This window comes from Micromonospora tarapacensis, assembly GCF_019697375.1.
Taxonomy (GTDB): domain Bacteria; phylum Actinomycetota; class Actinomycetes; order Mycobacteriales; family Micromonosporaceae; genus Micromonospora; species Micromonospora tarapacensis.
Map to the genome: position 1 here is coordinate 942,094 of NZ_JAHCDI010000004.1, position 57,671 is coordinate 999,764.

A 57,671-nucleotide genomic window follows, 5' to 3' on the forward strand; every position below is an offset into this window, starting at 1 on the left:
CGACACTTCGGACCGTCACAGTCGACGGTTCTCCCGTCCACGTCCTGGAGAGCGGCACCGGGCCCGCAGTGCTGATGCTGCACGGCTCCGGACCCGGCACGACCGGGTCCGGAGCCTGGGCAACGACGGCACAGGAGCTGGGCACGTCCTGCCATCTGGTGGCTCCTGACCTGGCGGGGTTCGGCCGTACACCTGTCCCGGCGGGCTCCGCCGGTGGGCTCCGGTTGTGGACGGAGCAGGCCGCGGGCCTGATGGATGCTCTCGGTATCGACTGCTACGCCGTGGTGGGTCACTCCATGGGCGGTGCCGTGGCGCTGGCGTTGGCGGCCGCGCGACCCCAGCAGGTCACCCGTGTCGTGGCGGTCTCGACGACGGGCGCCCCCGGGGCGCCGCTCTCCGCCGAGCTCGACGCGGTCTGGGCCGCCCCCGCCGGCCCCCTCGGGGCACGAGACATGCTGAGTCGCCTCGTCCACGACCAAGCGCTCGTGACCGACTCTGCCGTCGATGCGCGTGCAGCGGCGATGCGAGCGGGGGCGACCGCATACGCGTCGTTGTTCCCTCCGCCAAGGGCACGATGGGCCGACGAGCTCGCCCTCTCGGCGCAGACGCTGGCAGCGATCCGCGCGCCCGTGCTGCTCGTGCACGGCGCGGAGGACCGGGTCACCCCGCTCGAGACGGCAGCCCAGCCCCTACTCGAGCACCTGGCCGATGTCCGTCTGCACGTGTTCGGCCGATGCGGGCACGTGCCGCCGATCGAGCACCCGCACGAGTTCAGGCAACTGCTGTCGTGCTTTCTCCGCCGGGACCGCTGTCGCTAACTTGCCGCGGTGTCGACGCCGCTGATGGCGTGGATCCTGTTCGCGGGGCACTCCGCTGGGAGCGATACCAACGAGGCGACAATCTGGACCGTCCGATCGCTACACTCCATGACAAAGTCCGGGACTGCCCACCGATCCCGGTACGGTGATCAGAAATCGGATGGAGATGCCGTTGACCCGCGACGAGGCCGCACCCCCCGGAATCGACCTCACCGTTCCCAGCGTGGCCCGGGTCTACGACTACTTCCTGGGCGGTAAGGACAACTTCGAGGTCGATCGGAAGGTCGCCGAGCACGCCCTGCGGATCACTCCGGACGGGCCGGCCGCCGGGCAGGCGAACCGGGCCTTCCTGCGCCGGGTGATCCGTTTCCTCGTGACCGAGGCCGGCATCGATCAGTTCCTCGACATCGGGTCAGGATTGCCCACACAGGGCAACGTGCACGAGGTCGCCTCCGAGCACAACCCGGGCGCCCGGGTGGTGTATGTGGACAATGACCCGATAGTCCTGACGCACGGGCGGGCCCTGCTCTCCGCGGAGGGCACGGCGACGGTGATCCAGGCCGATATCCGGCGACCGCAGGAGATTCTCGATGATCCGGACGTCCGCCGGTTCCTCGACTTCGACCGGCCGATCGGGTTGTTGCTCTTCGCGATCCTGCACCACCTCGGCGACGACGAGGACCCGCGAGCGGTGTCGGCAGAGTTGATCGACGCGTTGCCGTCGGGTAGTTACGTGGCGATCTCGCATTTCCGTGATCCGGGTGATCGGGACCCGGAAGGCTCGCGTAAGGCCCGTGAGGTCGAGCGGGTCTTCAACGAGTCGCTGGGCACCGGCCGCTGGCGTACCGACGAGGAGATCCTCTCCTTCGTCGATGGACTGACGCTGCTGGAGCCGGGGCTGGCGCCGCTGGCCGAGTGGCGTCCGGATCCGGGCACGCCCGCGCCGCAGCAGACCGACACCTACCACACCTTCGTCGGACTACTTGCCCGCAAACCGTAGACCCGTTGCGACGTAGCCGCCGATCAGCATCGTCGCCAACAACGCCGGATGGTCTGTCGTCCCGCGCCTATCCAGCCGACCCGCGGCAGCAGATCGTGACGCCGCTCGTCGCCACGATCTGCTGCCGGGCGGTACCTCGAACTTTACGAGGGATGAGATCGGCTGTTCCACCGATGAGGATGCGGGACGTCATCCGAGCGCGCCGGCCGTGTCGTGGCAGCCACTGATCCGCGATGCGCTGTCCGGATCAGGCACCGGCGGGCAGGCGAGTGTGCCGCGGGATGCTGCCGAACTTGCCGGTGTGGAAGTCCCGGTACGCCTGCTCGATCTCGGCGCGAGTGTTCATCACGAAAGGGCCACTGGCGTACACGGATTCGCCGATCGGCCGCCCGGCGAACAACATGACCTTGGTCTGCTCGTCACCGTCAGCGGTGGCCAGCGCCAGCGTGGTCGCCGCAGCCGGCCGGGACACCGGGTCCGACCAGGCGACCTGCCCCGCCCGCACGCCGCGCCCACCGATCGTCAGCCGGCCGGAGAGCACGTACGCGAAGGCGCGTTCATCCCCGGCGAGGAGTTGCCGATAATCGGTCCTCGGGTCGAGCGTGATCATCATGCCGAGGATCGGCCAGTGGTTGAGCGCCGGCCCTTGCGCCGCCCCGGTCTCACCCGAGATCAATTGGACCAGCACGCCGGGCTCGGCGTGCACGGCGTGCATGCCGGCCCGCAGGTCCTGGTATCGGGTGGGAACCAGCTTCTGATCCGCTGGCAGGTTGACCCACAGCTGGAGGATATGGGCGTTTTCCGAGCGGGCCGCGGCCTCGCGGTGAATGATGCCCCGCCCCGCGGTCATCCACTGCACGTCCCCCGGCCCGAGCACACCGGCGCCGCCCATGCTGTCGCCGTGCTCCAGAGCCCCGTCCAGAATCATGGTCACGGTTTCCAACCCACGGTGCGGGTGCCAGTCAAACCCCGGCTGGTTGACCAGTTCCTCCCCCATCAGCAGGAATGGGTCGGTCCAGGCGTTGTTGCCCGGTGCGATGATCATCGAACTTCGATCGGACATCGCGGTCGGACCGAGATCGACCTGGTCGACGACCCGGTCCACCTTGCGGGTCACCGGCGCGGCTTGTGTGGTCATGATGCCCTCCCTCTCTGTCGGTCAGGGAAAGCGTCCGCCTGCCGATCCGAGTGGGCAAATAGCGGGCGAGTTACTTATCTTGGAGAAGTGAACAAGCCTTCCCGCGCTCCGGTCAACGAGGAAGCCTGCCTCCGCATCCTGCGTGCGATCGACATCATCGGGGTCCGCTGGACAGGCCCGATCCTGCTCGCCGCGGCCCGCGGTGCCCGCCGCTTCAAGGAATATCGCGCCATGGTCGAGGGCATCTCCGACCCGCAGCTCACACTGCGACTCAAGCAGCTACAGGCCCGCGGGCTCATCGACCGCAACGTGGTCCCCACCACGCCGGTGCAGATCACGTACACCCTCACCCCCGACGCCGAAGAGCTGATCGCCGCACTCCAACCGTTGTCGCGTTGGAGCGAGCAGCATCTCCCGCCCGACGACGCATGACGTGGATCGGCTCGCGGTGAAGCGGCCGCCACCGGGCCGGCCGCCGTGAGATTGCGGCGCCACCACGCGCGGACGAGTGGTCGCCACTGCCATGGACTCACGGACACTCTGAACGCGGTGCGGACCGGCCAAATGGGCACGTTGGCCACGGCCGGCGCCACAGCGAACCCGAAATAGATGTGAGGAACATCTGGCAGCCTCGCGTGAACCGTCGCGAATACCGGCTTGAGCTGCGAAGAGTGGCTGGGGAGTCGGGTGGCCAGCGCTCGATCGATCAGCAGGCCATGGTTACCCTGCCGCAATGCGCCATCGACCACATAGTCTCCTTGCTGGGCGATACCGCCTGGTCGGCACCATCGGTGAAGGCGGTATGGGCCGGGGTCTGGCATGCACGGGACGAGTTGCTGGGCCGAGACGTCGCAGTCAAGGGGGTCACCCCGGAAGGGTTGACCCGCACCGAGCTGGGCGACCTGCGCGAGCGGGCTATCCGCGAGGCACGGGCGATCGCCCAGATCGACCACCCCTCGGTGGTGCGCATCTTCGACGTGGTCGACGACGGCGACACTCCGTGGATCGTGATGGAGCTCATCCCGTCGCGGTCCTTGTGGGAGGCGATCGACCAGGACGGCCCGATGACACCGGAGGAGTCGGCTCGGATCGGCCTGGCGGTCTTGGCCAGCCTGCGCGCGGCGCACCGCGTGGGCATCCTGCACCGGGAGGTCAAGCCGGCCAACGTGCTGCTGACCTCGGCCGGCCGGGTGGTACTGACCGATTTCGGGCTGGCGACACTGGCCGGCGACTCGTCGATGACCCGCACCGGCGTCGTGCTCGGCTCGCCGTCATACCTGGCGCCCGAGCGAGCCCTGACGAGCCTGCCGATGCGAAGGCCGACCTGTGGTCGCTCGGCGCGACGTTGTTCGCCACGGTCGAGGGCCGTCCGCCATATGACAGGTCCACCCCGATGGCGACCCTGTCCGCGCTGATGACGGCGCCGTCCCCGGTGTCCGAACGGGCGGGTGTCCTTCAGCCTGTGCTCGCCGCCCTGCTACGCAAGAATCCGGACGAACGCGCCGACGCGCACGAAACCGAGCGTCTGCTGCGCGCAACCACCGGTTCCGGAGGAGCCCTTCCTGGGCTTCTTCCGTGGTGACGTGCACAGCGAACTGGCCGAATATCGTGAGCGACGGCCGGTGACGCCGCTGCGTCTGCCCGACGGGCGGGACCGGTTGGCTGCTGACTCGCCACGACGATGTGCGCAGGGCCCAGCGGTCACGAACTTCGTGCCAGAGCCACTTCGTCCTGACCCTTGGCAGGTGGAGGCATCCTCCGGGCGTGGCCGTCGTGCCGTGGCCGAGGAACACCCGCCCGCCCCAGAAATACGCGCCCAGGAGTGAACCTCTCAGGCCACGGCGAGCGTTGAGGTTCCGGCGATCCACTCTGTGGTTCACACGGGTTGATGCCGACGCGACCATGGAGACGAGTATGACGGACGAAGCCGATCGCACGATGCCGGACGAGACGGCTGAGATACCGGCGAGTCCTGCCGTCCCGATGAAGGCCCAGAAGGCGACGCTACGACCGGCGGGTGTCCGGCGGGCCACGGCGCTGCCGGTGGCCCCGGCCGTGGCAGGGAGCCCGGCGGCGGCCCAGGCGCACCATCGGGTGAAGCGTCCATTGCCCGGGACGGCCGGGCAGGCGGACGGGAGAGGCGCCGGGGAGTCCGCGATCACTGACGCAGCTGGGAGCACCCAGGGCACTGCCACCCGTGCGGCGTCGTCCGCTGCCAGCAGTGTCCCTGTGGAAACCGGCGACGACCGGTCGGGCGAGGACCGCGCCGCCGTCAGGGGTGCCAATCCCGGAACGGGCCGGCTGCGAGCCCGTGTCGCGGTGCTGCTGCGTGATCGACGCGTCGTGTCGGCCGCCGTCGCCGCGACAGCCCTGCTGCTCGCCGGAATACCACTCCTGGCGATCAACCGTCCGCCGTCGGGTGAGCACCGGGCTCAGGCCGTGCCCGCCGGGATCCCGGTCGGTGACATTCCGGCCATTCCCCACTATCCCCCGGTACCCGGTTCTCCGTCACCGTCGGCGGACGTCAGCGTGTTCGGCACTCCGGTGGTCTCGCCGAGGGCGGGCGAGCCGGTGGGCGACACCACCAGCCACGCAGCCCGAGACGTCGTGGCCGCGAACGGTGGCACGAACGGTGCTTCGCAGGGCAACGGTTCCAGCGTGGGCGGCACGGCGACGGCGCAAGACACCGACGCCGTGCCCTCCAGATCCACTCCGGCTTCCGCCCCCACCAGGACCACGGCGTCCATTCCCGTCAAGACCACGGCCGCCGCACCAACTGCCGCCAGCGGACCGGACTACGACGCGATCACCGGACTGGGCTGCATTCGCGACGGCACCCAGGGCTACTACACCCAGGGTCAGAGCCTGTCCGGGTGGCGCACCGCCAGTACGGGTGGCTTCGGCGGCTACGGCTGCAGCGGTCGGTACGAGTCGATGCCGCTGATCGGCACGAACAGTCACACCGACAACCGCTACATGGTGTGGTGGTTCGACACGAACAAGGTCAGCGCGGCTCGCTGCGACCTGTGGATCTTCGTCCCGAAGGCCGCAGACAGCGCGGACACCGCGAGTACGGCGTACTTCGCGGTGATCCCGAGCAAGAACTCCACCAAGACCCTGGGCACGTTCACGGTGAACGAACCCGCGACGCGCAACTCGTGGGCGTACGGCGGGAAGTGGACGATGAACGGTGGCAAGCTCGCGGTGAAACTGCTGGACCGAGGCGCGGGTCGCGCCTCGGCAGCGGCGGCGCTGGCGAAATGCTACCGATGACCGTCGATGCCGTGCCAGACCACCCGGGTCTGCTCGCGCTGGCCGGCGGGTAGCCGGGCGAGCAGGTGGGTGAGCACGTTGGCAGGTAGTTCCGCGGCGCCGGACGGACCCGGTTCGACGATCACGGACAGAACCCCGGCCTCCGCCGCCAGCGCGCGGACCGCGCCGGCACGAGTCGGCGGTACGTCGTCGGGCCGCAGCCAGAGCCCGGAAAGGACCACCTCGAGCGTCCATCCGTCAGTCAGTGGCCAGGCCGGTCCGTCCGTTGCGCGCCAGCCGGTCAGCGGGGGGCGAGCGGTCACGACGCGATGGTCGCCGCCGGCCGCGAGCGCCTCGGCCAAGTCCACGAAGCCTGCGGCGACGAGTTCCCCCTGGTGTGCCACGAACCACTGCTCGGTGCCGTCCTCGGCGAGCATCGGCAGGCCGCCGCCGTGGCGGACCGGTTCGTCGAGCATCGCCGCGACCTGGCTGGCCAGCGGGCCGGCCGGATGTCGTGAGTCGTAACCGACCAGCACACACAGCTCACGGGTCGGCCCGGGTAGGGCCCGGAGATGCTCGACGACCCGGCCTGCGGTGACGGGTTCGTCACTCGGGCCGCCGATCACCAGCAGACATCGGCCCGTGGCCGGGGCGAGGTCGAACGGCAGTTCCCCAGGGGCGTCCGGGCTGAACTCGCCCGACGTCAGCCACCAGCCAGCCGGGATGTCGACGGTTCCGGCACGCGCGTACGGTATGCCCGGCGGCTGCCAGGGCGGGGCCGGATGCCGTGGGCCGGTGTCCCGGACCGCACCGGCGACGGTGAAGGTACGCCAGCGGCCGGCGGGGGAGCCAGCCGCCGGACCGACGAGAAGTGACTGGTCCACGGCGACCCAGACCGGCCCGTCCGGCGCCACCACGGACCGGCGCACCAACCTGCCGAGCCGGCCGGCCACCGTCTCCGAGCCCTGCCCGGTGTTTGGCACCGCCAGCCGGACTCCGGTGTTCTGTGGCAGCCGGCGGAGGACCTTGCGGCGCACCTCGTGTGCCACCGCCATGAGTACGGCGTCGTCGGCGAGCGGCAGGCGCGGCGAGACAGCCACCGGCACGTAACCCGGCTCCGCCGGCAGCCGTTCGACAGCGGCAGCCAGTTCAGGCATCGCCGGGCCACCCGCGGGTTGCACGACCCAGCCGTTCCCCATCGCGGTGACGACGACTCCGCTCGCGGATTCACTCATTCCAGGCCCTCCGGACCGCACCAGCTGCCTGGACATCGGCGGCCATGTACGTTCCCGCCCGTTCCCGACAGGATCGAACCATACCGGCCGGCACCGGCACCGGGCCGGCGGACGAGCGTCGCGCTGAACCTGGCCACGGGCCAGCGTCGTTGTGGAGTCGGCGAACGGTCGGCCGGGAGACTGAGGGAGCGGCAGATGGACGCGCGACACGGGGTGGAACCCGGACGGCGAGGTGCCTGGTGGACCCGTGGCCTGCTGACCGTTCTCGCTCTCCTGGTCGGTCCGGTCGGAACCTTCCTGGCCGGTCCGGTCGGGACAGGAGTCCGGCCGGCATACGCCGCCGAACCGCAGGTGCCCGCCCTGCCCAGCACGGTCCGGGACCGGTGCCTCGGCGGTTCACCAGTGGTCGCCAGGACGGCGAGCTGGGGCTCGCAACGGCTCGGACCAGCGGCCGTCTGGCCATTGTCCCGGGGCGACGGGGTGCTCGTCGCTGTACTGGACAGCGGTGTCAGCGCGGCCGTGCCCGCGCTGGCCGGTGCCGTACTGCCTGGGACCGACGCGGTGTCCGGAGACGGCCCGGCGGATCGGGACTGCCGTGGACGTGGCACTCTGCTCGCCAGCCTGGTCGTCGCACGACCCCGTTCCGGCAGCGCCGTCACCGGTCTGGCGCCAGCGGCCCGGATCCTGCCGGTCCGGGTGGTCAGCGACGACGGCAAGGTGCCCGGCGGTGTGGTCGCGCAGGGGGTACGGGCCGCGGTCGACGCGGGAGCTTCGGTGCTCCTGGTGACGGCTGGACCGACCGCGGATACCGCCGACCTGCGCGACGCCATCGCTGTCGCCGCGGCCCGGGACGTCGTGGTGGTCGCCAGCGTGGGTACCGGATCCGGAAGCGAATCCGGACCGGTCTGGTATCCAGCTGCCTATCCCGGTGTGCTGGCCGTCGGCGGAGTGGACGCCGTCGGCGTTCCGGTGCAGCAGATCGCCGTTGGCCAGCGAGTGGACCTCGTCGCTCCTGGCACCGACGTCACCGGGTCCGCCCCTGCCGGCTCGGGGCACTACCGGGCGGGCGGGTCGGCACCGGCCGCCGCGCAGGTGGCCGGCGTGGTCGCCCTGGTCCGCGCCCGGTATCCGCACCTCACCGCACCGGAGGTCCGACGTAGACTGCTGGACACGGCCCGACGGCCGCCAGGAGTTCCCGGGCAGAGCGCCCTCATCGGAGCGGGGATGGTGGACGGGTACGCGGCCGTGGCGGCGCTGAGCACCGCTCCGCAGGCCGGCGCCGGGCCGAACGCGACCCTGCTTCGGCTGCCCACCGCTTCCGGACGCTCGGTACGTGCGCAGTGGGCAGCGGCGATAGGTGGAGGCGTGCTGTTGCTCACCTGCCTCGGCGCGGGCGGTGTGCTCACGGTGCGACATGGCCGCCGTCGGCGCTGGCGGTCCAGGTGACAACCAGGAGGAACACGGCGGCCCTGGAGTGTGGTCAAGCCGGCGACCCCGGCTCATGGTCCGGCCGGCGGGCAGAGTGCGGTGTGGACGAGCCGACTGCCACGCCGCGTGCAGAGCAGCGCCCGCCCTGGCGGCAGCAGCCGCGGCTTCACCCCGCCCAGCAGCGGTCCTTCGTTGGGTGGGCAGGACAGCGCGAGGTCCGGGGTGTTGGTCTCCTGGAGCCGCCGCATGATCGGGTCCATGGACATCCGCGTGGCACCCGCGGCACCCCGGGTGAGGACCAGGTGGAAGCCGATGTCGGCGCCCTGCGAGAGGAACGGCAGCAGCGGCAGTAGCGGGCCGTCGTGTCCGGAGAGCATCTCGTAGTCGTCGACCAGCACGATCAGCCTGGGCCCGGTCCACCAGTCTCGCAGCCGCAGCCGATCCGGGGCGATGTCCGCTCCGGGCACCCGTGGTTGCAGGCCGGCGATCGCGTCCGCGACGGTCGGGCGGGTCGAATCAGCCGAGAACGAGTATCCGATCCGGTACGCGTCCGGCACGTCCGAGAACAACTGTCGCCGGTAGTCCACGACCATGATCCGGGCTTCGGCCGGGCTGAACCGGCGGGTCACCGCCCGGATCAGCAGTCGCAGCAGGTTGGACTTGCCGCTCTCGGTGTCGCCCAGCACCGTCAGGTGCGGGGTGTCGTCGAACGAGATCCACACCGGTTGCAGGTCCTCCTCGCCCCAGCCGAGCGGTACGCGCAGATCCTCCGCTGGTTCGGGCAGCTCCTCGGCGGGCAGCACCAGCGGCAGCGTGCGAACGGCGGGTGCGTTGGCACCCGCCCAGCAGTCCGTGACCGTGTCGACCAGGCTGCCGAGCCCGGTCGTCACGGTCTCGGCGTCGCCGGAGCCGTCGATGCGGGGCAGGGCACCCAGGAAGTGCAGCCGGTCCGTGGTGAGGCCGCGACCGGCCACGACCGGCACCGTACCGGCCAGCCGCATGTCGATGGCGGAGTCGACGGGGTCGCCCAGCCGCAGCTCGAGCCGGGTGCCGATCTGATCCCGCATGCCGTGGTAGACCTCCGACCACCGCGCCGTGGTGAGCATCAGGTGCACCCCGTAGTTCAACCCCCGGGCCACCAGGTGCCGGACCGCCGCCTCGGCCGTCTCGAAGTCCTGCCGCAGCGTGAACCATCCGTCCACGACCAGGAACACGTCGCCGTACGGATCGTCGGTGACCCGGCCGTCCGCCCGCATCTGCCGGTAGCTGGTCATGCTGTCGACGCCCAGCTCGGCGAATCTGCGTTCCCGGGCACTGACCAGCGCGGTGATCTCGGCGACGGTACGGCCCACCCGTTCGGTGTCCAACCGGCCGCACACGCTGCCCACGTGGGGTAAATCGGTCAGCGCCGCGAGCGTGCCGCCGCCGAAGTCCAGACAGTAGAACTGCACCTCGCGTGGGCTGTGGGTCAGCGCGAGCGCACAGATCAGCGTACGCAACAGGGTGCTCTTGCCCGCCTGCGGTCCGCCGGCGACGCCGACGTGACCGCCGACGCCGGACACGTCGACGACCATCAGGTCGCGCAGTTGGGCCAGGGGTTTGTCCACGAAACCCACCGGTGCGGTCAGCCGCCCGGCACCCGGCCAGTCCACGGGATGGAGTCCGCGTACCGGGTCGGGCATCAGCGGCGGCAGTAGCTGGTCCAGCGAGGGCGGCTCGGCCAGCGGTGGCAGCCACACCTGGTGGGCGGGCGGACCCTGGTCGGCGAGCTGATCGACGATCACGTCCAGCACGGTCGGCGGTCGGGGGCGGCCGGGGGAGTCGTCATCGGTCGTTTCCGCCGGCCCGGTCCCCGGTTCGGCCGGGTCCGGCAGTCGGTATGGCACATGCCCGGCCAGGTACGGCACCACCTGCTGGCGGACCATCTCCTGGCGTACCCGTGCCGTCCGGGGCCGGTACCCGCCGGACACGTACGCGGCCTTGAACCGGACGAGCGTGGTGACGTCGGCCCGCAGGTATCCGTTGCCGGGCGACGGAGGCAGTTCGTACGCGTCAGGCACTCCGATGACCGACCGGGACTCCATCGCCGAGAACGTGCGCAGCCCGATCCGGTACGACAGGTGGGACTCCAACTGCCCGATCCGTCCGTCGTCCAGGCGTTGGCTGGCCAGCAGAAGGTGTACGCCGAGCGAACGTCCCAGCCGGCCGATCATCACGAACAACTCGATGAAGTCGCGGTGCGCCGCGAGCAGTTCGCTGAACTCGTCGACCACGACGAACAGGGTCGGCAGCGGGTCGAGTGCGGCACCGTGCGCGCGGGCGCGTTCGTAGTCGAGCACCGAGCTGTACCCGCCGGCCGAGCGGAGCAGTTCCTGCCGGCGGATCATTTCGCCGTGCAACGCGTCCTGCATCCGGGACACCAGGGCCACCTCGTCGGCCAGGTTCGTGATCACCGCCGAGGTGTGCGGCAGCCGGTCCAGACCCAGGAAGGTGGCGCCGCCCTTGAAGTCGACGAGGATCAGGTTGAGCGTCTCCGAGGAGTGCGTCAGGGCAAGAGCCAGCACCAGCGTACGCAGCAGTTCGCTCTTGCCCGACCCGGTGGCGCCGATGAGCATCCCGTGGGGTCCCATTCCTCCCAGCGCGGACTCCTTGAGGTCCAGGTCCACCGGCGTACCGTCGGGCCCGATGCCGATGGGCACCCGGAGCCGATCGGCCTGTCCCCGGTCGGCCCAGGCCCGGCCCAGGTCGAGCGTGACGAGATCGGTGATGCCGAGCAGACTGGCCAGGTCGAAGTCAGTGGCCAGCGACTCGGTGTTCGTCTCGGTGACCAGACCCAGCCGGTAGGGGGCGACCCGTCGGGCCAGGGCCGCCGCGCGGACGAGGCTGAGGTGGTCCGGGTCGGCCAGCGGTGAGCGGGTCTCGTGGCCCACCCGGTCCTGGCCGAGGACCACCAGACCGGCGGCGGTGGCCTCGACGCAGAGCGTGGCCGGGGCGGCCTTCACCGGCTCCGGGCCCAGGTCGACGAGTACGGCGTTGCGGTACCCGCCGGTCAGCCAGCGCGACCCGGCGGGTAACGGCGGCCCGTCGGCGACCAGCACGAGGTAAGGCTCGTCCCGCGAGATCGCGCTGTCCGGCTCGTAGCGTCCCCGGGCGGTGAAGTCCTCGCCCAGCAGCCGGTCCAGCTCCTCCGGGGAGTCGGCGATCAGGCGCGCGGCGCCCGCCGCGTCCTGGATGGTGGGGTGCTGGGTGTGTGGCAGCCATTTCACCCATTCCCAGCTGCCGCTGTTCACCCCGCCGGTGAGCACAGCCACCAGCGCCTCGTCCGGGGCGTGGAACGTGGCGAGCTGCGCCAGCAGGGCGCGGACCACCCCCCGGGCCAGTTCCAGGTCACCGGTGATGTGGATCCGGGAGAATCCCCGCAGGTACACCGCGACCGGCTGGTCGGCCAGAGTGGAGTACGCCCGAATGAATCGGCGTAGCGCCTTGGCGGACACCGGGTCCAGGTCATCGACCGGTTTGGTCTGCATCGGCCGGATCCTCACGGCCAGCCGCTGCTCGCCGGTGCCGATCCGTAGCTCGGCGAAGTCCGGGTGCCCCGCCCGGCGTTCCCAGCGGCGGGAGGTCATCGCGACCGTCCACAGCTCCTGCGGATGGGGGTGGCGCCACCCTGCGGCGTCACGCTGAGCGGTCACCGCTTCCCGAATACGCCGCCGGTTCTGCGCCAGGTAACGCAGGTAGTCGCGGCGCTCGGCGGCGAGTTTCCGCTTGCGGTCGCCGCCACCCGTGGTCAACTGCCCGACCGCCATCGAGCCGGTGGCCACCACCATCATCCCGGCCATCAGGTACGAGGTGGCCCCGTGCGCCCCGCCGGTGAACATCAGCACCATGACACCGGACATCAGCGCCATGGGCAGGTAGGTCAGGGCCACCCGCATGCCCTGGCCCTGCGCCTCCGGCAGGGCCGGCGGCTCCTGCAGGCTCAGGTCTCCGTTCGGCATGTCCGGGCCGTTGCGGCGCGCGGGACGGCGAAACAGCACGGTGCTCACGCGGGCTCCTCGGGTTCTCGTGGCGGGGCACCTTCTCGTGGTGGGGCGCCGGACGCGCCGTGGCGGTCGGCGCAGCGTCCGGAACACAACGCCGCGCGTGGCGGGTACGGATCAATCCGCCGCCGGATGTCGCCGGATCAATTCCCCCCGGCTCGGATGAACCTCGCGCCCCCTGCCCGGCGTTTAGGAGGCGTGTCGAGCGCCGCCGTGGGCCAGATGTGCAGACTGGTCGTGTGTGGACCGGACCGGCAACTGGAGATCGCCGTGCCGGTCCAGGTGCCGTTGGCCGACCTGCTGCCCACGCTGCTGACGTATCTCGGCCCCGACCTGGCGGACTCCGGGATGAGTCATGCCGGGTGGGTGCTGCAACGGCTGGGTGAACCGCCGCTGGACGCGGACCTCGGTGTGGGCGCGCTCGGGTTGCGCGACGGTGAACTGGTCCACCTGCGGCCCCGTGCCGACCAGCTACCACCGGCGGCGTTCGACGACCTGATCGACGGGATCGCCACCGGACTTCGCCAACGCCCTGGGCTGTGGCGTCCGGCGCACACCCGATGGACCGCGCTCACCGCGACGGCACTGGTGCTGGCGACCGGACTGGTGGCTCTGGCGTTCCCCGGGCCCCCGCAGCTGCGTACCGCGACGGCACTTCTGCTGGCGTTGACGAGCCTGGCGGGTACGGCGGTGGCCGCCCGGGCGGTCGGCGACCGCTCGGTGGCCGGCATCCTCGCGGCGGCCAGCGTCGGGTACGCGGTCCTCGCCGGTCTGCTGGCCCCCAGATCGGTCCGGCCGACCCGGCGGGCCTGCCGACCACGGCGGAGAACATCTTCGCGGCGGCCAGCGCGGGCACCGGTACGGTCCTGCTCGCCGGCTTGTTGGCCGGCGGTGGCGCGGCGGTGTTCGTGGCCGGCGCGTTGGCCGGTACGGTCACCGCCGTTGGCGCGGGTGTCGTGGCGTTCACCGACGTGCCGGCGTCGCTGGGGCCCGCCCTGGTGGCGGTGGCGGCAAGCGTCCTGCTGCCGTTCGCCCCGTTGACCGCGACCCTGCTCGCCGGCCTCCGAATGGGCCCGCTGCCGACCGAACCGGAACACCTGCAGGAAGACATCGACCCGGAACCCGCCGCAGGGGTACTGACCCGTACCCGCCAGGCGGATGCCTACCTCACCGGCCTGTACGGCGGCATCGGAGCAGCCGCCGCGGTGGCCGTGGCCGTCCTCGCCATCGGCGACGGCTGGGCCGCGCCCACCCTCGCGGGCCTGGTCGCGGTGGTGTCGCTGCTGTCCGTACGGTCGATGACCAGCGCCTGGCACCGGCTCGCCGCCGGTGTGCCCGGCCTGGTCGGCCCGGTCGCGGTGTTCCTGGCGTTCCTCATCGGGGCATCGGTCCCGGTCCGGGTGTCGGCTGTCGCGGTCGGTGTGGTGGTTGCCGTACCGGTCCTGACGGCGCTCGCCCGGCTGCTGCCCGGCCGGCGGTCCATGCCGTACTGGGGACGGATCGGCGACATCCTGCAGGTGCTGGCCGGGGTCGCGCAGTTGCCGGTGCTGCTGACCATCGCGGGGGCGTACGGCTGGGCCCGAGGACTGGGCGGATGACCGCCATGCAGTCGCGCCGCGACCAGGTGCAGGCCCAGTCGTATCTGCTTGGCCGGCTCACCAAGGCCGTCGTGACGGGTCATCCGGACGCGCCGGAATCGCCGACCCGGCGGCTCGTGGTGGGCAACGTGGCCGGATTGTTGGTGGCCTGTCTGGTGCTGGCCGGCTTCGCGGTCTACGGGTACCTCAGTCCTGGTGGCGCCTCGGCCTGGCGGGAACCTGGGGTGCTGGTGTTGGAGCGGGACACCGGCTCTCGCTACGTGCGCGACTCCGACGGCTTGCTGCGGCCGGTGCTCAACCTGGCTTCCGCACGGTTGCTACTGGGTGCCGACCCGAAGGTGGTGAAGGTGTCGGCCGACTCACTGCGCGGCGTGGGACACGGCACTCCGGTGGGCATCGTGGGTGCCCCGGACTCGTTACCCGGCACCGCGACCGCCGCCGCGCTCACCTGGACCGCCTGCACGGTGCCACCACCCGGCGTGGAGGCGGCGGCCGCTGCCGCGGCGGACGATCCGGGGCCGGGCTCGGAGCCGGGGTCGACCGGGACCGGGTCGGCGCCGGTCATCCTGCGGATCTCGGTCGACGCAGGTGCCGGGGCAGGCGCAGGCGCCCCCGCCGGGGGCAACGCACTCGATGCCCGTAGCGCGCTCGTGGCGGGTTACGGTCCCGAACGCTTCCTCGTCTACAACGGACGGCGGCACCGATTCACCGAACCCTGGCTGCCCCGGGCCCTGGGCTTCGACGACACCGCGATCGCGCCAGCCGCCGAGGCCTGGCTGCGCACCATCCCGGCGGGTCCGGACATCACGCCGATCCGCCCGACCGGGCCCAGCGAGCGGACCATCGGCACCGAATCGGCCGCGGTGGGCCGGGTCTACGTGGTCCACGGGCCGGGCGGCGCCGACCGGTACTACCTGGTGACCGACGACGGGCTTGCGCCGTTGACCGAATTGGCCTACCGGATCGTGCTGGGTGACCCGACGCGTTCCCGGCTGGGGCTCAACGTCGAGGCCGTCGTCCTGCCGCCGGCTGTCCTGTCGGCCACCACGATGTCGCGGCGTCAGCTGCTGCCCGCGGAACTACCCACGACCGTGCCGGCGCCCGTCGTCACCGACCCCGGTCAGGTTCCCTGCCTGCGATACCGGCCGGCGGCCACCGCCCTGGAGATCCTGATGGACTCGCCAGGGGACACCGGGCGGCTGCCCGCGCTGGGCGTGGGCGTGACCGCGTCGGAGCACCCGGCACGGGCCATCGTCGTCGACGCCGACGCGGGTGGCCTGTTCCTGGCCGGGTGGCCGGGTCAGGCCCCCGACACCACGCGGTACCTGCTCACCGACGTCGGAGTCCGATTCCCGGTGGGGTCGGCCGAGGCGGCGGCGCGGCTGGGCTACCCCGACGGGGTGGCGGTTGCGGTGCCGCCGCCGCTGTTGGACCTGCTGCCCACCGGGCCGCTGCTCGACCCGGAGGTGATCGAGAGCTGACTCCGTGGCCGGGCCGGACCCGCCCGCTGACGACACGTCCAGGCACAACCGAACGGACCAGAGGAGAAACAGGTGGCTATCGACTACGACGCATCGACCACGACCGCACTTACTTCCGCCTTCAACAATGCGGTGGTCAAGCAGGACCAGGCGTTCGGGGTGGTGGAGTCCTGCGAATCGGCCCTGCCGTGGCACGGCATGGCGGCCGCGGAGTACCGCAATGCACTCGCCCGATGGCGGGAAGGGCTGCGTAAGGTCCGGCTGGCCCTCGACGAGATCGACGAGAAGATTCGGCAGAACGCGCAGCAGAGCCAGCAGGCCGATGACGACGCGCTCGTGGACGCGCAGCGGCTTACCGCCAAGGCATCGTGGACCTGATCCGATCTCTCTGTTCGACCAGACCTTATAGAAAGGACTCGAGATGCCCAGTCAAAACGGATACTCGGTCAACCCGAACGGCCTGCTGGAAACCAGCGCCGAACTGGAATCGGTGAACAACGCTCTCAAGGCCGTGGAGGAAGAACTCAACGCTGCGGTGACAGCATTCTGTAACGCGAACCAGGGCGAGAACGTCGACGCCTACCGCACCGCCCAGAGCCACTGGAACGCTGGTTTCGGGGAGATGAACGCTGCCCTGAACGACGCGAAGCATGCATTGAACTCCATAAACGAACGGTACGTGCGTACGGACAAGTCCGGCGCTGCCGTCTTCGGAGTCTGAAGCTCATCTTGATCCGGTGGCCGGCTCCGAGCCGGTCACCGGCCACCGACGCACCGGCCACCACGGGAGGAACCACACGATGCCTATCACGTCGACGTTCCCGCTCGACGGGTCGATCACGGTCGACAACGATCTGCTGGATGCCATCGCCAGATACTTCGGCGAACTGCTCGGCGAACTCCGGCAGCACGAGACCGACACGTCGGTCGCGCTCACGACGTCACCGCTGGTCCGTAGCGGTGCCGCCGGATATCCCGAGGGCAGCATGCTGAGGACCGACCTGACGGCGGTGCTGACCAATCTGAACGCGACCTACGGTGAGCTCGTCAAGCAGGTCGAGTGGCTTCTCGACGGGCTCGCGTACGTGCGCAGGGAGACCGAGAGCGTGGAGGAGATCGCCGCCATGAGCGGGCGGGAACTGCTCGCCTACCTCGTCCAGACGGGCTCTACCGTGCCCGGTCCGTCGAACACGTGATTCGACGCCCCTCGACCGGCTCCGCACAGGTGCTCGCTTCGTCCCATACCCGGAAGGACCGCCGGCATGGCACCCGACAACGCACCACGGTGGGAAAACCTGGTGGTGGACGTCTACGGATACGGAGCCGGGGGCTCCGGCTCCGCCACCACGACCATCACCGGGCGTGACACCATCCTGGCCGATCCTTGGATCAGGGTCCTAGGGAACTACGAGTTCGATTCGGCCAAGGGGCCGGCCGGATACACCCCGACACCCAAGGAGAACGAATTCCTGGTGATCCGCCGGTGGGAAGGGTTCTTCGTCTTCAACTACAACATTCTCGTGCTCGAGGTGGACGTCCCCGGACTCACCAGATATGGCAACGAGTGGGAAGAAGCGGCGAGATCCGGACTCGGCACCAACGCTCGCGGCGACTTCTACCCGCCCTCGCTGGGTCACCTTGGTGCGAACGTCGTCAAACCGTCGATCGACTTCCTTGCCGCAGTAAACGACACCCTGCACAAGGGCAACCAGGCGACCCGAGAGGCAGGTGGCTTCCGAGGGCAGGCAGGCGAGGCGTTCCTCCTGATCTCGGAGGCCCTGCAAAGGCGGTTCGAATCGCTCACCACCTGGTTGAGTGAACCCAGTCGACTGGACTTGCGACTGGCGACCTCCGGTCCCGGCTCGGAGTTTGGCGCTACGGCTCAGGAGTTCGTCAACAAGACCAGCGAGGCGAACCAGAACTGGCTGAACGACGTTGATCGTACGCCCTTGCTCGCACTTACCAACCTGCTGCACGGCATTCAGTTCTTCGCGAATCCTGTCGATCCTGACTATTCGGACGTCGAGCAGCGCGGGAACGCAGGCGTCAACGGGGCCTTCTGGGCCCACGAGGGTCCGAACTTCCAACAGATCAGGATGAACGTTCCGGGGGGAGCGCAGGGCGTCGACGGCCAGGATCCGGCGCAATGGGCGGCGATCGACGCCCTTGCCAAGCAGCGATGGCTCGGCGTGGTCGAGTCGAAGCTGGATACCGTGGCCAGCGCGGACCTGCCGACCTTGAACCAGGTCTTCACCAGGCACATCGACACCACACCGAGCGCCTACGTACCACCCGCGTCAAGCGACGATCCCAATGGTGACGTGGAGAACAACGGACTCGATACCGATGACCTGCCAGGCGGCGGTGACCTTGGCGATGGTGGTGGCCTGGGCGGTGGTGGCCTGGGCGGTGGTGGCCTCGGCGGTGCTGGCCTTGATGGTGGGTTTGGCAGCGGTGGTGGCCTTGGTGGCGGTGGCGTCGATGGTGGGCTTGGCGGCGGTGGCCTGGGTGGCGGTGGCGTCGATGGTGGGCTTGGCGGCGGTGGCCTGGGTGGCGGTGGCCTGGGCGGCGGTGGCGGGCTTGGTGGTGGCCTGGGCGGCGGTGGGATCAGTGGTGGTGGCCTGGATGGTGGTGGCCTGGATGGTGGTGGGCTTGGCGGAGGATTTGCGCCGATCCCGCCCTTCACCAGCGGCGGCAGTCTGGGTGGTGGTCTCGGTGGCGGTGGCCGCACGGGCGGACTTACCTCTGCCGATGGCGCTTTCGGTGGCGTGGACGAGGAGATGACACCCTCTGCCGTCGCGCTCCCGGACGACTTTCATGGCGGGGCCATCGCTGGCGGAGCGCTCGGTGGTGGCGTCACGCAGGCGCTTCCCACGTCCGCCATGAACCCGGGCATGGGAGGCTACCCGTTCATGGCGCCGATGGGTGGGATGGGCGGGGTCGGCGGCCAACAGGAACAGGAGCGGGAACGGACCACCTGGCTGGCCGAGGACGAGGAGGTGTGGGGCACCGATCCGGACTGCGCGCCTGCCGTCGTCGGACGTACCGAACAACCTACCGACCCCCGCTCGGTGCCAGGTCATCGACCGGCCTCCCCGTACGGCCCGGCATCCCCGGCCGTGCAGGCGCCGGCCCGACCCGTCCCACGCCGGGGTTAGCCGATCCGAACACGGACCCGCCTGCCGTACCAGAGAAGAGGAGCCATGACCGGACCGTTGCACAACCGCGTCGAGCAGGCGTTCGCCGAGCTGCAGAGCACCCAGGCGGCCATCGTCGGCGCACAACAGGTCCTGGCCGGGACCTCCGCGAGCGTCACCACCCGAAATCGGGCACTCACCGTCACCGTCGACGCGCAGAGCAGGGTCACCGAAATCACGTTCCACAGCGGCGCCTATCGGTCGTTGGCCCCGGCTGAGCTGGGTGCGCTGCTCGTCGAGGCGATCAGCGAGGCACAGGGCGAGGTGGTCAGCAAGACGATGGGCATGTTCCAGTCGCTGCTGCCCGCCGGCGCCCGGCTCGAAAGCCTTCTCGCCGGATCGTTCGACCCGGACGAGATGGTCGGCGAGGCGCTCCGGGCCGCGCAGACACCGCTACCGGGTGAGCCCGGTTTCCGGAAGCAGACGACCAACCCGAACTCGACGGAGGACCACGATGAGTGACATCTCGGCGGATCCCGACGGGATGCGGAGCAAGGTGCCCGCACTGGGGCAGGCGGCGGCCGTGGCCAGGCGGATCGGCACCACGCTGACTGACGCGCTTGCCGCCAACGAGCCGCTGGCGGACTGGGAGACCGACGAGGTGACGAAGGAGTACATGCCGGTGCACCGCTACATCAAGCAGTTCGTGACCCAGGTGTTCGAACTGCTTCCCGACGCCGTCGGTGGCGACGAGCAGCGGACCAGCCAGCTCGCGACCATGTTGGACGAGGTCGAGGAGGCCAACGCGGCCGAGGCCAAGCGCCCGGTCGCCCAGGTGAGCCCTCGCGCCTGACCAGCTGGCGACGCTTGCGGACGTGACGTCCGTGGAGAGGGGACTCCGTGGCGATTCAGCCGTCACCCGAGGTCGCCGAGTTCCTCAAGTGGGTCAGTGGCGAGGAGGTGCCCGGTCTCAACGAGGACCGGCTCTTCGCGGTCGCCGATGCCTACCGGGACGCGGCAACAGGTCTCACTGACGATCTGGCCCCACTCGTCGTGGCCGCCGTCAACGGGATCCGGGCCAACTTCGAGGGAGAAGCGGAGCGTGCGTACGCGGCTTCGATGGCGAAGTTCGTCACGGAGCACCCGCGCTATCTCTACACCGCCGCGGACGAGCTCATCAAGGCGGGTGACGCGGCGCGCAAGACCGGCACCCAGGTTCAGTACGTCAAGCTCATCATCATTTTGACGATTGTCGAATTGATGGTCGAGCTGGCCGTCACGGTGGCTCTCGCCTTCTTCTTTCCGGGGCTGTGGGGGTGGATCGCCGCCCGGTGCGCGATCGTCCGCTTCATGATGCAGACGCTGCTGCGTCGGCTGATCATGCTGGTGGTTTCCAACATGGTGATGGGCGTGCTCTTCCAGGTCACCATGGACGCCCTGGCTCAGCGTATCCAGCTGTCGATGGGCACCCGGGACGACTGGGACGGGAACCTGACCAGGCAGTCCGCCGAGGTGGGGCTTCTCGGCGGGGCGGTCAGTCTCGGCCTGGGTAGCCTCGGCAGCGGACTGGGGAAAGGTCTCGGAAAGCTCCTCCGGCGCGACGGCGTCGACGCGGGGCCGAACGCTCTGCGGCATCTGACCGCGACGTTCGACGGACCTGGTGGCAAGGAAGTCGCGGACGACGTTCCGGTGGTCCCGCCACGTGGGCTGGCGAACACACCGTCTCCGACCGGATCCCCTCTTCTTGACAAGATCGGCGAAATCGGCCAGGAAGCAGGTGCGGAGTACCTCACCGAGGGCCTGTACGGCCTGATGCGAGGCGAAGGTTGGGATGTCTCCGGGTTCGCCGCGACCTCCGGCGTCTTCTCCGGCCTCAACGGCGCGTTCGGCGAATACCTCGGTGATGTGCTGCATCGCAATCTTCCCGGCGGTGCCATCGTCAACAACGTTCCCACGGTTCCGGACGGATCCCGGGTATCGGCTGCCGACTCGAAAAGCCCTGGACCGCAGGTGACCCCGGACGGGCCGCTCCCGCCCAACTCTCGGGAATCAACTACTGCGGATCCTGGGCCCGTCAAGGTCACCGACCCGTCGCCGTCGCCGTCGTCTGCGAGTGCGCTGTCCGACCCGCCGGTCTCGCCGCAGTCGGGCCCTGACGCGCCATCCGCGATGGATCGCCCGCCGGGTTCCGAACCCACGTCAACTGCGGCGGGACAGGCTGGCCCCGGTGACGGACTGATCACTGGAGACGGGGTCGCGGTAGTTCCTGGTGACGGAGTGTCACAGTCCGACTCGACCGTTGTCCAGGCGCCGGCCGGCGTCACCAACCCGTTCGCCCCACAAGATCTGCAAAGCCCGCAGGGCCTGCCGGGTTCACAGGAACCGCGATTTCCGGACTCGTCGGGTCCGACAGGTCCGGATGCCGGAGCGGATGCCGTCAACAGCCCGGGGACTTCCACGACGAATCCCTTCGGGGACCGGAGCACACAAGAAGGGGGAACCCCGGCACCCGGCGTCGACCGGTCCGCCTCGACCAACCCGTACGCTTCGATGAACCCGTTCAGCTCGTCGAACCCGTTCGGCTCTGCTGACCCGTCCCCGTTGGTCAGCTCTGCTCCACAGACGAACCCCTTTCTCGGCGGCGATGGGGTAGCTGGGACATCGCCGATGCTCTGGTCCCAGCATCCGTTTCCGCTTACCACCAGGTCGGACCGGCGCGAGGGCCGATCGGACCTTGATGGAGCCGGACATCAGGCACCCGATCCGATCATGGAGCCAGCACCGACCGAGGTTGATTCGGACGCGACTGTCCCGACATCGGCGGCCGCGGCGGTCGGCGCCCCACAACCGGCGGCCACGGCGGACACCAATCCCCAAGCGGTCGCTTCCGTGACCCCGATGCCGCCGTCCCCAAGTACGGCGTTCGCGATCACCGATCCTGCCGCCGCGTCGAGCGTTGCGGATCTGTCGCCTTTTCCCGATGTCGCGCCGGACACCTTCTCGGCCGAGGAGGTCGTCCTCACCGACGCCGAGGCGCGCGACATCGCGAGCACCGCCATCGTGAGCGGCGGCGGCATCCTCTTTCCCGGCCCCGACCGGGTGACCGACGAACAGGCCGCCCGCTACGTTCCCACGTCGACCGAGAAGTCTCGGGTGCTCGTGCATGGCGACGGCGCCCGGGTACTCGCCGGTGGTCGCAAGCTGACCGCGGTGCAGTTCGCTCAGGTGTTGCGGGCACTGCCCGACAGCGGACCAGGCACAGCGGTCCAACTCATCTCGTGTGGCGGTGCCACCACCGGTCCGGTCTTCGCCGCGGACCTCGCCGTCGCGCTGGGGACGCCGGTGGTGGCCGCTACGACGTACGCGTGGACGATGGTGGGCTCCGGCGGCGGCCGTACGGGATGGGCCGTCGCCGCGGAGGTCAGCCCGGACGGGCGGATGCGGCCCAACCTCTCCGCGACGGGAACCTTCGTCGAGTACGAGCCGGACGGTGCCGGCGGCGTCAAGGTCACCGACGTTGGCCCGTATCTTCGCGACGGCCGACCCGAGCGTGACGATCCGCCGGCCAGTTCCGTAGAGGAGGAGGCGGAAGCCTCGCCGGAGCGGACCGCCGACCCCGACCCCGCATCTCCCCAGGAGCGGACCGTCGAGTCCGGGTGGTATCCCTGGGCCACGTTGACCCTGCCCACCGGCTATCCGATGCCGACCGGGTTCACCCTGTTGTCGCACCAACCGGACCTCCTGACAGCTCCGGGAATCGTCGGTGGTCCGACAGCACCGGCGATCGCCCTGAGCAACACCGACACGATCCGCCAGCGCATCTCGCAGTCCCTCGCCAGCCGAGCCGAGTTCGGCATCACCCAGGCACAGGCGAGTCACCTGGTCGACGAGCAGTTGACCGATGAGGTCCTGGTCGATGGCGTCGACGACATGCACAACGGCAACGGCCTACGCTTGACTCTCGGCTCGGGCACCGCCGCGATCGAACTGCTGTTGCGTGTCCAGGGACCGATGCGCGACGTCGGGTACGCCGACGCCACCGGAGGCGGCGCTTCCGCCGATCCGTTCTCCAACGGCAGCAGTCCGGATCGCCGACAGCCTCAGCGCGAGAGTGGTGCCGACTCCCTCGGAGTGGTGAGCGGCACCAAGACGGCTTCGGGCGCGGTGTCCTACTCGATGACCGGTCCGGGATTCGGCGGCCTGCCGGTCACGATCGGCCCCTCCGCCTCGGCCGGTGTCGCGTCGTCGACGACCAGGACTCAGCAGGCGCAGCGTTCCAACCGCTCGAACGAAGAGCTCACCGTGGCTCCGGCGGGTACCGGCCCGCATGACCCAGACAATTCCCAGAGGTTCTACCAGGCGACCTTCGATCTTCAGGTCAGTGCTGTCTGGCGGGGCCAGGACACGCCGGTCGCCCTGGTGTCGGTCAATGGCACCCAGGTGACCTTCGCGGCGGTGCACACACTCGCCCAGCTCACCGCGACGGATCTGTCCAACGCGCAAACCCGAGCCGACGACGAGGTCAAGGACCGGCAGGACAGAGCCGAAGCGGCGCTGAGGCCCGGAGCAACGGCCGAGAAGATCAACGTCGTACGCGCGGACGCCGCCCGATTCCGCCTGCCCGCCTCGTCGGTCTCGGCGGGAGTGGCGGTGTCGCCGACGTTCTTCGACGCTGTCATGGCACAGGTGCCGGACGGTATCAAGAAGGTGGGCGGGAAGTTCCGGGCGGATCTGGCGGCGGCGCTGTCGGCCAAGGGGCTCGCCGGACACGACAGCGGGATCACCACCGGCGGCTACCACACCGACAAGATGACCTCCCGCCGGGCCGGCGGTATCCGTGGCGGCAGCAAGGGCAGGTTCACCGTCACCCGGGGGCAGATCTCGCTGACCGGCACACTGGGGACGCCGGTCCTGCTGACCACGATCTCCACCACAGGCCGCGGCGAGACCGCATTGCGCAGCGGCTACGGGGTGAGCAACAGCAAGACCGACGAGACAGCCGTACGGTTGGCCGCGACCCTGGGCGTACACGCGGCCACCAGCAACACTCCGTCACCAAAGGCGGACTACGGCACCCTCGTGCTCGCCGGTACGGCCTCCGTCGAGCGGACGGTCACGTCGTCGATCAGCAGCGAGGCGGTCGCGCAGATCGACGCCAAGAGCAAGACCACCGGCGATCTGCTGCTGTATCGGATTCCGATCACCGTCGAGGGTATGGTCCTCACGTCGGCCGACGGGAAGACGCCGCCGACCTCCATCGACATGTCCGCCGTCCCATCGGCTCCCGGCGCCGGTGTTCCCGGCCCCGGTCAGGTGTTCTCGTACCGCTGGTTGACCCCGGACGACGCACGGCGCCTCGGCTACCCGGGCGCTTTCTCGGCTGGCGCCAGCGCCACGACCTCGACCGCGACGACGTCAGGCCCTACCGCGTCGGCCGGCCCCACGTCCGTGTTGCCCAAGATCTACCAATGGCAGCCGATGGTGCTTCCGGACATCCGTGAGATCCGAACCGGGTATCGAGGCAACTCGTTGTGGAAGAGCGCGGTGGACGCCGTCCGTGCGGTGAGCCCGGACCTGCTGCCCGCGCAGGGTAGCTTCGGACGTCAGCGCCAGCGTCACAACGAGGCCCGGCTACGCCATGCCATCCAGAACATCCAGCGGGGTGGCTCGTGGCGGTCGCTGCTCTCCGGCGGTCTTCGTGTCCCGCTGACCCGCCCGCCCTCCGTGCGGCGCGGCACGCACACCCCCTCCCGGTACGTCAACGTGGTCATCAAGATGGAGATGACTTCGGCACTGGATGTGGATCGTGAGGTGGCCGACGGCGCGGAGAGCCGGACCACCCAGATCGAGGATGCCACCCAGGCCACGATCGGCGTGACCAAGGGTCGCGGCATCGGCACAGTGGTCAAGTACGGTGCCTATTTTCAGGGCGGGGCGAGGACCGACTCGAGCCCGACCATGGTCCGGCGGTTCCGGATCCGGACCGGCTATCGGCGGGTCCATCGTCGACAGCGGTTCATGACCGGCGGGTCTGCGGTCACCACCGGCAGCATCGTCAAATCAAGCCGGCCGACCAGGCCGTATCGCGCCAACATCACGTTCACGATCTTCACCGAGTACGCGAACCGGCCGCGCGCGGCGCTGGCCAAGTCACCTGGAGTCGCCCGGGCGCTGGTCACCACGGTCGCCACCCCCATCGTCCTGGCGGTAGAGGGCGGACTGCGCCTGTCGTTGCCCACCCTGGACTCGATCGTCCGAGCCCTGCCGAACTTCACTCCGCCCAGCGTTCACCTTGTCACCGAACCAGCCCTGGTTTCACCGGTTCCGTCGCCGTTCACCATCAGCGGTCCGCACCACATCCTCGACGTCAGTATTCAGGGCGACGCTCTCTTCACGGCCGCGGATGTGGCGTTGAGTGGCGGTCCGGAAGGATTCAACGGTACCGGCGGCAAGCTGTGGACGAGTTGGCGATCCGGCAGCGTGACGGACTTGGCGGGAAACCCGCTTCCGTACCATTCGTCGGCGTTGACCGAACCCGGCTCGCCGGCTGAGGCGGCGCTGCGGCAGGCCATCGACATGGACGCGTTTCGCGCGTTCCTGGACGTGCACATCTCCGGTCGTGCCCCCATCTCGCTGCTCAGCGAGGCCGCCTTCACCGACCTCAAGGGTGACCTGACCGTGAAGGTGGAGTTCTTCGGGCCGATCAAGATGGCGAAGCTGGTCAAGGACGCACCGATTCATGGTTCACAGGAGGTCGTTCATCGTACCGAATCCGGCGAGCGTAACGATTCCGGCCACGAACTCGCGTCCTCGGCGTTGGTGATCTCGAACTCCAACGTTCCACCGTCCGGGGACCCGAAGGGTGCGCACCGCAACGCCGCCGGGGCGCGGGCGGGGTACTCCCAGTCGAAGGGCAAACGTGCCGACGTCGAAACCTCGAGCAGTGTGGCGCGACGTGAGGTGTTCGACGGCGTATCCGAAATCCTGCTCGCCGGAATGGTCATCACCCTCACCGGTTCCGTGCAGGCGTCCGGCTCGCTCGACGTCGCCAAACCGCAGGAGGTGACGGTCAGGTTGGTCGCCGATCAGTCGGTCCTCCTCCAGGTGAGTCAGGCTGAGGCCAACAGGATCCTCGGCTTGGCGGTACCGGCTGGCGCCGGTGGGCTCGCGGCCCGGGCTCCGGCCTTCATGACCACGCTCGTAGGAAACGGGTTCTTCAACGACGCCGTCGATCCGACCATCGCGGGGGTCGGTGCCGCGTCCCTGCGGGACCGCATCGAGCAGTCGCTGCCGGGCGGGACCGGTTACACGGGGATCCAGCCAGCGATGCCGGAGCGCCTTCGTCGGGAGGCCGCCGACATGGCCGCCGACCTGCTGGGCAAGGAGAACCTGCGCCGATCCGGGCACGGGCTCTACGACGGGGGCCTCATCGCCACCCGTACGGTGGACAGCGGAGAGGTCGGGGTCAAGGTAGTCGTCAAGGTCGCCGTCCGGGCGAAGAGCACCTCGACCGGGCCAGGAAATCCGCTGCCGGTCGGCATCTCCGCCTCGCTCTTTCAGGCTCATTCCACCAGCGAACGTGCCCTCGTCGTCAGCCGCAAGGGGGTGTCCGCCGGCGCCATCGCCGCATACCACGGACAGAACCGGCTGCAGCATGGTCCCGGTAATCAACCCGGCCTGCAGATGATGCCCGCTCAGACGAATCTCGGCATGAGCGGTTTCCGGGAGCGCGGCAAGCAGGTCAACAAGGTCAGTTCCCTTTCCGGGTACGTGGAGAAGTCCGGCGAACTGGCACCGTTCTCGGTCGACCACGAGTACGTCGTCGAGGTGACGGTCGATCGGATACCTACGAAGCTCGGCACCGCCATGGGCAGAGGCCTGCTACTCATGAATCAGGGGTGGGGCCGCCAGAAATGGACCTCCGACGGGGTCGACCAGGCCGGTGCCGTGCAGATGGCCGTACCCAAGTCGGCGACCGACAGGTCGCCGGGGCTGAGTGTGGTCCTGGCGAACACCGGTGCGGTCACCGACCTCGCGGCTCTGGCCTACCCGTCACCCGTGCCGTCAGGCCCGCAGCCGGTGCAGCCGGGCGTCAGTTCGGCCTGGATGTTCCGGCAGGGGACGCGGTACTGGCTCGAAGGCGCGTTGGGCGCGCCGTTGCGGGCGGCGATCAGTGCGGCGTACGGGAAAACGGACACCACCTCGGGCACCTCATTGATCAACAGCCGGCATGTCGAGGACTTCCTCGACGACTTCCTCAACCCCGAGACGTCGCTGGCGACTGTCGCCGGCACCCTGAGCCAGCCGGTGAAGACCGGTCCGGTCTTCGACGACAAGGGCGCTTACGTCACCAAGAGCGGCGTCGTCGTACGGGCGTTGTTCGAGGGGCAGCCTCTTCTGGTCGACGGAACCGACAAGGTCGAGTTGGAGTTTCAGACCGAGGAGTCGAACGGTGTCCGGGAGACCGGGGCCAAGGGCAGCGAGGGCTCGATCGCCCTGAGCACGGCGCCGCGGATCGGCAGCCAGCCCGAATATCTCACTCCGAACAGCAGCGATCCGGCCGACCGCACGGCGCACGACTGGGTCCCGCACGAGCCAGCGGTGGACGGCGCGGCCAGTTCCGGGAGCCGGAACCAGTCGGGATCCGGGTCGGCGTCGAGCGTGGGCAACAAGATCAAAATGAAGGGCAACTCCGGGCTGTACGCGGTCAACCTGATCTTCTACGTGAACCAGGATGTCGACATAGCGGGAGCCGAGCAGGCGCGCCCGGTCACCAACAGGGTGGAATTCGGTGCGCTGGTGCGCCTGTGGGAGGCCGACATCAAGGCACATGGGATGTTCGGCTGGCAGGAGCGGCTGGGCTTCCCCAAGAGCCTGACCGAGGTGGCCAAACCGGACGGTACGCGGCTGGACGTCCACGACGGCCAGTTGCGACTGCGCGCCGCAGGTGATCCGTCGGCCCATGGTGACATCTCCGATCTGCCGTCGGCGAACGACCCCCCGCTGCTGGTCGGGCCGGGCGTGACCATCGACCAGCTCACGGCGTTTCTCGACAGTCTGCGTCCCGGCTCCGCGCCGACTCGGATCCGGATGCAAGGTGTGCAGGGCATGAACCAGACCGACCTGACCGGTCCGTCGATCTACCAGAAGCTGGCTACCGATCATGGTGCGACGGTCGTGGTGCCCACGGCACCCATGAGCGACCCGCTGGCCGGGCCGGCGGTCGTGGTCGGCTCGGACCCCGACGATCCACATGGGAAGCCCGGGTGGCAACCGATCGTGGCCGCGATGACGTTCACACCGGCTGGGCCCGGGCCTGTGCAACCTCCGACTCAGGACGAGATCCGGCCGACGGACCAGTGGTTGACGGCCGGGCACGGGACGGTCGAGACCTCGCCGGGGACATATCAGTTACCCGGGCACGCCGGGGTGGCCGTGGAGGCGACCCCGGCCGGACTGTGGCTGCGCCCCGACCCGCCACCGGTGGACAATCCGACCGCAGAGGTTCGGTCGGTGCCTCCTCGGGCGACCGGGCCGCTGCTCATCGTGGGCACCGACCCCGCGTCCCGCGCCGCCCTGCCGGATCTGTTGGGCAAACTCCACCCCGCGCTGCGCGGTCTGGCGATGGTCGCCGAGGTCAAGGCGACCGGAACGGCGCTCGAGAAGGTGACCGACCCGGTGCCCGCCATCATGTGGTTGACCGATCGGAAGCAAGCGGATTTGCGGGAAGCCACGAACAACCTGGTGACCGCGATCCCGAAACCCGGCAAGCCGCTGACCGACCTCCCCTCGGACGTTGCCCTGACCGAGGCGCTGGACCAGGTCGGCACCTGGCTGACAGCCGACTCCAGCGATTGGCTGCGGGAGGACGCCGTCGGTCGCACCGTGACCGTGACCACCGTCGGCGCAGCGTACAAAGCCGTCACCGTGGCGCGGACCGCCATCGACACCTACCAGACGGCCGCGCAGGCCGCCTATACTGCCGCCGCGAACCAGGCCGCCGGCCAGGGCATCGCGGTCACCCCCGCTGACCCGGGACCCAACTCGGCCGCTCTGGTGGAGTTGGAAGCCGTGCAGGCGCACGCGGACGCCCTGGCGGACCTGCGGGACCGGATCACGAAAGCCCAGCAGGCACTGATCGACGTCGAGGTGTGGCGTACCGCGGTGACCGGCCCCGGCACCGCCATCCCCGCCGGCCTCGTGATCGCCTCGGTCCGTCCCAATGAGACGGTGCACGATGCGGTCGTCCGCTGGCAGCTGGAACACACCGCGGCATAGGCGCTGCCCGCCAGCGCCCGGCGCGGGCCACACGGCGGCATCGGCACCGACACCGGAACTTGGATCACCGCCCGACCGACCCTCCTCGGTGACCCGACCAACACCGACAGCGGCTCAAGCGACCTCCATGTCGCCCTGAACGCCCCGACGCCCCCGTCCCGGCCCAACTGCTGCCCGAGATCTCCCGGCCGGCCAACGACTCGTCCGATCTCTTCGACGCCCTGGACGAAATGATCGACGAGTACGTGCCCACTATCGAGAAAGTGCTGGGTGCTCGAAACGAGCTTGGCCCGGGAGAGTTGCGGATCGAGCCCGCTCCAGGTGAGTTCCCCCGTTCAAACTGACTCGTGACACCGGACCGCTGACCGGGTGAGGTGCGCCCCGCCCCACCCGTACCGGCGCGCCAGTGGGAGCAGCCGTTGCCTGCGCAGCAGGTTAGGCCGGCGAGGGCGCCTGAAGGACCGCCATGGCCCGGTGCAGCGCCACGGCGTCCGGAGCAGGTGTGCGGAAATCCTGCCCGGCGATGTGCGCCAGGAGAGCCGGGTCGGGAGCCAAGCCGTACCGTTTGAGGTAGTAGCTCACCGTATCGGTCCAGATCCAGGTGCCGTCGGTGCGGAAGTTCATCGGAACCACACCGACGCGATCACGTTGCACGACATCGTCCATGGCTGCCGTGGTGTGCAGCAGCATCGCGCCGCCGTCCAGATAGGCCACCAGGCGTGACCGCTCCTGCGGGTCTTCCACCAGGGGGTGCTCCGGATCGAAGCCGGGACCGGTGGCCGGATCGACATGGTCGAAGACCCGGGCCAACTCGACCACCGGGGCCGGGCAGCTGGTCCAGAGCAGCGCGGCTCCGCCCAACAGGATCCGGTGGTAGGCCGGTAGGTCCATGGTGACCTCGGCGACCTCGACCTGGGGGCTCTCCTCGCCGGCCGTGGTCAACGCGGTTTGCAGCCGCAGGGTGAGCGACGGCGGATCGATCGCGCCTGCCGTCAGGCTCCCGTCGGCGTCCACGAGGGCGAGGAACACCCGCTTCGGTGGCGGCCATGGGCTCTGCCTCGCCGGTAGACGCCAGGCCCGCCAGAGCCCCCGGATGCCGCCCTGGGCGGCGACTTCGGCGACGGCGTCGCGGGCCGCACGGTCCACGTCGTCCGGACCCGACCCGTCCGGGTACACGCTGCTCAGGTCCAGGACCCGGGGCAGACCGTTGCCACCCGTGCCCAGCGTGTCCGGTGCGATGGGTGCGAAGTCGAACGGCGGCAGCACGTCGACGTCGGTCCGGTCGATGTACTGCATGACGCCCATGTCGTCACCGGTCTCGGCGAGTCGTTCGCGGATCAGCGTGGCGTGCTCGGCGCGTACCAGGATCCCGCTGGACGCGACGGCGAACGCCACCCCCTGCGCCACCTCGGTCAGCCGATCCTCCGCCAGCCAGGCTCGGGCCTCACTGAGCAGGTCGTCGGCCACTCGTCCGGCGAGCCACAGCAACAAGTGGTGCCAGGCTCGTCGCTGATCGAACGCCGTGACGTCACGCGAGCTCATTCCATCTTCCCCTCGTTCGCTTGGGCCGCACGGACGCTACCCCGGTCGGGGGCGAAACGTCCGTCCACCGTCCGTGGTCGGGCGTGCCTTGGCAGCTGGAGAAAAAGACCCGGAATCGGTGAACCGGGCACGACGCGGCAGGCGTTCTGGAACGGGCCGCATCTCGGCTGCGGCACCACCGAGACGAACGGGAGAACGGGTGCGGATCTTTCGCCGGCAACCGTCCGCGCTGCGGTTGGACGCCCCCGGTCTGGCGTTGGCGGTGCGAACGGACGACGAGCCGGCCGAACCGCTGCGGTCCTACGCCCTCACGTTGCCGGTGGAGCCCGACCGGGTGACCGTACTGCTGACCCCCGGCGCCGTCGGGCATCCCCGGCTGCCCGACACGCTGCCCGCCATGCTGAAGTCGGCTCTGGAGGGCACCGAACTGCGGATCCGGCTGGCCACCTGCCGGGAACCGGACTGGCCCGGTTACCCGACCGCCGGCTGGGCCGAGCGGGCGGCGGTCTGGGTCCGGGTGGTCACCGACCATACCGGGCGCAAGGTGGTGTGGGCACCCCGCGACGTGGCCGGTGATCCGCTCCTGCCTCTGGCCGGTCCGTACGTAGGCCGGGCCGATCCGCGTGACGGTGCGGGAGATCTGCCGGGTCCACCCAGGCCGAACGCGCGGCCGTATCCGCTGCGGATCGGGGTGCCGGCATGGTCCGCGACGGCGGCGGACAGCAATCGCCACGACGTCGCGAACGCGCTCGGATCCGAGCTGCGGAGTGGCATGAGCGTGGATCTGGTGGCCGATCCGGATGGCCGGATCCGGTTGCTGGCCGGGCGGCGCAGGATCGGACCGCTGTCCACACCAGTCCGGTTTCGACCGCACCCTGACGAGCAAGTGCCTGCCCGCGGCGACGCGGCGGCGGCCGACGCACGCGAGTCGGGTCCCGGACCGGTGGCCGACCCGCCACCCGGGCACGCCACCCCGGCGGGCTGGAGCTTCGCCACCTCCCCCCACCCAGGTGCGCCGGCCACGGCGGCGGGTACCGCCACGGGGGTACCCGCGTTCGTCGTCGAGGTGGAGGTGCGAGCGGGAACCGTCCTCGCGGGCGGACGTCCCATCACGCCGAGTGGTCTCGCACGGCACGTGCGTGCCTGCCCAGGCTGGCGGCAGCGCCCAGTCGTGGCGGTCCCGACGGGAAGGGCTCCGCCGACGGCCGTGGCCGGTCTGCTCTACGGCGGGTTGGCCAACGGACTCGGCGTACCGGTGCTGGCAGCTGACGGCACGGTGTTCACCGGTCCGACCGGCGCGCTGGTCACCGGGGGCACGTTTCATCGGTGGCGGCCTCGGCGTAACGGGGAGCAGGTTCGTCGGCCGGAGCCACTGGGACACTGGTTCCCTGCTCCGATCCCATACGCGAGGCCTGCTTCCTCGGCGTCGGTCCTGGCCTCGACCCCGGCTCCGGCTCCGGCCATCGAGACTCCGGCGTCCGCCGCCTCGGTGGACGTGGCAGTGCTGGCACTGCTGGACCCGGTCTGGCCGTGCCCGGCGGTGAGCGTGGTCGAAGTCCCGGTAACCGTACCGGAGCCGGCCGCCGTGCGACCGGTACCGGTCCCGGAGCGGGATCTGGGGGCGGTCGACGACCTTCAGCTCGGCGTGGCGGAGGGATCCGAACCGACTGCGGGTGATCTGCCGCGCCCGCGCCCACTGCGCCTCGGTGACCCGGCGCGGGCCGCTGGCGAGCGAACGGCTCTGCGGAGCGTGTTGTCCGACCAGTTCGACAAGCATGCCCGGTTCGTGACCCGGCTGCTGGCCGAGCAACCCGGCCTCCGCGCAGGTCATCAGGGGTACGACCTCTTGGCTGCCCTCACGGCGCTGCGGGCGTGGTGCGCGGCCGAGCACGGGTTCGTCGACCAGACGCTGCGAGACCCACCAGACGACGACGCCACCCAACGGGCGCTGGTCCTGGCCGGCTGGGCGGCGCTCGGCCTGGCCCGCTGCCCGGCCCACCTGGGAGCGCTGGTACGCGTCGGTGACCCGCCGGTCGCACTGGTGCAGCGGTACCGGCCGGGAATGGTCCTTACCGAGCCAGGGTTCGTCGAAGCGCACCTCGGCCGGCGACGCCACACCACTGCCACCGTCGAGTACATGATCTGGTCGGTCACGGCACGTCGGATGGGTCGGATCGTGGAGGAGCTGCCCGGGGCCGGTGACGCGCTGTTCGGGCCGGGGGCCCGGTTCGAGGTGCTCGCGGTCGAAACGCCGCCACCGGCCACGCCGGGCGCACCCGCCGAGAACCAGCCGGGGCGGGTCTTCCTCCGCGAACTGACCGGTTCGGGTCGGCCCGGCGGACGCCAGACCGCACAGCGGGTCCTCGATCGGTTGCGGGCGATGGCGACGACCGAACTGGTGCCTGGAGACGAGGTCACGCCCGACTCCACGCCGGGCCGCTACCGGCACGCTCTCGGCGTGGACAGCTTCGGGCAGTTCTATCCGGTGGAGTCGACGCACTGATGAGCGCACGGTCCGCCAACCATTTCGTGCGGAGGAGAATTCGATGAGGTCAGGCATCATCTCGGTGTCACCCGTCGAGCCCGGCTGCCAGCCGACCATCGCCGCGGCGCTGGCTGTCGCCCGTGCCGGGGACACGATCACCGTACTGCCCGGGGTGTACCGGGAGACACTGACCCTGGACCGGGACGTGGTCGTGCAGGCCGAGGAAGGGTCCGGCACGGTCACCATCGAGCCGGTGGACGGCATGGCCGTGTTCGCGGGCCGGGCCGACGCGACCCTGCGCGGGCTGGTCATCAAGGGCGGCACCGACACCCTGCCCACGGTCCAGGTCGCCGGATCGCTCCGGCTGGTCGACTGTGCGGTGAACAGTACTTCGGTGGTGGCGGTGCATGTGCGCGGTGGACGGTTCACCATGACCGGAGGCACCGTCGCCAATCCGACCGGTGCCGGGCTGTTGTTCGAGGCCGGGGGCGGCGGCGTGGTGACCGGTGTCACCGTCCGGCAGATCGGCACGACCGCAGTGGCCGTGGTCTCAGAGGCAAGGCCGTCGCTGCGTGATTGCGTCATCACGGACGTGGCGAAGGTGGGGGTCTACTCGGCTCGCGCCGGAGCCGGAGAACTCACCGGCTGCGAGATCAGTCGGTGTGGCGGCCCAGGTGTCCTGGTCGAGTCGCAGGGCGCGATCACCCTCACCGGCACGACCATACGAGACGTGCAGGCGGCCGGTGCCGTCGTCACCGACGGATCGCCGTCCTTCATCGACTGTGAGGTGCGTTCGGCTGGGGGACACGGGATGGTCTTCTCCGGTACGTCGACGCCCTCGGTGGCCGACTGCCGGGTGTCCGCCACCGCCGGCCACGGAATCCTGGTGTTGGAATCCGCGACCGGCAGCATCACCGACTGTTCGGTGACCGGCGCTGCGGCGGCCGGGATCGCGGTGCGCGACGACGCCGCGCCGGTCGTCGAACGCGGAACAGTCGACGGGTGCGAACCGGCCGGCCTGGTATTTCTCGACCGGGCCGGCGGAACGGTCACCGATCTGGCGGTGCGCGGGGGTGCCATTGGTGTGGCCGTCACCGATCAGGCCGGTCCGCAGCTGCGCCGGCTCAGCATCACCAACGCCGGTGAGTACGGCGTGAGCGTCACCGGCGAGAGCACGGCCGCGATGGCCGGAATCCGGGTGGCGGACTGCGGCCAGGCCGCGGTGCTTGCCGGCGGCGGCACGCCCCGGCTGTCCGACCTGGTGGTCCGGGGCGGGCGCGAAGGGGTACGGGTCACTCTGGGTGGCGCGGTCCATGTCGAGGGCGCTGATCTGGCCGATGGCAGCGGTACGGGCGTCCGGGTCCGTGGCGGCGGAACGGCATGCCTGTCGCGCGTCCGCATCCGGGGCGGCGAAGGCCCGGGAGTGCACTTCGAGGCCGGCTCCTCCGGCACGCTGCACGGCTGCGAGGTCGTCGGCAACGGCGGGGACGGGGTGCGCATCGACACGGCGGAGGAGATCGAGCTGACCGGGTGCACGGTCACCGGCAACCGTGGCGAGCAGGTACGGCGTACCGTCGCGATCCGGGCCGCTACATCGGACGGACCGCTTCAACCACCGGGCCTGGCGGGCGGGCCGCCGGCCGCCGTCATGTCCGTCGCCGCGCGAGACGGTTCGCCACCCCTCGCGCTGGTGCCCGAGGCCACGGCCGGGCAGCCGGGGCGAGCGGAAGCATCCTCCGTAGAGCCGGCCGATCCGACGGCCCCGGTGCTCGCCGAGCTCGCCGCACTCGTCGGTCTGGCGGCGGTCAAGCAGGAGGTCGCCACGCTGGCCGGCCTGCACCGGATCGCACGGCGCCGGGCGGCGGCGGGGCTGCCCACTCCGCCCATGTCCCGGCACATGGTCTTCGCCGGGCCGCCGGGCACCGGCAAGACCACGGTGGCCCGCCTCTACGGGCGAATTCTCGCGGCACTCGGGGTGATCGCCACCGGCGAGGTCGTCGAGGTCTCCCGGGCAGATCTGGTGGCCGAGCATGTGGGCGGGACGGCGGTGAAGACCAGGGAACGGTTCACCCAGGCGCGCGGCGGCGTGCTCTTCATCGACGAGGCGTACACCCTGACCACCGGCGACTCCGGCGGCGGGACGGACTTCGGCCGGGAGGCCGTCGACGCGCTGGTGAAGCTGATGGAGGACCACCGCGACGAGGTCGTGGTCATCGTCGCCGGGTACGCCCCACAGATGCGCGGGTTTCTGGCGACCAATCCCGGACTCGCCTCCCGGTTCGCCAAGACCATCGAGTTCGCCGGCTATTCCTCGGCGGAGCTCGTCACGATCGTCGAGGCGTTGTGCCGGGACCACCAGTATTCGCTGGAGTACGAGACCCGCCGCGCTTTGCACGAGCATTTCGACCGGCTTCCACGCGGTGAGTCGTTCGGCAACGCGCGGGTCGCCCGGCAGCTGTTCGAGGAGATGATCGGGCGGCAGGCGTACCGTCTCGCCCAGCATCCGGACCCCACCGATGCCCAGTTGGCCCAGGTACTGCCCGAGGACGTGGACGGGCCGGCCGCCCAGTCGGCGGCAGTCACCGCCGCCGGTGCCGCCGGTGAGGTCGACCGGCTGCTGGCCCGCCTGAACTCGATGATCGGCCTGGCGGGGGTCAAGAAGGAGGTGTCCGAGTTGGTCGACCTGCTGGCCACGACCCGTGCCCGGGTGGCCGCCGGCCTTCCCGCCCCGTCGCTGTCGCGCCACCTGGTCTTCGAAGGCCCGCCGGGTACCGGAAAGACCACAGTGGCTCGCCTGTACGGGCAGTTGCTGGCCGCGCTGGGGGTCCTGCCGCGTGGACAACTCGTGGAGGTCGCCCGGCTCGATCTGGTCGGCGAGTTCGTCGGGCACACTGCACAGCGCACCCGGGAGGCGTTCGATCGGGCCCGTGGCGGCCTGCTGTTCATCGACGAGGCCTACACGCTGATCTCCGAAGGGCGTGGCGACTTCGGCAGGGAGGCCATCGACACGCTGGTGAAGCTGATGGAGGACCACCGCGACGAGGTCGTGGTGATCGTCGCCGGCTATCGGGCGGAGATGGCCGCTTTCCTGGCGGCCAATGCCGGGCTCGCCTCCCGCTTCACCCGGCGAATCTACTTCGATCACTACGGCGACGACGAACTCGTGGCCATCTTCGAGCAGCTGGCACGGGCGTCGGGGTACGAGTGTGCCGGCGACACACTGGCCGCCCTGCGCAGGAACTTCGCGGCCACTACCCGGGACGAGACATTCGGCAACGGACGGTACGCCCGGCAGCTTCTCGACGAGGTGGTCACGCGGCAGGCGGGTCGGCTGCGGACCACCTCCGCCGCGCCGTCGGTCGACGATCTACGGACCCTGCGGGTCGCGGATGTCGAGTCGATCCTCACGGTCCGGCGGTAGGCCTGCTGGCGCCTGCCGGATGCGCGGGCCAGTCCGGACGTCAAGGTCAGTCGGGTTGGCGCAACCCGTGGTGACACAGAATCTGTTTCAGATTGCGCAGGCCGTAGTACGCGCGGGACTTGACGGTGCCGGGCGGCACACCGAGCCGGCGTGCGACGTCGTCGATTGCCAACCCGCGCAGATAGACCGCGCTGATGGCCTCTCGTTGCTCCGGGGTGAGTTCGTCCAAGGCGGCGTCGATGACGTGTCGGTCGAGGACGGCATCGATCCAGCCGCCGTCGTGCGTCCGCTCGACGACTGGGACAGTGGTCTCGGCCAGCCGGTGACGGCGTCGGTGGACGTCCATCGCCAGATTGCGCGCCACGGTGAACAGCCAGCCGCGGGCCGAACCCTTTCCCGGCTGGAACGCCTCGGGATGCTGCCAGGCCCGGATGATCGTCTCCTGTACCACGTCCTCCGCGCTGGCCGCGTCGTCGCCGATCAGACCGCGGACGTAGGCGAGCAGTGCCGCCCGGTGTCGGTGTGCCAGGTCCGCTGCGGAGGTCGTGGCGGTCGCGGGGAACTCTGCCGTCTGCATCAATGGTGTGTACTCCCAGATGGCGGCGGTCCAGCGACCGCCGGAGGCGGACCGGCCAGTCCATCCTTGGCAAGACGCGGGGCGCGGCAATACCCGTGGAACCACCTGAACTTGCGGTAGGTACGTCCACGAGACACGGACCACCGGGACCACCCGGACGTCAGTTGTTCATCGGAACGAAGCGATGAAGGTCCTGGGCCTGGATACACTCCGCTGCATGCACGACGCCCGTTTGCGCCGGCGGGCGGACGGTGAGACCGCTCCTGCCGAACCCGATCGCGGCCACTCACTGGTCGGACGCTCGGCAGAGTTGGCCACAGTGCTGGCTGCCCTCGGGATTGCACCCGTGGCTGACCTGGGTCCGGTGGCCGACGTCGATCACGTGGGCGACCGGCGAGGTCATGGCGTACTCATCGAGGGCGACGCGGGGATAGGCAAGACCGAGCTGTGGCGCAGCGCCGCGACGGTGGCGCAGGAGCAGGGGGTACGGGTCCTCCGTGCCGAGACGAGTTTCGCCGAGGCGGAGTTCTCCTACGCGGCTCTGGCGGACCTGCTGGTGCCGGTGACCGACGAGGTGCTGGACGATCTGCCACCGCCGCAGCGCACCGCACTCGACGTGGCGCTGTTCCGACGAGTACCGGAGGACGTGACGGTGACCGCCCGGACCGTCGGCATGGCCGTGCACGGCGTGCTGCGGCGGCTGGCCGCCGATGGTCCGCTGGTGGTGGCGGTGGATGACGTCCAGTGGCTCGACGAGGCGAGCACCGCTGCTCTCGTCTTCGCACTGCGCCGACTGACCGATTCGAAAGTCCGGATCCTCGGTACCCTCCGCACCGGCTCGGCCATCCCCGAGCTGGGCGCCAGTCAACGGATCGTCCACAGTGCCGCCGAGCACATCTGGACCAGCGCGCGGCAGAGTCTGCTGACCGTGGTCCGGCTCGGCCCGTTGCGGGCCGCTGAGCTCGGTACGCTGCTCGCGGGGAGACTCGGCCTGCGACTGCCGCGCGAAGAGTTACGCGAGATGGAGCGGCAGACTGGCGGCAACCCCTTTTGGGCTTTGCAGACCGGAGCGGAGATTTTGGCCGCCGGCAGGTCCGGCCCGATTCCGGTGCCGCGTTCGCTAGCCGGGCTCCTGCGTCAGCGGCTGGATCGCCTGGCCGCCCCGCCACGTCAGGTGCTGGCGGTGGCCTCCGCGTTGGCCGATCCCGCTCTCGACCAGGTCATGCGGACTGTGACCGGGGTCGTGGATCGGCCCAGTGACGCGGTGGACGAGGCCGTCGCCGCCGGGGTCCTGATGGAGACGAACGGGACCCTGCGGCCCGCACACCCGCTTCTCGGTGCGGTCGCGGTCAGCTCGATGCCGCCCGGACAACGTCGGGCTATGCATCTGCGCCTGGCCGACGTGGTGAACGGCCCGGAGCAACACGCGCGCCACATGGCGCTGGCCGCCGAGCCGGGTCCGGACGAGCACGTTGCGGCCATCCTGGTGCGGGCCAGTGAGCAGGTACAGCAGCAAGGTGCGCTCGCCGGAGCGGCCGAGCTGGCCGCGACCGCCGCGCGGTTCATCCCGGCGGACCGGGTGGGTGACCGGGCTGCCGCTCTGACCCGGGCTGCAGCCCTGTTCTACGGGGCAGGCGACGCTGAGCGTGCCTCCGCGTTGCTGGCCGATGTGGACACGACGGCGATGGATCTCGCGAGCTGGGCCCAGCTGCATCGGACACGGGTGGACGTGGCGCTTCTGCTGCGCGGCAGGGGCGAGGCGTCCGCACTCGCGGAGCGTGCCTTGGCGGAGGCCGGCGGCGACGCCGCCCGTCGCGTGGTCGCGCTGGCGTTGACCATCGACACCGATGACAGCAGCGATCCGAGTCGGCGGGCGGCGCGGGCGGAGGAGGCGATCCGTCATGCGGGTGACGTGGGCCTGCGGCACCCGCTGTTCGCGGAAGTCCTGTTGAGCCTGGTCAACGCCAGGCTCGACAGCGGGCACGGCCTCGAGCTGTCGATGCTGGAGCGGGCTGAGGAGCTGGAGGCAGGTCTGCGCTGGACGTCGGTGGCGGACCGGGTGGTCAGCTACCGTGGCTACCTGCTCAAGTCCGTCGACGAGATTGCCGGCTCGCGGACCGCGTTGCACGAGGCGATGGCCTTGGCCAGGCAGGGTGGCGAGGACGGCAGTCTGCCCTTCTTCCGGGGGCACCTCGCGCTTACCGAGTTCTGGGCGGGAAACTACGCCGCCGCGCGGCGCAGCCTCGCCGAAGCGACGCCGGCTGGCCTCCCACCGTCCATGGTCGTGATCGGGCTTGGTGCCTTGTTGGAGGCGGTCAGCGGCGATCCGGCGATTGCCGCCGAGCTGCTCGCCGCCGAGCCGGACGGGCCTACGGCCAAGGATCCACGGGGGCAGCTCTTCCGCGAGCACGCCGCCGGGGTCATCGCCCTGCTGCGCGACGATCCCGAGCGCGCAGTCTCCCACCTGCAAACGGCTCTTCGCCTGTCCGAGCATCTCGGTGTGCGGGAACCGGGCCGACGACGGCGTCTGGAAGGGGATCTGGGGGCTTCGCTGGTCCGCGTCGGCGAACTGGCACCGGCTCGAACCCTGGCTGCCGAGCTGTGCCGGCTCGGTGAGGGGCACGGTCGGGATACCCTGACCGGTATCGGGCTGCGCGTCGACGGGCTGGTCGCCGCTGCCGAGGGCGACCTCGACACGGCCGTCACCCACCTGACCGAGGCGGTGGCCCTGCACCGCGCCAGCCAGTTGCGACTGGAGTGGGGCCTGAGCCTGCTGGCTCTGGGGCAGGTGCTGCGCCGTAAGCGGGCCTGGCAGGCGGCCCGCGAAGCCCTGCACCTCGCTGCGGTCCGTTTCACCGAGTTGGGAGCGCCGACCTACCTGGCTCAGGCCGAGGCCGAACGCGCTGTGGTGGGCCGGATGAGGTCTGGCCCGTCCGGGACGCTGACCCGTACCGAGCAGCGGGTGGCCGAACTGGTCGCCGACGGCCGCAGTAACCGGGAGGTGGCCGCGGTGCTGTTCACGAGCGTCCGGACCGTGGAGGGGCATCTCAGCGCGATCTACCGCAAACTCGGCGTACGCTCGCGCACGCAACTGGCGGCAACACTGCCCGGCCTGAGCGCACAGTGGCCGATCCCCAACGGCCCAACCGCCGCCGATTCGGAATCGGCGAGGTTCTCGGCACTGCCCTAGGTGGTGTCCTGCGGATCATGGAGTGCGGTCGGGTACGGCACGGAGCCAGTCGAGCATCTCGATGAGGTCCAGTGTGGCTTCGTAGCTCTCGATGAGCTTGTCGTACCTGGTCGCCAGGCCTCGCCAGTGTTTGCGTCGACCGAAGCCACGTTCGACCTGGTTGCGGTGGGTGTATGCGCTGGTGTCGAAGTCTGGGGGACGGCCGCCTGATGATCCTTTCCTTGTCCGGTTGGCTTTCTGGTCGGCGCGTTCGGGGATCACGGCGGCAATCTTGCGGGCCCGCAACGCGGCCCGGTTCGCCTTGGACGAGTACGCCTTGTCCGCGGTCAGCGAGTCCGGACGCTTACGGGGACGACCGACGCCGCCGGGCCGGGTCACGGCGATCTGATCCAACAAGGGCACCAGTTGCTTGGTATCGGAGGCCTGGCCCGGGGTGATCCGCGTGGCGAGCGAACGGCCTCGCCCGTCGGCCATAGTGTGCACCTTCGTGGTCAACCCTCCCCGGGAACGACCCAGACCCTGACGTGCCTGCGAATCGGTGGTGGTGAGCCCCCTTTACGGGCACCGGCGGCGTGCTGGTGAGCGCGCACGACCGTGGAATCGGCCTGAGCGTCCCAGTCGATGTCACCGTCAGCCTCAGCCAACGCGACCACCTGCTGCTTGAGCCGGGTCCAGGTGCCGTCGGCAGCCCACCGGCGAAACCGTTCATGACTGGTCTTCCACGGCCCGTACCGCTCGGGCATGTCCCGCCACGGCGACCCGGTCCGTTTCACCCAGCAGATCCCGTTGATCACCTGCCGGTGATCACGCCACTGCCCACCACGACGGGACTGCGCGGGCAGCAACGGCTCCAACACCGCCCACTCGGCATCAGTCAAATCAAAACGCGCCACGACCAGAACAACGAACCACCACCAAGATCCGCCGGACACCACCTAGCGGCCTCCACGTCGGCGGCCGGGTGGGTCTGGCACCGCAGCTCCAGCAACTCCACCCGCTGCCGGGCGGGCAACTCGTCCAGGCGCGGCAGCCCGCTGCGCCAGGCGTCATCGTCATCGCCGGTGAGGATCAGAGCGTCGATGAGGTGGGGCAGGTACGCCACCTGCCGTGCGGCGCGCTTACGTAGCAGCGCCACGGCCCACGCGATGTGGGCGGCGTCGCGGTCGGTCTCCGCCACCGTCGCGAGCAGCGACCGGAGGTTGTCGATCGTCGGCTGGGCGTGGAACCCCGTCCGACGCTCATCGACCGCGTCATCCGGCTGGCCCGCGTCGATCAACAGTCGCACCAGCAGGTCGCGCAGCCCCACCGACCAATAGCCGGACGGATGCACGGCGAGCCCGCGTCGGACCCAGTCGATCGCCTCAGCGGGCCGGCCGGCCTCGGCCCAGTACCCGCACGATCCGCCCGTACTGGTCGGCGCTGACCAGGTCCTGCGCCAGCACTGTCACGTACCGGTCCACGTCGCCGGAGACCTCGGCCAACTGCTCCCGCAGGTACCGCACCGCCCACCGCTGATGCCGCTCGTCGGGCTCCGCCGCGGCACGCTCGTCAACCAGCCGCGCTGCCTCGGCCAAGCCCTTCGGCCCCAGCGCCGGGGCCCGGTCGCGCAGCACCACGTCCGGCCAACCGGGGCCGTCGCACACCAGCTTCACAGCCACGCCGCCAGCCACCGACGACCGACCACCGCCACAGCCCCACAACTCAGAACTCGGGGGTCGCCACGACGGATGCCTCCCATGCTCCCGGTGGCGACGGCGCTGGCCGGCCCGCCGAGCGGTCCGGGTGAGCCCGGTGACCGCCCTGGCCGTCGACAACTGACCCTAAGTGATCAGGACGGGTGAACGTCGGGTGCGGTCGCGGCGGCGGCCGGATGTCCAGTTGGCGCCATGTCGCCTCTGCGGCACGGCTGATTGCTGACCAGCGAAATGTTTCGGCCACAGACTCCGACTGGCGCCGTTGACGGCGTCTTCGCGCAAGTCGGAGGAGTCCCGCAATGTCATATCCGCTGCGTCGTACCGCTGCCGTCCTGGCCGCGGTGCTCGCGTTCACCGCTGCCGGGCCGCCGCCGGCCACAGCCGCGCCCCCGTCCGCCGTTCCCCGGGTAACCGGGTCGCTGGCCGCGCCCGGTGGTGCCGTCGCCGGGTCACGGGTCACCCTGATCACCGGCGATGTCGTCGAGGTCTCGGCGGCTGGCGCCGGCCGGTACGCGGCGTCGGTCCGCCCGGCGGCCGGCCGGGAACGGATCACCTTCCACACCGTGGAGGTGGACGGCGGGCTGCGGGTACTGCCCAGCGACGTGGTGCCGTACGTCTCGGCGGGCACCCTGGACGCCGACCTGTTCGACGTCGAGGAGCTGATCGCCGACGGGTACGCCGACGGCGCCTCGGCCAGCCTGCCGCTCATCGTCCGTTACCAGAACCCCGGCGTCGACACCGCCCGCACCCTGGCCGGCACGACCAGCGCCCGGCCGCTGACCAGCATCGGTGGCGCCGCACTGGCGGCCGAGAAGGACTCGCTGGCTGGCTTCTGGCAGACGGTCAGCCCGGCCGACCCGGGCAACGCGGCCGGCTCGGCGCGCTCCGGCGTACCCGTGCTCGGCGGCGGAGTCAGCCAGATCTGGCTGGACGGCCGGGTCCGTCCGGTGCTGGACCGCAGCGTCGCCCAGATCGGTGCCCCGGCCGCCTGGCAGGCGGGCTTCGACGGTGCCGGGGTGAAGGTGGCGGTGCTGGACACCGGCGTCGACCAGACCCACCCGGACCTCACCGGCAGGGTGACGCTCGCGCAGAACTTCACCACCAGCCCGGACACCACCGACCACCATGGACACGGTACGCACGTCGCGGCGACCGTGGCGGGCACCGGCGCCGGATCCGGCGGTACCCGCAAGGGCGTGGCCCCCGGTGCGAGCGTGCTGGCCGGCAAGGTGCTCGGCGACGACGGCACCGGCTACGACTCCTGGATCATCGCCGGGATGCAGTGGGCCGCCGACCAGGGCGCGGCGGTGGTCAACATGAGCCTCGGCGGCGGGCCGACCGACGGCACCGACCCGCTCAGCCTGGCGCTGGACCGGATCACCGCCGAGAGCGGCACCCTCTTCGTGGTGGCCGCCGGCAACGAGGGCGCGAGCTACACCGTCGGTTCGCCCGGCGCCGCCCCGTCCGCGCTGACCGTCGGCGCGGTGGACCGGGACGAGTCCCTCGCCGACTTCTCCAGCCGGGGCCCCCGAATCGGCGACGAGGGGCTGAAGCCGGATGTCACCGCCCCCGGTGTGGGTATCGTCGCCGCCCGCGCCACCGGGACCACCATGGGCACGCCGGTCGACGACCGGTACACCGCCGCGTCCGGCACCTCGATGGCCACGCCACACGTGGCCGGTGCCGCCGCGCTGCTGGCCCAGGCGCACCCGGACTGGTCGGCGCCGCGGCTGAAGGATGCACTGGTCAGCACGGCGCGGACCAACCCGGACCTGTCGGTGTTCGACGAGGGCACCGGCCGGGTGGACGTGGCTCGGGCGGTCGGCCAGCGGGTGTACGCCAGCGGCCAGGTCGACTTCGGCCTGCACACCGACCCCGACTCCGTGGCCGCCGCCCGGTCCGGTGCGGCGGCGGCGCCGGTCGGCAAGGTGGTCACCTACACCAACGACGGGCCGGCGCCGGTCACCCTCACCCTGGCCGTCGAGATCGAGAACGTCGTCACCGAGGTACCGGAGACCGACGCCGTCACGACCGGCACCGGCACCGTCACCGTGCCGGCCGGGGGTTCGGTGGACGTACCGGTCAGTGTCGACCTGGCCAAGCTGGACCGGGGGCAGTTCGGCGGCTGGATCACCGCGACCGGCCCGGACGGCGTACTCGCCACCACCGCGGTGGGAGTCACCCTGGACGGGCCCCGGCACACGGTCACCTTCCGGGCGGTGGGCCGTGACGGTCGGCCGGTGGCGGTGCCGGTCATCGCCCTGATGGGCGACAGCAGCCGCTGGGATCACCTGGGCTTCCTGTTCTCGGGGTCGACCAGCACCGTCGAGGTCGCCGAGGGTTCGTACCTGCTGCACGCGCTGATCGAGGACGGCGGTGTGCTCGACGAGCAGGCCACCCTGATCACCAATCCCGAGCTACGGGTCGACCGGGACATCGAGGTGTTGTTGGACGCCCGCCGGGGTACCCCGATCCGGATCAAGACGCCCAAGCCGGCCGAGCAGCAGGCGGTGCTGAGCTACTACGTGCACCGGGTGACCGGCACCGGCCGCCGGATCAGCCACGGCACCATGCACTACAGCACTGTCCAGCAGGTGAACGTCACCCCGACCAGGAAGCTGACCGGTGGAGAGTACGAGTTCTCGTCCCGGTGGCAGCTCGTCGCGCCGATGGTGCGCGCCGAGGTCGCCGGGGTGTCCGGTCCGCTCGATGTCAACCTGACCGGGCAGTCCCCGGCGTACGACGGCACCCGGCGGTTCCCGCTGGTCTACGCCGGTCGGGGCACCCCGGCCGAGTTGGCCAGGGCCAAGGTGCGCGGTGCGGCGGTGCTGATCGACTCGACAAACGAACCGGGTGGGGAGGACGCGCCGAGTGAGAGTGAGGTGACCGCGGCGGCGGCCACGGCGGGTGCGGCGGTGACGCTGATGGTGCGTCCGGCGGACTGGTCGGCATGGACGGTGTGGCAGCCCACCGGCGACCGGGAGGTGATCCCGATGCTGGCTGTGGCGAACGACGACGGCCAGCGGCTGATCGCCCGGGCACAACGGCGCCGGGCAACGCTCAAACTGACCCTCACCACCTCCAGCCCCTACCTCTACGACGTTCAGCACGTGGAGCGGAACCGGATCCCGGATCGGATCGTCTATCGGGTAACCCCCGCCAACTCGGTACGGATCACCACCCGGTACGCCGACAACGGCGGATTCCCCTGGGCAAAGGAGCAGCGGTTCGGATGGCGCCCCTGGCAGGAATATTCATGGAACGACATGTCCCGGTTCGTTGCGACGCCACTGGAGCGCGAGGAGTGGGTGACCACCGGCGACTCGGTCTGGCAGCACCGAGTGAGCCACGAGTGGCCGTGGAACAGCTTCGGCGCCCTCGACACCGGAATGGCCGAGCCGCCGACCACCTACCGCGCCGGTAGGGCCGCGGAGACCTGGCTCGCCCCGGTGACCCGCCCGGCGTCCCCCCGGGGGGTACCGGAGCTGGTCTCCACCCGCACCGGGAACACCCTCGCGCTGCGGGTACCCGAGTTCGTCGACGCCGACGGTCACTACACGATCGGGGAGACGTTCCAGGTGGGCGCCAAGCTGTGGCGCGACGGAGAGCTGCTGGCCGAACTGCCCGACGCCCGGCAGGACGTGACCACCGTCGGGCCCGAGGCCGAGTACCGGCTGGCGCTGACCACCGAGCGCGGTGGCGAGGAGTGGGCCTGGGGCACCCGTACCGAGACGGTGTGGCAGTTCCGTTCCGGGCAGCGATCCGGTGGCGACGCCCGGCCGCTGTCGCTGTTGCAGGTCGACTACGCCGCGCCGGTGGATCTGACCGGGCGGGCAACCGACCGGCCGCACACCGTCGGGCTGACCGTCCGGCACCAGGACGGTCACGCCACCGCGAAGGGAACCAGCCTGACCGCCGAGGTGTCCTTCGACGAGGGCGCCACCTGGAGGTCGGTCCGGGTGACCGGGCACGGCAACGCATACCGGGCCAGCGTTCCGGCCGGGAAGGGCACCGTGTCGCTGCGGGTCCGGGCCACCGACCGGGCCGGCAACGCGGTCACCCAGACCGTGATCCGGGCATACGGCCTGCGTTGAGCGGGCTCCGGGCGGGACGGCCCTGCGCCGTCCCGCCCGGAGAGGCGCCGCCCGGCCGTCACAGCCAGCCCCGGCGGGCGGCCTGGAACGCCAGCCCGGTGCGGGTGTCCACCCCGGCGACCGCCATCAACCGCTCCAGCCGACGTTGTACGGTCCGCCGGCTGACCCCGAGCTGCGAGGCGATCGATTTGTCGGGAAAGCCGGCCACGAAGAGTGACAGCAGGAACCGCTCGCCGTCGTCCAGGGCATCGTCGGCCGCCGCGTCGGACAGTCCGCCCTGGTCGGCGTCCCAGCGGACCGGGGTCGCCCGGTCCCAGTGGCTCTCGAAGAGCGCCAGCAGTGCGTCCAGCAGTTCACTGCGCCGGATCAGTGCGGCCGTCGGCTCCCCGATGTCGCGCTCGTCGTCCGGCACCAGTGGGCAGATGGCGGTGGACCGGTCGACGATGGCGATCCGGACCGGCAATGTCGGCAGGGTCCGGGCCTCCTCGCCGCCGCGTACGCTCTCCGCGATGCTCTCCAACTCGCCGGGTGTCTCCAACAGAGCTCGCTCGTAGATCGCCCGGTAGCGCACCCCGCGGGCCAACGCCCCGGACTCCTCCTCGTTCTCCGCGCCGGACATGGCCAGCGGATTGGCCCGGCAGAACCACAGGATCTCCTCGCGGGCGGAGTCCTGGAGGTCGCGCAGCCGGTCGCGCAACGCGGCGGCGCCGACCACCACCTCCACCAGTTGGTCGGCGTCGCGGCGCCGGGCGTTGGCCCGGTACTCCTCGGTCAGCGCGGCGACGGCCTGCCGGGCGGTCTCCAGTGACTCCTGCCGGCGCAGCAGGGTCTTGCCGAGGGCGACGTCCGGCGGCAGCGGTTCGAACGCCGGGTCCGGGCCGGGGCGCGCCATGACCAGCCCCTTGCTCCGCAAGCCCTCCAACAGCCCGGCGGCCTCGTCGAGTGGTATCTCGGCCAGCCCGGCGAGGTCAGCGGGGCGGGCCGCGGAGAGTCGCAGCAGCAGCCGGTACGCCTGCTCCTCCTGCGGTTGCAGTAGCCCGGCGTCGTCGAACATTCCCCGCTCCTTCTACTTCCCGTGAACTGGGAAGACTCTACGAAGCGGCCGGCTCTCCCGGGATCTCACCCTCCCGCAGCCACGCCCACGCCGTCCCGGGCACCTGCACCCAATTCGAGTTTGAGTACCGCCGGGACCTCACCGACGACGACCGCAACTCCTGGGAGCACCCTCGCCAGGACCATCGATGCCGTCGCTGAGTCGACATTCGAGTCGGGTGCCGATTTGCCCACAACAGGGTGACCCTGCCGAACGAGCCACACATCATCCACTCCTGCCGCGATCGGGTCGTTACGCAATGCAACTTCGCTGTGGGTGGAGTCGAACGTTCCCTCCTGTGTTCAGTTGGGCGTTCTGAGGTAGATTCGCCGCCGCGACGGCCGACGACGGGGAGGGTCAGCGGGGGATGGACGCCAGTACCGAGGAACTGCGGGATGCGCACGACGTGCTGTCGCAGTGGTATGCGGAGAACCTGGTCGGGGTGCTGGAGAGCATGCCGGTCGAGCGCGCGATGCTCGACCTGTTCGCCGAGCTGACCTTGGCCGTGGGTGCGGAGGTCGCGGATGTGGGCTGCGGCACCGGGCGGCTTCTTCCGTACCTCGCGGGCCGGGGCCTGTCGCCGCGCGGGGTGGATCTGTCGCCAGGGATGGTGGAGGTGGCGCGGCGGGAGCATCCGGGTTTCGGCTACGAGGTCGCCGATCTGCGGGAGTTGCCGTTCGGGGACGCGTCGCTGGCGGGGGTGGTGTGCTGGTATTCGTTGATCTTTCTGGCACCGGACGCCCGGGTACGGGCGTTCGCCGAGTTGGCCCGGGTGGTGCGGCCGGGCGGCTACCTGGTGGCGGCGTTCAAGCACGGCGACGGGACCGGGCATCGTAATGGTCCCGGTAGCCGCGTCGGCAGTCTCGGCGTCGACTTCGATCGGTACTGGCTCTCGGCCCGAGAGATGGAGGACCGCTTCACCGCCGCCGGGTTCGCCCTGGTTTTCCAGGGCTGCACCCCACCCGAAGAGGCAGAGCCCCCGTACGGGTACATGCTGGTCCGCAAGACCGGCTCCGCGGACGGGTAGTGCGCGGATTTGCCCGCAGGTCGGGTGCGAGATCGGTGCAAGCTTGCTGGAAAGGCGGCGCCCGGTCAGGTGCCGGGAACGGTGTCCCGAACCAGCGAGAAGACCTCCGCCCCATGTCCAGGCTCATCAAACAGGCGATATGCCTGACAGGCTCGTGTCAGCGCCCACTCGAACCCCTCCCGCGTGATGTCGATGGACAGCACGCGCTCCTGCCCGGGCTTGGTGGCCCAGCCGCAGCGGTACATCATCCACAGGAACGACGGCTGGCTCGCTACCTGGCGTTACGGTTGGCCCCGGCTCGACAGTCGCAGTCCGTGAACAGGTGATTGATCAGCCCATCCAGCAAAGCCAGCCGATCAGGTGCCCCGCGACGCCTCAGACGGGCCGGGGCACCAGGACCACCACCGCAGTTTCGGACGACCGCCGCGCGGCGTAGCCGTCCAGGTTCTTGTCGATCTCACGCCAGCGGGCCCACAGCCGCGACCGTTCGTCGCCCGTCGCCGCATGAGCACGCACCGGCCGCGGCCCGTCGACCAGGTCGACGGTCGCGTCCGGGTGCGCCTGCAGATTGAGCCACCAGGCCGGCTCGGGCTCCCCCCACCCGTTCATGGCCAGCGAGACCAGATTCTCGCCGTCCTCGTAGTACCCGAGGATCACGCTGCGCTGCTGGCCGGTGCGACGCCCGACGGTGGTCAGGCGCAGCATTCCGTACCGGTTGCCACGCGGACGCGACAGCCCGACCCGGCCGCCGGAACGCCGGAACACGCCCCGATGAGCCGACCAGAACAGCCGAATGAACCAACGGGGCGGCAGCCACGGCTTCTTGACAGGGCGCAGGTCCGATCCGGTCACTCCTGCACCGTATCGGCCGCTGTCACGCACGGACGGCAACCAGCGGCAGGCCGGTAGCGCCGAACGGTCTGCTGACAGCCGGCCTGCCCACCCGATCAAGTCAACGTCCGCTCATGCGGCCTGCGGTCCGCAGAGCAGGCGAAGTGCGACCGTAGGTGGCACGACCCGATTACCGCGGAAGGGTCTGGGTCAGGTTGACCATGTTGCCGTCGGGGTCGTGGATATGGGCCACTCGCTGGCCCCACGGCATGTCGGTCGGCGGGCCGAGCACCTGCCCGCCGGCTGCCTCCACCTGTTCCAGCAGCGCGTCGACGTCGTCAACCTCGACGCTCAGCAGGATCCGCGGCGGCGCCGACAGATCGACGTCGGCCTCGTTGACCAGCCCGAGTTCCGAGTCGCCGAGTTCGAGACCGACGAAGAAGACGGGTCCGTCGGCCGGGAAGCGGTTTGTCTGAACGGCGCCGAGCAGGCGCTGGTAGAAGGCGCGCTGGCGGTCGAGGTTCGGCGTGGTGATGATGGGCTGGACGGTTGGCACGCGATCTCCTGCGGGTCCGTTCGGGTCCGGTCCCAGGGAGTACGTCCCAGCGTGTCGGAACTCATCGGTGCGGCGGGAGTCCGAACAGCGGCACCAGCCGGTCGGCGTCGAGGTACGTGACGATACCGGTGATCAGATCGTCAACCACATCGAGAATGACGAGCGCGAACGGGAGGTGGTCGCCGGCCGGGCCGGGGCGCGTCTGCCAGAACGCCGGTGATCCGTTCGCCTGTACCGGCCACAGCCGCGCGCCCGCGCAGGACGCCTGCGGGTCCAGCAGCGCCACGCGGATCTCGTCTCGGCCACGGAGCCACCACGCGAACGGCGGCATCGACATCGTGGCGTCCTCATGCAGCAGCGACACGAGCGTGGCGACGTCATGGCGTTCGAACGCGGCGCAGTAGCGGTCGAGCAGATCACGCTGGGCTGGGTCGGCCGGTCGCGACGGATCGCTAGGCGTGGGGCCGGTCGTCCGCAGCGTGGCCCGGGCTCGTTGCAGCGCGCTGTTGACCGATGCCACGGTGGTCTTAAGCAGATGCGCGACCTCCTCTGCCGTCCAGCACAACACCTCACGTAGGATCAGCACGGCGCGTTGTCGGGGCGGCAGGTGCTGGAGCGCGGCGACGAACGCCAACCGGATCGTCTCGCGTTGGACGGCCAACTCCTCCGGGCTGTCGGTCGCCGGCAGGGCACGGCCGTCCGGGATCGGGTGAATCCACCGCTGGTCCGCCACCGGCACGCCGAGGACGGCGCCAGCGTGAGCCGCCGGGCCCAGGTCCATGGCCAGAACACGGCGTTGCGCGCTGCGGAGCATGTCGAGGCAGACGTTCGTCGCGATACGGTACAGCCAGGTGCGTAGCGACGCTCTCCGCTCGTCGTAACGGTCGTACGACCGCCATCCCCGCACCAGGGTCTCCTGCACCGCGTCCTCGGCCTCGAAGCCGGAGCCGAGCATCCGGTAGCAGTAGCCGGTGAGTTCTGTCCGGAACCGTTCCAGCTCGGCGCCCTCGCGGGTCGACGTCTCCACCATCCTCCCGACCCTACGCATCGGGGGAGACAGTGGGGCGACCGATGAGTCCGCCGCACTCCGTCCGTATGTCATGCAGCACAACCCGATGGAGGCGGAGAGTGACCAACGAGAGGGCTGACAGTGATTGAGGAAGACATCCGGGCGGCGGTGACGGCGGAGCGGAGCGAACAGGCAGACCTACTCGCCACCCTTCGACCGGACCAGTGGGACGCCCCGACCCTGTGCGCCGGCTGGCGGGTCCGGGAGGTCGTTGCCCACACGACGATGCCGTTCCGGACCTCGGTCGGCCGGACGCTCGTGGAGCTGGCGAAGGCAGGCGGCCGTTTCAACCGGATGGCCGACCGGTGTGCACGGCGCGACGCGGCCCGAATGACCAGCACGCAACTCGTGGCGACGCTCCGCGACAACGTCGCACATCCCTGGAAACCGCCGGGCGGCGGTATCCCCGCAGCCCTGTCCCACGACGTCATCCACGGGCTCGACATCACCGTCGGCCTCGGGTTGGGCCGGCGGATTCCGTCCGACCGCATCGCTATCGTCCTCGCCGGGCTGACGCCCAGGAACGTCGCGTTCTTCGGAACGGACCTCACCGGAGTGGCGTTGCAGGCAACCGACCTCGACTGGCGTCACGGCACCGGAACACCGGTGCGAGGACTGGCCCAGGATCTACTGCTCGTGATCTGCGGACGCCGTCTCCCACCCGGCCACCTGGAAGGCGACGCCGCCAGCCGGTTCACGCGATGACCGGCGTGACAACGAACCGTGGTGGGACATGATCCAGGCCGGCCCGGCCCTGATCGCATGCGGGCCGTGCTCTGGTCCATCGGCAGCGGAGCAATCCCCGGTTGCAAAGCCGGCGCGGCGCCGACTACGACGTGGACCGGTTCCTGCCCCGCCGCAGCGGTGCAGATCCACCACTGACGTCCCGGCCGTCCGCTAGCGTGCGGTGTGGGCCGGCCCGTCACAGCCGCGCCGGCCCACACCGCACATCATGGACACGAGATCCGGAGGTCTCCGTGGCGACCCGGCTGGGCAGCATCGACGCCACCCCCGTGCCCGAGCGCTGCCTGATCACGATCATCGGCGCGGACTTCGACACGTTCGACCACCCCGACCCCACCCCCCACCCTTTGTGCTGGGCCAGCACCGAACAGATCCACCTGTTCAGCGAGATCAGCAGCGGGCACCGCGCCCACGTCAGGGTCGAGGCGTGGGACGGCCCTGCGCCACCGGAGACGGATGAGTGGGAGGCGCACGGCCGCACCGAACTGCGCTCCACCAGCGGCACATTGAGCATCAGCGTCCTGGACGAGCGGCTGCTCACCCCACCCCTGCCGATCGGCGAGCCCGGGCCGTACACCGTGGACGTGCACGTCACCGGCCGACGTCGGCTGCGCGCCCTGCGCGGGCAAGACGCCTGGTACGCCGACGAGCCCCCGACCGCCGTCGAACGATTCCGGGTCCGCGTCTGGCCACAGGCCTAACCACCTCGCGCGGCAGCGGGCGGCGACGATTGCTGCGCAAGGTGCGTTCCTGGCTGGAGAACCCATTGACCGGCAGCGTGACCGGCCCGGACGTTCAATCGGTCATCGGGGTGCCGGAATGCACAGGGCATCGAGCTCCGGGTAACTCACCGCCTGGTCGAGCGTGTGGTAGGTGCCCGCCTCCAGTAGTTCGCGGGCGGCTCGCTCGGCCACGCCGTACGCTGCCTGGGCAATCGCGGTCCCGACGCTAATCCGGCTCACCCCGACAGCGGTCAGCTCGGCGACGGTCGGTCCGCCCGGTCCCGCCATCGCGTTTACTGGCAGCGGTGACGCTGCGGTCAGCGCGCGGAGCGTGTCGAGGTTCAGCAGACCTGGCACGAACAGGCAGTCGGCGCCGGCCTTGGCGTATCCGGCGGCGCGGGCGAGGACGGCGTCGAGCCGCACTGCGGGCTCGCCGATCTGAAACAGGTAGACGTCCGTGCGGACGTTGATCACGAATTCCGGCACGCCCACGTCGGCCGCCGCCTCCCGTGCGGCCTGAACACGTTGCATCTGCTCCTCGACGGACAGCAACGTGCCGTCTGCGGCACGGGAGTCCTCGATGTTCATTCCCACGGCGCCCGCCTCGATTGTCGCCCGGACAGTGGCTGCCACGTCGTGGGGCGTAGGGCCGTACCCACCCTCGACATCGGCTGTCACCGGCACGTCGACGGCCTCCGCGATGCGGCGCACCGCCGCCATCATGTCTTCCCGGGTCAGCGACTCCCCGTCGGGCCGCCCGAGTGACCAGGCCACACCGCCGCTGGTCGTCGCCACGGCGGCCGCGCCGGCCCGGGCCATCAAAGCCGCGCTGGCCGAATCCCACGCGTTCGGCAACAGCAGCACGGATCGATCGTGCAACGCCCGTAACCTGCGGGCCTTGTCGGTGACGAGTACATCGGTCACGGTGTCCCTCCATCAATCAGGCAAATGCGCGCAGGCGATCGGGCACTCACGATGCCGCTCGACGGTCCGCTCGCGCCCCCGTCGAGCCGGCCATGAGCGCGGGGACGGCGGTGCCCCCGGGACGTCGCCGCCCAAGCAGGGAGGCACCGTCCGCCGCCGCCGTGCCCACCGTTTCCGCAACCGCAGGATCCGCTGTCATGGCTCGGTCGGCACGGCTCAAGTCTTCACGGAACGAATCATCATGGCTGGCGGCTTTCGGTCCTGACCACGTCCATGGCGCGAACGAATCCCACAAGACCGTTGCGGCTGACAGCCACTGATCAAGGTCTCCACGCTCCAGCAGTACCGCTGTGGGGCCGCAGCTCCTCGGCCGCCGAGCGGGCGCGCTCAAGGCGGAACTCCCGTCACCCTCCGTGGACACCCTGGCACGGGCATCGACCCGACCGCCGTGCACGTAACGTCTCACCCGCGCGGCACATTCGGTGACGGCCAGACTCATCGCAGACGCGGTGGCACCGCTCCACCGGTGTCGCGCTCATCGGCGGTGGCCTGGGGCACGGCGTTCGGTGTGGCCATCCAGACCCGCAGGACAGCATTGGTTGCGGCAGCATGGTTCAGTTGCTGCGCGGCCGTCATCTGCCTCGGCCTGCGGGCGCGCGTGGTAATCGACTATGACGTCCACCGGTGGCTGCGGCCGGTGAATCCGAGGACTCGGTCGAGCAGGGGAGCACCGGCGGGCAGAGCAACTGACGGCCCGAACAGGCCGGGGGCGCCGTCGCTGCCGGTCTGTTGAGACACCAGGCCGTGGATGGCGTCGAGGGCCTGGCTGTCAACGTCGTATGGCTGTCCGGTCGCGCTGGCGAGATCCCACCCGTGAACGACCAGTTCGTTGAGTGCGACGATGCCCATGATCTCGGCCGGCAGCACCACCCCGCCGGCCGCGGTCTCGCCGGTCCAGGCTGCTGGCTGGCGCCAGGCGACAACCAACTCGTCGAGGTGCGCCGGCAGTCGGCTGCGCCACTTCGGGTCGAGGTTGGCAACCGAGGGGTCGACCGGGCCGGCCGGCGCGGCGTCGGATCCTTTCTCCGCGGCTATCCGGAACGCGACCGTCAACCCCATGAAATGGTCGAGCAGATCGCCGACGGTCCACCTCTCACACGGGGTGGGACAGGTGAGCTGGTCATCGGTCACCCCATGCAGCAGCTTTTCCAGCGCGCGAGCCGCAGGCTCAAAATCCGGGCTGCCGTTGCTCTCGATCATCTCTTTCCTCCTTCGCGAACGCATCTGGACGCTACCCGCCCGGACCGACAGAACAGTCCACAGGCGAATGATCACGCCGACTGACGGTCACTCCACGGGCCGGGCGACTGTGCTCGATCGCCCAGCCGGGCGACCGGCTCCCGATCACGATCGGACAGGTTCGCGCACTGATAGTGGAGTGCCCGCTGACAGCGGTTCTCATCCCGGATCAGTACTCCGGCCGGTGGACGGAGCCGCTGGACCGAGCCATCCGCGACGAACTGCTCGCCCGGGAGGCCGCTCGCCGGGCGACCGTCACGGTGGGCACTGCCGGCGGCGTCGGCCCGGCGCGCCGGATTCGGCCAGCAGACGGTGGTGGCTGGTCCGGATCGCGCGTATCTCGTTTGAGCAGGTCACATGGGACGACGAGGTGGCCTACCGGGTAAGGTCGGCGCTGGCCGGGCATCGTCAGGAGGAGCGTCTGCGTCCGCCCACCGACTCGTCGCGGAAGCAGCGGCGGGTCGACGTGAACGAGACCCGGGTCGCGGACGTGATGGAGGCGGAGGAGTCGCCATGACTGTCGCTGCCGTTGTCGGCGCAGTGTTGGCGCTGTTCGTCGTGGTGGCCGCGCTCGTCTACCTGGGCCGCCGGCGCGCCAGGCCGCACGCCCTCGGCCGGTCGTTACGACTGCTCGCGCTCGGGGCGACGCTGGGGATCGCCACCGCCGTGCTGCCGGCCACCGTGTCGGAATTCCGGCCCTGTTCCTCGGCGCGGCCGCCGTCGTGTCGATCACGCCACGGCGCGGGATGTCCGTCGCCGACCACCGGGACCGGACCGTGGACCCGTGACGGACCTCCCGGCCGGCTGCGCGGCCGACCGGGAAGCCCCGCCCCGTGCTCACTCGAAGGAGATGCGCAGCAGGGTGGTAAAGCGCTCGGCGTACGGCCGCCGTCGCCCGCTCGCGCCGTGCGTTGGCCGCATCGACGAGGAGGAGGCGGGCGGGTAGGCCAGCCCCCGGCGTTCGACGGACGCTGGAACCCGGGGATCACGTCATCCGCGGAGGCGGTCCAACTCGGCGAGGTACACCGCCTGCAAGCGGTCATTGTGCCGGAGCAGCAGCGCGACTTCCTCGACGGTGTAGCCCTCGATGAGTCGTTCCGCCCGCTCGGCGAACCGCTTGTACGGTTGCGCCAGCTCGGCGATCCGCTCCGGTCGCAGGGTGACGATCACCCGCCGCCGGTCCGCCGGATCGCGCTCGGTCGTCACGTAGCCCGCCTGCTGGAGCCGGCGGAGCATGCTGGTCACCGCTCCGGTGGTGAGGTTGGTCCGCTCGGCGACCTGTCCCGCGGTGGCGGATCCGACGTCCGCCAGGTGGTCCAGGCACTCCAGGTCGCTAACGGTGAGGCCGAGCCGCTCCGCGATGGCGTACCGGAACACCATGGACAGCCGCGACGTCTCCCGCCCGGCGCGCATGAGGTCGGCGATCGCGGAGGCACGGGCCGGCTCGTGGGACATGCCCGCAATCATGCCTCCGGTACGGTGACCCGGTGCAGCCGCGGTAACACGCGGGTCAGCACCCAGTGCGGTGCGGCTGCGCCCCCGGTGAGGCGGCGCATCAGCCCGGCGGCGGTGTCGACGGCGCGGAAGGCGTAGGGCACCATCTCGTCCTGGTAGCCGGCGATCGCCTCCTCCACCGGCGTGCCGCTCGCCCGGGCCTCGATGAGCCGATGGCCGAGCAGGGCGGCGTCGCGGAGTGCGGTGTTGCCGCCGTGTGCGCCGAACGGCGGCATGGCGTGTACGGCGTCGCCCATCATCGTCGCCCGGGACACCGCCCACCGGCGCGGGCGCCGGCCGGTGGCGAAGAGGTTGAGTACGGTGGCGTCCAGCTCGGCCGTGTCGACCAGCAGTCGGATGAGCGGGTGGAAGTCCGTACTCATCCGGGCGGCCAGTTTCCACAGCGCTCGCAGGTTCCCGCGGACGCCGGTGGGCACGTCCTCCTGCCGGAGCAGCAGTGCCCACATGACGTAGTCGTCGCCGGTGGGCGCATAGCTGCCCGGTGCCAGGCGCGCGAACGCCTCCCGTGGGCGCTCGCCGAACCGCATGGAGGTGAAGAAGAAGGCGCGGCCCGGTCGGTCGGCGATGGCCAGCACGCCGCTGGCACGCAGCGCGTCCGGGATGACGCTCTCGCCGTTGCGCCGCAGGGGCGACCGGCCGTAGATGCCCACCATCGAGGTGTCCGCCGGGTCCGCGTCCGGCATGAGCTGCGCGCGCAGGGCCGAGCCGACGCCGTCGGCGCCCACGACGACGGTTGCCGCGGCGGACCCGCCGTCGGAGAACCGCAGCCGCAGCTGTGCCGGGTCGCCGCTGTCCACCGCGACGGCGGCCTTGCCGTAGTGGATGCGCCCGTCCAGCCCGGACTGCAGGATCGACCGCAGGGTCAGCCGGTCGACCTGGCGGGTCTCGTGCGGCTCGTCCTTGAGGGTGATGCTGAATGCGTTCCGCAGCCGGCTGTCGGTGAAGCGCAGGTGCCCGCCGGGCTCGTCGCCGGTGGTCAGCGCCAGGCGGTACAGCGGGCGGGGCAGGCTTTCGCGTAGCGCCTCCAGCCCGTACCGGTCGAGAATGATCCGGTAGCCCTGCCGCCTGACGAAGGGGCCCGGGTCCCGCTCGTAGACGTGCACGTCGATGCCGGCGCGCCTCAGGTAGTGGGCGAGGCAGAGGCCGGAGAGGCCGGCGCCGGCGATCGCCACCGAGAAGTCAGTCGATACGCTCATGCAGTTATCTTAATGACTAAGATAACATGGGCAAAGCCGCCGGCAGGCCCATGGTCCGCCGCCGAGCCGGTCGACCGGCCACCGTGGACCGGTCCGCCGGTGTGGTTCGGCGCAGGTCGGTGCCGGGGCACGGTCGGTGGTCTGCGGGACCACAGCGCCGATGGCTCCGGCGTCCGCCGGGGCCATCGGAAGTCGCCCGTGCTGGGCAGTGGAACAGGTGCTCAGCCCGCGCTGAGGTCACGTCGGCGGAAGCCGGCGACCGCCAGGGCCAACAGCGCAGCCGCTGC

Annotated in this window: 41 protein-coding genes and 2 pseudogenes (1 of these 43 running past the window's edge); 25 read left to right on the forward strand and 18 right to left on the reverse strand. The window is 70.4% G+C overall.

Going from position 1 to position 57,671, the window contains the following annotated elements; genetic code table 11:
• Positions 1–74 precede the first annotated feature (74 nt).
• Together KIF24_RS10350 and KIF24_RS10355 are read left to right on the forward strand one after the other, a co-directional pair.
• Positions 75–818 carry an alpha/beta fold hydrolase gene (locus tag KIF24_RS10350; protein ID WP_230416227.1) on the forward strand — a complete coding sequence of 248 codons (744 nt, stop codon included), beginning with the start codon at positions 75–77 and terminating at the stop codon, positions 816–818.
• A 166-nt stretch (positions 819–984) separates the two neighbouring features.
• Positions 985–1,818 (forward strand): SAM-dependent methyltransferase, encoded by an 834-nt coding sequence (locus KIF24_RS10355; RefSeq protein ID WP_230416228.1) that lies wholly within the window; start codon positions 985–987, stop codon positions 1,816–1,818.
• Between the two features lie 247 nt (positions 1,819–2,065).
• Here KIF24_RS10355 and KIF24_RS10360 read toward each other — a convergent pair whose 3' ends face one another.
• Entirely contained in the window at positions 2,066–2,956 is an 891-nt protein-coding gene (locus KIF24_RS10360; protein ID WP_221083848.1) for a pirin family protein, read from the reverse strand.
• A gap of 87 nt (positions 2,957–3,043) precedes the next feature.
• Between KIF24_RS10360 and KIF24_RS10365 the strand changes: the two genes are divergently transcribed.
• The 4 genes from KIF24_RS10365 (at position 3,044) to KIF24_RS10375 (ending at position 6,229) form a co-directional block, all read left to right on the forward strand.
• Positions 3,044–3,388: a winged helix-turn-helix transcriptional regulator gene (locus KIF24_RS10365; RefSeq protein ID WP_221083849.1), complete on the forward strand. Its 345-nt coding sequence runs from the start codon at positions 3,044–3,046 to the stop codon at positions 3,386–3,388.
• A 326-nt stretch (positions 3,389–3,714) separates the two neighbouring features.
• On the forward strand, positions 3,715–4,371 hold the full coding sequence (locus KIF24_RS10370) for a serine/threonine-protein kinase (RefSeq protein ID WP_230415454.1): 657 nt from the start codon (positions 3,715–3,717) through the stop codon (positions 4,369–4,371).
• Positions 4,350–4,538 (forward strand): hypothetical protein, encoded by a 189-nt coding sequence (locus tag KIF24_RS32515; RefSeq protein WP_230415456.1) that lies wholly within the window; start codon positions 4,350–4,352, stop codon positions 4,536–4,538. The genes KIF24_RS10370 and KIF24_RS32515 overlap by 22 nt, the downstream gene beginning before the upstream one ends.
• Before the next feature lie 647 nt (positions 4,539–5,185).
• The gene (locus KIF24_RS10375; RefSeq protein WP_221083850.1) at positions 5,186–6,229 is read left to right on the forward strand and encodes a hypothetical protein; all 1,044 of its coding nucleotides are present in this window, start codon (positions 5,186–5,188) and stop codon (positions 6,227–6,229) included.
• Here KIF24_RS10375 and KIF24_RS10380 read toward each other — a convergent pair.
• Complete coding sequence (locus KIF24_RS10380) at positions 6,220–7,443, reverse strand: hypothetical protein (protein WP_221083851.1); 1,224 nt, start codon at positions 7,441–7,443, stop codon at positions 6,220–6,222. The two genes, KIF24_RS10375 and KIF24_RS10380, sit on opposite strands and share 10 nt — an antisense overlap.
• Before the next feature lie 195 nt (positions 7,444–7,638).
• Between KIF24_RS10380 and KIF24_RS10385 the strand changes: the two genes are divergently transcribed.
• Entirely contained in the window at positions 7,639–8,889 is a 1,251-nt protein-coding gene (locus KIF24_RS10385; RefSeq protein WP_221083852.1) for a S8 family serine peptidase, read from the forward strand.
• A gap of 53 nt (positions 8,890–8,942) precedes the next feature.
• Here the strand turns inward: KIF24_RS10385 and eccCa are convergent, their stop codons facing one another.
• Positions 8,943–12,869 (reverse strand): type VII secretion protein EccCa, encoded by a 3,927-nt coding sequence (eccCa, locus tag KIF24_RS10390; RefSeq protein WP_221087281.1) that lies wholly within the window; start codon positions 12,867–12,869, stop codon positions 8,943–8,945.
• A gap of 264 nt (positions 12,870–13,133) precedes the next feature.
• On the opposite strand from eccCa, the pseudogene eccD (KIF24_RS33865) reads away from it, so the two are divergent.
• The 10 genes and pseudogenes from eccD (KIF24_RS33865) to KIF24_RS10440 form a co-directional block, all read left to right on the forward strand.
• Positions 13,134–13,685: pseudogene (gene eccD / locus KIF24_RS33865) on the forward strand (type VII secretion integral membrane protein EccD); the annotation flags it as partial.
• Positions 13,686–13,777: 92 nt separating this feature from the next.
• Positions 13,778–14,509, forward strand: coding sequence for a type VII secretion integral membrane protein EccD (gene eccD / locus KIF24_RS33870; RefSeq protein WP_269440678.1), 732 nt, complete (start codon positions 13,778–13,780; stop codon positions 14,507–14,509).
• Positions 14,506–15,990 (forward strand): type VII secretion protein EccB, encoded by a 1,485-nt coding sequence (gene eccB, locus KIF24_RS10405; protein ID WP_221083854.1) that lies wholly within the window; start codon positions 14,506–14,508, stop codon positions 15,988–15,990. The genes eccD (KIF24_RS33870) and eccB overlap by 4 nt, the downstream gene beginning before the upstream one ends.
• A gap of 72 nt (positions 15,991–16,062) precedes the next feature.
• On the forward strand, positions 16,063–16,368 hold the full coding sequence (locus KIF24_RS34390) for a WXG100 family type VII secretion target (protein ID WP_221083855.1): 306 nt from the start codon (positions 16,063–16,065) through the stop codon (positions 16,366–16,368).
• Between the two features lie 43 nt (positions 16,369–16,411).
• Complete coding sequence (locus KIF24_RS10415) at positions 16,412–16,711, forward strand: WXG100 family type VII secretion target (protein WP_221083856.1); 300 nt, start codon at positions 16,412–16,414, stop codon at positions 16,709–16,711.
• A 79-nt stretch (positions 16,712–16,790) separates the two neighbouring features.
• Positions 16,791–17,186 carry a hypothetical protein gene (locus KIF24_RS10420; protein WP_221083857.1) on the forward strand — a complete coding sequence of 132 codons (396 nt, stop codon included), beginning with the start codon at positions 16,791–16,793 and terminating at the stop codon, positions 17,184–17,186.
• 66 nt (positions 17,187–17,252) lie between these two features.
• Positions 17,253–19,148: a hypothetical protein gene (locus tag KIF24_RS10425; RefSeq protein ID WP_221083858.1), complete on the forward strand. Its 1,896-nt coding sequence runs from the start codon at positions 17,253–17,255 to the stop codon at positions 19,146–19,148.
• 45 nt (positions 19,149–19,193) lie between these two features.
• Positions 19,194–19,649 carry a YbaB/EbfC family nucleoid-associated protein gene (locus KIF24_RS10430; protein WP_221083859.1) on the forward strand — a complete coding sequence of 152 codons (456 nt, stop codon included), beginning with the start codon at positions 19,194–19,196 and terminating at the stop codon, positions 19,647–19,649.
• Positions 19,642–19,980 (forward strand): hypothetical protein, encoded by a 339-nt coding sequence (locus KIF24_RS10435; protein ID WP_221083860.1) that lies wholly within the window; start codon positions 19,642–19,644, stop codon positions 19,978–19,980. The genes KIF24_RS10430 and KIF24_RS10435 overlap by 8 nt, the downstream gene beginning before the upstream one ends.
• Positions 19,981–20,027: 47 nt before the next feature.
• A complete protein-coding gene (locus tag KIF24_RS10440; protein WP_221083861.1) occupies positions 20,028–29,405 on the forward strand; it encodes a WXG100-like domain-containing protein in 9,378 nt (3,125 codons plus the stop codon).
• A gap of 435 nt (positions 29,406–29,840) precedes the next feature.
• On the opposite strand, the gene KIF24_RS10445 is transcribed toward KIF24_RS10440, so the two are convergent.
• Positions 29,841–30,947 carry a hypothetical protein gene (locus KIF24_RS10445; protein ID WP_221083862.1) on the reverse strand — a complete coding sequence of 369 codons (1,107 nt, stop codon included), beginning with the start codon at positions 30,945–30,947 and terminating at the stop codon, positions 29,841–29,843.
• A 199-nt stretch (positions 30,948–31,146) separates the two neighbouring features.
• Between KIF24_RS10445 and KIF24_RS10450 the strand changes: the two genes are divergently transcribed.
• Both KIF24_RS10450 and KIF24_RS10455 read left to right on the forward strand, forming a co-directional pair.
• On the forward strand, positions 31,147–33,450 hold the full coding sequence (locus tag KIF24_RS10450) for a hypothetical protein (protein ID WP_221083863.1): 2,304 nt from the start codon (positions 31,147–31,149) through the stop codon (positions 33,448–33,450).
• 43 nt (positions 33,451–33,493) lie between these two features.
• Complete coding sequence (locus KIF24_RS10455) at positions 33,494–36,853, forward strand: right-handed parallel beta-helix repeat-containing protein (protein ID WP_221083864.1); 3,360 nt, start codon at positions 33,494–33,496, stop codon at positions 36,851–36,853.
• Positions 36,854–36,899: 46 nt separating this feature from the next.
• Here the strand turns inward: KIF24_RS10455 and KIF24_RS10460 are convergent, their stop codons facing one another.
• Positions 36,900–37,430, reverse strand: a complete 531-nt coding sequence (locus KIF24_RS10460; RefSeq protein WP_221083865.1) for a sigma-70 family RNA polymerase sigma factor — start codon at positions 37,428–37,430, stop codon at positions 36,900–36,902.
• A gap of 346 nt (positions 37,431–37,776) precedes the next feature.
• Here KIF24_RS10460 and KIF24_RS33875 point away from each other — a divergent pair, with 346 nt between their 5' ends.
• Positions 37,777–40,620, forward strand: a complete 2,844-nt coding sequence (locus tag KIF24_RS33875; RefSeq protein WP_331461071.1) for an AAA family ATPase — start codon at positions 37,777–37,779, stop codon at positions 40,618–40,620.
• Positions 40,621–40,635: 15 nt separating this feature from the next.
• On the opposite strand, the gene KIF24_RS10470 is transcribed toward KIF24_RS33875, so the two are convergent.
• The 3 genes from KIF24_RS10470 to KIF24_RS10480 form a co-directional block, all read right to left on the reverse strand.
• Positions 40,636–41,513, reverse strand: a protein-coding gene (locus KIF24_RS10470) for an IS5 family transposase (RefSeq protein ID WP_407939906.1) whose coding sequence is annotated in 2 segments (ribosomal slippage) — positions 40,636–41,147 and positions 41,147–41,513 — 879 coding nt in all. Because the reading frame shifts where the segments join, the coding sequence is not laid out codon by codon here.
• Positions 41,495–41,926: a hypothetical protein gene (locus KIF24_RS10475; protein WP_221083867.1), complete on the reverse strand. Its 432-nt coding sequence runs from the start codon at positions 41,924–41,926 to the stop codon at positions 41,495–41,497. The genes KIF24_RS10470 and KIF24_RS10475 overlap by 19 nt, the downstream gene beginning before the upstream one ends.
• A 55-nt stretch (positions 41,927–41,981) precedes the next feature.
• Entirely contained in the window at positions 41,982–42,278 is a 297-nt protein-coding gene (locus tag KIF24_RS10480) for a hypothetical protein (RefSeq protein WP_221083868.1), read from the reverse strand.
• A 335-nt stretch (positions 42,279–42,613) separates the two neighbouring features.
• On the opposite strand from KIF24_RS10480, the gene KIF24_RS10485 reads away from it, so the two are divergent.
• Positions 42,614–46,408, forward strand: a complete 3,795-nt coding sequence (locus KIF24_RS10485; RefSeq protein ID WP_221083869.1) for a S8 family serine peptidase — start codon at positions 42,614–42,616, stop codon at positions 46,406–46,408.
• Positions 46,409–46,466: 58 nt separating this feature from the next.
• Here KIF24_RS10485 and KIF24_RS10490 read toward each other — a convergent pair whose 3' ends face one another.
• Positions 46,467–47,462, reverse strand: a complete 996-nt coding sequence (locus tag KIF24_RS10490; RefSeq protein ID WP_221083870.1) for a TrmB family transcriptional regulator — start codon at positions 47,460–47,462, stop codon at positions 46,467–46,469.
• Between the two features lie 406 nt (positions 47,463–47,868).
• On the opposite strand from KIF24_RS10490, the gene KIF24_RS10495 reads away from it, so the two are divergent.
• A complete protein-coding gene (locus tag KIF24_RS10495) occupies positions 47,869–48,528 on the forward strand; it encodes a class I SAM-dependent DNA methyltransferase (protein ID WP_221083871.1) in 660 nt (219 codons plus the stop codon).
• Between the two features lie 110 nt (positions 48,529–48,638).
• Here the strand turns inward: KIF24_RS10495 and KIF24_RS10500 are convergent.
• The 4 genes and pseudogenes from KIF24_RS10500 to KIF24_RS10515 all read right to left on the reverse strand — a co-directional run.
• Positions 48,639–48,794, reverse strand: a pseudogene (locus tag KIF24_RS10500) (DUF4291 family protein); the annotation flags it as partial.
• A 109-nt stretch (positions 48,795–48,903) separates the two neighbouring features.
• Positions 48,904–49,380 carry a nitroreductase/quinone reductase family protein gene (locus tag KIF24_RS10505; RefSeq protein ID WP_221083872.1) on the reverse strand — a complete coding sequence of 159 codons (477 nt, stop codon included), beginning with the start codon at positions 49,378–49,380 and terminating at the stop codon, positions 48,904–48,906.
• Positions 49,381–49,549: 169 nt separating this feature from the next.
• Positions 49,550–49,915, reverse strand: a complete 366-nt coding sequence (locus tag KIF24_RS10510; RefSeq protein ID WP_221083873.1) for a VOC family protein — start codon at positions 49,913–49,915, stop codon at positions 49,550–49,552.
• A 61-nt stretch (positions 49,916–49,976) separates the two neighbouring features.
• Positions 49,977–50,945, reverse strand: coding sequence for a sigma-70 family RNA polymerase sigma factor (locus tag KIF24_RS10515; protein WP_221083874.1), 969 nt, complete (start codon positions 50,943–50,945; stop codon positions 49,977–49,979).
• A gap of 120 nt (positions 50,946–51,065) precedes the next feature.
• On the opposite strand from KIF24_RS10515, the gene KIF24_RS10520 reads away from it, so the two are divergent.
• Together KIF24_RS10520 and KIF24_RS10525 are read left to right on the forward strand one after the other, a co-directional pair.
• A complete protein-coding gene (locus KIF24_RS10520) occupies positions 51,066–51,689 on the forward strand; it encodes a maleylpyruvate isomerase family mycothiol-dependent enzyme (protein ID WP_331461072.1) in 624 nt (207 codons plus the stop codon).
• 272 nt (positions 51,690–51,961) lie between these two features.
• On the forward strand, positions 51,962–52,429 hold the full coding sequence (locus KIF24_RS10525) for a hypothetical protein (RefSeq protein WP_221083875.1): 468 nt from the start codon (positions 51,962–51,964) through the stop codon (positions 52,427–52,429).
• 102 nt (positions 52,430–52,531) lie between these two features.
• On the opposite strand, the gene KIF24_RS10530 is transcribed toward KIF24_RS10525, so the two are convergent.
• Entirely contained in the window at positions 52,532–53,374 is an 843-nt protein-coding gene (locus KIF24_RS10530) for an isocitrate lyase/PEP mutase family protein (protein ID WP_221083876.1), read from the reverse strand.
• 669 nt (positions 53,375–54,043) lie between these two features.
• Positions 54,044–54,634 carry a TIGR03086 family metal-binding protein gene (locus KIF24_RS10535; protein WP_221083877.1) on the reverse strand — a complete coding sequence of 197 codons (591 nt, stop codon included), beginning with the start codon at positions 54,632–54,634 and terminating at the stop codon, positions 54,044–54,046.
• A 409-nt stretch (positions 54,635–55,043) separates the two neighbouring features.
• On the opposite strand from KIF24_RS10535, the gene KIF24_RS10540 reads away from it, so the two are divergent.
• A complete protein-coding gene (locus KIF24_RS10540) occupies positions 55,044–55,190 on the forward strand; it encodes a hypothetical protein (protein WP_221083878.1) in 147 nt (48 codons plus the stop codon).
• A 473-nt stretch (positions 55,191–55,663) separates the two neighbouring features.
• On the opposite strand, the gene KIF24_RS10545 is transcribed toward KIF24_RS10540, so the two are convergent.
• The 3 genes from KIF24_RS10545 to KIF24_RS10555 form a co-directional block, all read right to left on the reverse strand.
• Entirely contained in the window at positions 55,664–56,128 is a 465-nt protein-coding gene (locus tag KIF24_RS10545; protein ID WP_230415458.1) for a MarR family winged helix-turn-helix transcriptional regulator, read from the reverse strand.
• A gap of 8 nt (positions 56,129–56,136) precedes the next feature.
• Positions 56,137–57,384: an FAD-dependent oxidoreductase gene (locus KIF24_RS10550; RefSeq protein WP_221083880.1), complete on the reverse strand. Its 1,248-nt coding sequence runs from the start codon at positions 57,382–57,384 to the stop codon at positions 56,137–56,139.
• Positions 57,385–57,605: 221 nt separating this feature from the next.
• On the reverse strand, positions 57,606–57,671 hold the final stretch of the coding sequence (locus KIF24_RS10555; protein ID WP_230415460.1) for an ABC transporter permease. Its footprint extends 1,617 nt past the window's final position; the window shows 66 of its 1,683 coding nt (coding positions 1,618–1,683); its start codon lies off the right edge, out of view; its stop codon occupies positions 57,606–57,608.

What these genes read in the sequence shown, in the direction of transcription:
- eccCa (WP_221087281.1), bottom strand. Translation starts at nt 12,869, where the DNA reads ATGCCGAACGGAGACCTGAGCCTGCAGGAGCCGCCGGCCCTGCCGGAG.
- KIF24_RS10360 (WP_221083848.1), bottom strand. Translation starts at nt 2,956, where the DNA reads ATGACCACACAAGCCGCGCCGGTGACCCGCAAGGTGGACCGGGTCGTC.
- KIF24_RS10445 (WP_221083862.1), bottom strand. Translation starts at nt 30,947, where the DNA reads ATGAGCTCGCGTGACGTCACGGCGTTCGATCAGCGACGAGCCTGGCAC.
- KIF24_RS10455 (WP_221083864.1), top strand. Translation starts at nt 33,494, where the DNA reads ATGAGGTCAGGCATCATCTCGGTGTCACCCGTCGAGCCCGGCTGCCAG.
- KIF24_RS10550 (WP_221083880.1), bottom strand. Translation starts at nt 57,384, where the DNA reads ATGAGCGTATCGACTGACTTCTCGGTGGCGATCGCCGGCGCCGGCCTC.
- KIF24_RS10545 (WP_230415458.1), bottom strand. Translation starts at nt 56,128, where the DNA reads ATGTCCCACGAGCCGGCCCGTGCCTCCGCGATCGCCGACCTCATGCGC.
- eccB (WP_221083854.1), top strand. Translation starts at nt 14,506, where the DNA reads ATGACCGCCATGCAGTCGCGCCGCGACCAGGTGCAGGCCCAGTCGTAT.
- KIF24_RS10490 (WP_221083870.1), bottom strand. Translation starts at nt 47,462, where the DNA reads ATGTTCGACGACGCCGGGCTACTGCAACCGCAGGAGGAGCAGGCGTAC.
- KIF24_RS10495 (WP_221083871.1), top strand. Translation starts at nt 47,869, where the DNA reads ATGGACGCCAGTACCGAGGAACTGCGGGATGCGCACGACGTGCTGTCG.
- KIF24_RS10355 (WP_230416228.1), top strand. Translation starts at nt 985, where the DNA reads ATGCCGTTGACCCGCGACGAGGCCGCACCCCCCGGAATCGACCTCACC.
- KIF24_RS10415 (WP_221083856.1), top strand. Translation starts at nt 16,412, where the DNA reads ATGCCCAGTCAAAACGGATACTCGGTCAACCCGAACGGCCTGCTGGAA.
- KIF24_RS10515 (WP_221083874.1), bottom strand. Translation starts at nt 50,945, where the DNA reads ATGGTGGAGACGTCGACCCGCGAGGGCGCCGAGCTGGAACGGTTCCGG.
- KIF24_RS10385 (WP_221083852.1), top strand. Translation starts at nt 7,639, where the DNA reads ATGGACGCGCGACACGGGGTGGAACCCGGACGGCGAGGTGCCTGGTGG.
- KIF24_RS10425 (WP_221083858.1), top strand. Translation starts at nt 17,253, where the DNA reads ATGGCACCCGACAACGCACCACGGTGGGAAAACCTGGTGGTGGACGTC.
- KIF24_RS10535 (WP_221083877.1), bottom strand. Translation starts at nt 54,634, where the DNA reads ATGATCGAGAGCAACGGCAGCCCGGATTTTGAGCCTGCGGCTCGCGCG.
- KIF24_RS10380 (WP_221083851.1), bottom strand. Translation starts at nt 7,443, where the DNA reads ATGAGTGAATCCGCGAGCGGAGTCGTCGTCACCGCGATGGGGAACGGC.
- KIF24_RS10460 (WP_221083865.1), bottom strand. Translation starts at nt 37,430, where the DNA reads ATGCAGACGGCAGAGTTCCCCGCGACCGCCACGACCTCCGCAGCGGAC.
- KIF24_RS32515 (WP_230415456.1), top strand. Translation starts at nt 4,350, where the DNA reads ATGGCGACCCTGTCCGCGCTGATGACGGCGCCGTCCCCGGTGTCCGAA.
- KIF24_RS10350 (WP_230416227.1), top strand. Translation starts at nt 75, where the DNA reads ATGCTGCACGGCTCCGGACCCGGCACGACCGGGTCCGGAGCCTGGGCA.
- KIF24_RS10420 (WP_221083857.1), top strand. Translation starts at nt 16,791, where the DNA reads ATGCCTATCACGTCGACGTTCCCGCTCGACGGGTCGATCACGGTCGAC.
- KIF24_RS10430 (WP_221083859.1), top strand. Translation starts at nt 19,194, where the DNA reads ATGACCGGACCGTTGCACAACCGCGTCGAGCAGGCGTTCGCCGAGCTG.
- KIF24_RS10435 (WP_221083860.1), top strand. Translation starts at nt 19,642, where the DNA reads ATGAGTGACATCTCGGCGGATCCCGACGGGATGCGGAGCAAGGTGCCC.
- KIF24_RS10485 (WP_221083869.1), top strand. Translation starts at nt 42,614, where the DNA reads ATGTCATATCCGCTGCGTCGTACCGCTGCCGTCCTGGCCGCGGTGCTC.